The organism is Mesorhizobium sp. M0145, from assembly GCF_040322355.1.
Lineage (GTDB): Bacteria > Pseudomonadota > Alphaproteobacteria > Rhizobiales > Rhizobiaceae > Mesorhizobium.
The window spans coordinates 338397-396067 of sequence record NZ_JAMYTK010000003.1 but is presented as its reverse complement, the minus strand read 5'-3'; the positions used below and the strand labels follow the sequence as shown (position 1 = coordinate 396067).

Below are 57671 nucleotides of genomic sequence, written 5' to 3'. Positions count from 1 at the left end.
ATGGCTGCATCGTGAAGACGGCGGGCGTCGATGAATCGATCCTGAAATTCACCGGTCCGGCAAGAGTGTTCGAAAGCCAGGACGCCAGCGTCAAGGCGATCCTGTCGAACGAGATCAAGGCCGGCGATGTCGTCGTCATCCGCTATGAAGGGCCACGCGGCGGACCCGGCATGCAGGAAATGCTCTACCCGACCAGCTATTTGAAGTCGAAAGGCCTCGGCAAAGCCTGCGCACTGATCACCGACGGTCGTTTTTCCGGCGGCACCTCCGGCCTGTCGATCGGCCATGTCTCGCCGGAAGCCGCGGAAGGCGGTCTGATCGGGCTGGTCAGGGAAGGCGACACGATCGAGATCGATATCCCCAACCGCACCATCAGGCTTGCTGTCGACGACTCCGAACTCATCGCCCGTCGCGCCGCGATGGAGGCCAGGGCAACGGCTGCCTGGAAGCCCGAAGAAAAGCGCAAGCGCAAGGTGACGACGGCCTTGCGCGCCTATGCGGCGATGGCGACAAGTGCCGCCAAGGGGGCGGTGCGGTACGTGCCGGAATAGAGGCTTTTCCTTCTCCCCTTCTGGGAGAAGGTGGATTGGCGCGCAGCGCCAAGACGGTTGAGGGGTGCTGGACGGAGTGTCGTCGGCGCCAAGCTGGAACACCCCTCATCCGGCCGCTTCGCGGCTACCTTCTCCCACAAGGGGAGAAGGGAAGGGCCGCGCCTGAAGGTTCCGCCTTGCGGCAGCACGCTGCATGGAAAGAAACGGCTTTTTTGAACGAGGTGGCGCTAGATGGATTTTGACCTTGTGGTGCGCGGCGGGACGCTGCCCGACGGCAGGATCGCGGATATCGGCATCGTCGGCGAAACGATCGCAGCGATAGAGCCCGAGCTGAACGTCAGCGCCGGCACGGCGATCGATGCCCATGGCAATCTGGTCTCGCCGCCCTTCGTCGATCCGCATTTCCATATGGACGCCACGCTTTCGCTCGGCATTCCGCGCATCAATGTCTCGGGCACGCTGCTCGAAGGCATCTCGCTTTGGGGCGAGTTGAAGCCGCTTCTGACCCACGAAGCGGTGCGCGACCGTGCGCTCGCCTATTGCGACTGGGCGGTGTCGATGGGCCTGCTCGCCATCCGCACCCATGTCGATGTTTGCGACGACCGCCTGCTGGCGGTCGAGGCGCTGCTCGACGTGAAGAAGACGGTTGGCCCCTATATCGACCTGCAGCTGGTCGCCTTCCCGCAGGACGGGTTTTACCGCTCGCCGACGGCGCGCGACAACACCATCCGGGCGCTCGACATAGGCGTCGATGTCGTCGGCGGCATTCCGCATTTCGAGCGCACAATGGCCGACGGCACGCGCTCCGTCACCGAGCTCTGCGAAATCGCGGCGAAGCGCGGCCTGATGGTCGACTTGCATTGCGACGAGACCGACGATCCGCTGTCGCGCCACATCGAGCAGCTTGCCTATGAGACGCAGCGGCTCGGGTTGCAGGGCAGAGTGGCCGGCTCGCACCTGACATCGATGCATTCGATGGATAATTACTACGTTTCGAAGCTATTGCCGCTGATTGCCGAGGCCGGCGTTTCGGCGATCCCCAATCCGCTGATCAACATCATGCTGCAGGGCCGCCACGACACCTTTCCCAAGCGCCGCGGACTGACGCGGGTCAAGGAGATGCTGGCGCAAGGCATCCGCGTCGGCTGGGGCCAGGATTGCGTGCTCGACCCCTGGTATTCGCTGGGCACAGCAGACATGCTCGACGTCGCCTTCATGGGCCTGCATGTCGCGCAGATGTCGAGCCCGGCCGAGATGGCGCGCTGCTTCGACATGGTCACCAACGTCAATGCCGCCATCATGGGCCTCGACCACCTTGGCCTGGCGGTCGGCAAGCGCGCCAGCCTGGTCGTTCTCGATGCCGGCAACCCAGTCGAGGCGCTGCGGCTGCGCCCAGAGCGTCTCTGCGTCGTCGCCAGGGGCAAGGTGGTGGCCGAGCGCAGCCGGCAGGACACGCGGCTTTCGATCGCCGGAAGGCCGGGCACGGTGAACCGGCGCCACGCTTAAAGCGCGTCGCGTTTGAACGGACCCACGCGACGCGCCTTAAGGTCTTGTTTTTAAGCGTGTCGTTATCGCAAAACCGCTGCACACTTTTGCGCGACATGCATTAGTCCAGCCGATTTCCGGCGCTGGTCTTACCGAATTCTCGATTTTCGCCTCGTCATGGCCGCAGCTTGCGACTACGACGCGGGTCACCGTACCCCACGGCGAGGAACCGGTAACGGAATGGCGCAGCCCGCAGCCCAGTACTCAACGATCATGAACGTGCTGCTGGCCGGCATCCTGCTGATGCTCGCCGGCGACTTCCTGTTTGCGCTGAACGACGCGATGGGCAAGTGGCTGGTCGCCAGTTTTTCCGTCGGCCAGGTCGTGCTGATCCGCTCGATCGGCGCGTTTTTCATACTCGGGCCGATGATTGCACATCAGGGCCCGGCCAAGCTGTTTCGCATGGAGCGGCCGGAGCTGCAGCTGCTGCGCGTGGTGATGACGACGCTCGACACGGCGCTGTTCTACGCGGCGGTCGTCTATCTGCCGCTCGCCGATGTGATGAGCTTTTACATGGCCGGGCCGATCTATGTGGCGGCGCTGTCGCATTTCCTGCTCGGCGAAAGGGTCGGCTGGCGCCGCTGGGCGGCGATCCTGGTCGGCTTCTGCGGCGTGCTGATCATGCTGAAGCCATCCTCGGCCGCGTTCTCCCTGTCGTCGATGTTCGCGCTCGCCGGCAGCATTTCATTTGCCTTCGCCATCATCCTCAATCGGCGGCTGCGCGGCACCAGCGACACCTCGCTGGTCACCTGGCAGACCGTCGGCACGCTGCTGGTCGGCGCTGCGTTGACCGTCGGCAGTTGGAAGACGCCGTCATCGCTCGATTTCGGCGCCATGCTGCTTCTCGGCGTCGTCTCCTGCGGCGCGCACCTGATGATCACCCGGGCGTTGAAGCTTGCCCCTGCCTCGACCTTGGCGCCGCTGCATTACAGCCTGCTATTGTGGGCAGTGGTCTTCGGCCTGGCCTTCTTCGGCGATGTGCCTGGGCCGCGCATCCTGGTCGGCTCGGCCATCGTCGTGCTGGCCGGCCTGTTCATCTTCCACCGCCAGAAGGTGGTCGACACGGTACCGCCCGAAAACGTGCCAAAGGGCGTGAACTAAAGCAATTCCAGGACGGTGTGAAAAGGCTTTCCGTCCACGACTGCATCAAAACAAAGCATAGAACGCGTCACATGGTGCCGTTTCGAAGCGGCGCGTTTTAGCGGCGCCTGATTATCGCTCTGAATAGCAGGAGAGTTCGGTCAAAAAATCCGATGTTTACATCGATATTTTGAGGTGTAAGTTGCCTGTCGGGCGTAATCCGAAATTGATTCTTGGTAGGGTAAGCAAGATCAATATTTCCGCGAAACTGCGGTAGAGGGGGGAAAGATGGGGAGTTTTTCTATATGGCATTGGCTGATAGTTTTGGTCCTTATCGGCTTGCCATTGGTGCTCGTTTTAAGAGCACCGCCAGCTGGTAGCAATCGTTTTGGGGACATACCGCATCAGATGAATTTTACTGAAGCTATTTCAAGCTTTTTCGGAAATTATGTGACTTTTTCGGGCAGAGCCGGCCGCTCCGAGTTCTGGTATTCCTATCTCTTCATTTTCATTATCTCTGTCGTTGCGATAATAGCTGATGCTGTTTTAAATAATGAAATTATCTCGTCCCTTTGGAATCTTGCCGTCCTTCTGCCGACACTTGCCATGACCACTCGCCGGCTGCATGACATCAACAGAAGCGGTTGGCATCAGCTCCTTGCGGGATTATTTCCCATCGGCACCATCGCGCTGATCGTCTGGTATTGCAAAAGGTCTGACGATACAGTGACAATGAGTGAATTAGAGAGGGTTTTCAAATAGAGGCCGACGTCCAGCGCTTTGCTCCAAGTCATGTCGCCTGACCCGCTCAATCGCAAAGCGCTTTTAGAGCATTCAAGCTTTTTGCTGGATCGCTGGAACTCTGGCACCGCTCTGATGTGGAATTGCTCTAACCCGTTCGCATCGCCGCAAGATGCCGCGAAAATTCCGGCGTCTCCATCAGTGCCTTGCAGCGCGCAAACCGGCCGTCGGCATAGGCGCGAAAGTCGTCGGCCGGATTTTTGTTGGCAAGCTGGATCAGTCCCCACAGCGTCCACAGCAGGTCGCACATCGCCTTGTAGATGACGATGCGGGCGCGCTCCGCCGGTCTCGGCTCGCCGCCGAAATAGGCCAGCGTCATCTCCTCGTCCTGCGCGGCGTCGAATTGCCCTTCGACGCTGAGGTCGCCGAGATCCCAGAGCGGATCGTTCATGCCGGAATATTCCCAGTCGACGATCCACATCCTGTCGCCCGTATCGAGAAAGTTTTCGCAGAGCGGGTCGCAGTGGCAGGCGACGATCGGCAGAGGTTGAGCCGCAAGTGCTGAGCGCACTGCCTCCGCCTCGCGGACCACATCGTGGTAGCCGGCAGGCAGGGCGACGTCCTTGGTCGACAGCACTTTCAGATAATCGTCGATCATCGCAAACAGCTCGAAGCGGAAGGGGAACACCGCGCCGGATGTGTGCAGTTTGCGAAAGGCCTTGCCGGCGCGTGCCGGACTGCCCGGCCGAGTCTTGAACTTTTCCGGTGACATCGTCTCGGCACCGGCAACGAAGCGGGTCACCAACACGCCGGTCTCGGCATCGACATGCAGCACATCGGGACTGACGCCGGCCTTCGCCGCTTCCCGCGCCGCGACTGCCTCGTTGGCGCGGTTGATGTATTCCTCGGTACCCTTGCCGGGGATACGCAGGCAGAAATCTCCCGCTCTGAAGACGAGATTGGTGAGGCCGCCAAGCCGTTCCAGCGGCCCCTCGTAGCCGGCCAGCACCGGAATAGCCGCAAGTGCGGCGCGCGCCCGGTCGTCCGCCATGGATTTCGCTCCTTTCCCCGTGTTATTGGGACGACGACGGTTCCACAGTTTTCGCCGTTTGGCTATGATCGCGTTGCGGATCGATACCAGGCGACGGAAAGCGATGACGGACAGCAATCAGCAGAGCGCACTCGCCGCAGCCTATGCGGCGAAGCGGCCGGAAGACGTCGCGGCGCTCTACGACAGTTGGGCAGGCACCTATGACGCCGACATGTCGGCGGCTGGCTATCGCCATCCCACCATCTGCCTTGCCTTGCTGGCCCGCCATCTGCCGCGCGGCGCCGCACCTCTCCTCGATGCCGGGGCAGGCACCGGGCTTATCGGCGAATGGCTTGCCATCACCGGTTATCCGCAGGTCGAGGCGCTCGACATCTCGGAAGGCATGCTGGCCCAGGCGGCGCGCAAGGGCGTCTATTCGGCGCTTCACTGCCTGGCGCTTGGCGGACCGCTGCCGTTCGTGGACGATGCCTATGCCGGGATCATCTCCGCCGGCGTCTTCACTTCGGGCCATGTCGGAGCCGAGGGGCTGGACGAGCTGATCCGCATCTGCCGGCCGGGTGGGGTGATCGTGCTGACGGTGAAGAACACGCTGTGGGATGCCGGGTTTGCCGCGCGGATCGCCGAGCTCGAGGCGCAAGCCACCGTCACGCGCGCCGAAGAGACGCTGCCCTATGTTTCGATGCCAGGCGAGGCCGATACCGTGCCGAGCCGGGGGCTGGTGCTCATCGTGAACTGAGGCTGAAACCGGAAGGCTCTACGCCTTCACCTTTGCTCCTGCCGGATCGTAAAGCGGCTCGAGGTGTATCTTAGCCGGCGTCCGTTCCATTGCCACCACCAGCTCGTAGTTGCCGGAAGTGAGGAAATCATCGTTGACGCCATCGGCATTGCGCACATAGCCGTAGCCGATGTTCTTGCCGATGGTGTAGCCATAGCCGCCGCTGGTGAGATAACCGACCGCCTCGCCGTTGCGCAGGATGGTCTCGCGCCCGAGCAGGACGATGTCCGGATCGTCGACCGTGAAGCCGGCAAAACGTTTCCTGGGCGGCGAACCGTCGACCTTCTCCAAGGCCCGCCGGCCGAGGAAATCGGTGTTTTTTCTGAGCTTCACCGCCCAGCCGAGGCCGGCCTCCTGCGGCGTGTCGTTGGGCGTGATGTCGGAGCCCCAGGCGCGGTAGCCTTTTTCCAGCCGCAGTGATTCCAGCGCCCGGTAGCCGACCGGGCGAATGTCGTGGACAGCGCCCGCCGTCATCAGCGCGTCGAAGACCTCGCCCGTCGCCGCGATCGGCGCATGCAGTTCCCAGCCGAGTTCGCCGACATAGGTGACGCGCAGTGCCCGGACGGCGTGGCCGGAAATGGCGATCTCGCGAACATGGCCGAACGGAAACGCGGCGTTCGAGACGTCGGCATCGGTCACCGCTGACAGCACGTCACGGGCGCGCGGCCCCATCAGCGACAGCGTGCCGAAATCCTCGGTGACGTCGGTCAGCGTCACGTCGAACTCCCTGCCGATATGATCGGCAATCCAGGAGAAATCATGCGTGCGGAAACCGGTGCCGGTGACGATGTAGAATTTCTCCTCACCGAGCCTCGCCACGGTCAAATCGGCCTCGATGCCGCCGCGCGTGTTGAGGAGCTGCGTGTAGGTCAGCCGGCCGACCGGCTTGGCGACGTCGTTGGCGCAGATCCAGTCCAGCGCCTTCAGCGCGTCCGCTCCGGTCATTTCGTATTTGGCAAAAGACGACTGGTCGAAAATGCCGATCTTTTCGCGCACGTGGCGGTGTTCGTCGCCAACGGCCGGGAACCAGTTCTGCCGGCCCATCGAATAGACGTCCTTCGGCTCGATGCCTTCCGGCGCGAACCAGTTCGGCCGCTCCCAGCCAAGTTTCGAGCCGAACACGGCGCGATGTTTTTGCAGCCGCTCGTACAAAGGCGAGACGATGCGCGGCCGGCCGCTGACATATTCCTCATGCGGAAAGCCGATCGTGTAGTGCTTGCCATAGGCTTCCAGCGTGCGGTCGCGGACCCATTGCCGGTCGCGGTGGAGATCGGAGAAGCGGCGGATGTCGACCACCCACAGATCGAGCGGCGCCTCGCCGTCGATGACCCATTGCGCCAGCACCCAGCCGGCGCCGCCGCCGGACGCGATGCCGAAGGCATTGAAGCCGGCGCCGACGAACATATTGGCGCATTCCGGCGCCACACCGAGGATGAAATTGCCATCCGGCGTAAAGCTCTCCGGCCCGTTGATCATCTGCTTGACGCCGGCATTGGCGAGCGCCGGGACACGCTCGATCGCCTGGCTCATATGCTGCTCGAAATGATCGTAATCATCGTCGAACAGCCGGAACTCCCAATCGTCCGGCACATCGCCGCCCGGCAGACCGGTCGTCCACGCCTGCGGGTTCGGCTCGTAGCCGCCCATCACCAACCCGCCGACCTCCTCCTTGAAATAGGTGCGGCGATCGGGGTCGCGAATTGTCGGCGCGTCGGTCGGCAGGCCATCGATCTTTTCGGTGATGATGTACTGGTGCTTCACCGGCTGCAGCGGCACGTTTATGCCGGCGAGCGCACCCACCTGCCGCGCCCATTGCCCGGCGCAGTTCACCACCTTGTCGCAGGCGATATCGCCCTTGCTGGTCTTTACCGCGGTGATGCGGCCGTCTCTCATTTCGAAGCCGGTGACCCGCACCTCCTCGAACAATTTTGCGCCATGCATGCGCGCACCCTTGGCCAGCGACTGGGTGATGTCGGAAGGGCTTGCCTGACCGTCGGTCGGCAGCCAGGACGCGCCGACGAGGTCGCCGGCTTCCAGCAGCGGCCACATTTCCTTGACCTCGGCCGGCGACAGCAGATGCATGTCCATGCCGAAGCTCTTAGCCGTCGTTGCCAGCCGCTTATACTCGGTCCAGCGGTCGGCATTGGTGGCGAGGCGCAGGCAGCCAGTCATCTTCCAGCCGGTGGCGAGGCCGGTTTCGGCTTCCAGCCCCTTGTAGAGATCGACCGAATATTTGAGCACGCGCGTGATCGACGCCGACGAGCGTAGCTGGCCGACCAGCCCGGCAGCATGCCAGGTCGAACCCGAGGTCAGTTTGCCCTGTTCGAGCAGCACGATTTCGGCCTTGTGGTCGCGCGCCAGATGATAGGCCGTCGAACAGCCGATGATGCCACCGCCGATGACGACGATCCCGGCCTGGGCGGGCAAGGTCATGTCCGCGTCCCGTATTTTGTCCTGTAGTTTTCCAGGGCGGCTTCGAGCCGCGCCAGGTTTTCGTCGGCGTAGGCGGCGTAGTCGACACCGGGCGCGTCGAGGTAAAGCTCGGAAACCATGCCCCACATCGCCTCACGCAGCAGCGACGCGCATTGCATGGCGGCGTGCGAGCGCCGTATCGCCGGGTCCGGCTCCTTCATGAAATAGGCGGTCAGGAAGGCGAAGGACTCCTCGTCGCTCATGCCTGCATTCGACGCCGCGCCGGCAAGGTCGAACATCGCGGTGTTGAAGCCTGCATATTCGAAATCGATGAGCCACAGCCTGTGACCGTCGTCGATTATGTTAGCCGGCAAGAGGTCATTATGGCCGAAGACGATCGGCAGCAGCTTTTGCGCGCGCTCGAGCTCGTCCGCCAGCGTCAGCAGGCGCGGCAGTTCGCCCAGCTTGCGGCTGCGGCCTTCCTCCAGCGTGCGCGCATAGTCGCGAATGACATGGAATACCCAGAACATGAAGCCGGCGCCGGAGACATGACCGGGCATCTCCCGGTGGAAACCGCGCAGCAACGCGGCAACGCGGCCGAGATCGGCGCGCACGTCCTGCGCGACATAGGCCTTGGCGCCGAGATACTCCGTCACCATGACGCCGGGTCCAGTGTAGTGGACGGCCGGAGCGAAGCCTGCCGCGTGCGCTGCCCGCGCCGTCATCATCTCGCGCTCGCGAAAGACATGGTGGAACGGATAGTCCTGGCCGAGCCGCACGACGTGCCGCCCGGCCGCGTCCTTGATCAGATAATTGGCATTGCTCAGCCCGCCCGGCAGCGGCGCGATGTCGATGCTGCCGGTCCAGCAAGGCAGCGCACGGATGCGGTCTTCGACAGTCACGATCTCGTCCAACATTGGGTCAATTTTCCACGCATGTCATGGCTGGCCAGCGATGACAATCGGACGGAGGAATGGAGGCAACGCGAAGATCTCGTCGGTGCAGATCTCGGGATCGGTATCCCGCACCGCACCGACGAGCCCCTTTGTGCCGGGTTCTTCGACGCCGGCATCCGCCCCCGCGGATCCTGAATTTCGGTACCCTTGCACCCGACGATCTCCCGGGCGTTCGGGCAAGCGATTTTTCGTGCGGCTCAGCCGTCGTCCTCCGTTCCGAGCCTGTCACAGCGATAATGTCGCGCCACGCTGGAGGCGTTGTCAACGCGAAATTGTGGTATTTTCTGGTTTTTTGCCCGAATTTTGCTAAATTCCTTGGAGTTAGTGGCATTTATGCCGTAGAAACGGTCAGCGGTGCAACAATCCGACCGGATGGAACCGATGGTCCACTCGAAGCGGCATGGCGAAATCCTGCGCCTCCTCAAGGAGGAAGGCACCGTGACCATTGCGAGCCTGGCCGACCGGCTGGGCGTCTCGCTGGAGACAGTACGCCGCGACGTCAAGCCACTGACCAGCGACGGTTCCATCCTCAAGATGCACGGCGCCGTCGGCCTGCCGTCGATTGCCGGCGAAGCGCCGTTCGAGCGGCGCATGCGCGAGAACGCCGATGCCAAGCGGGCAATAGCGCGCATGGTCGCCGCGACCATCCGCGACGGCGAATCGATCATGCTCGACACCGGCACCACCACCTCTTTCCTGGCCCGGGAACTGCTCGGCCACCGGCGGCTGACGGTCGTCACCAACTCCTCCGACATCGCCCGCACATTGGCCACCGTCAACGGCAATAAGGTCTACATGGCCGGCGGCGAGCTGCGCAGCGATTCCGGTGCTGCCTTCGGCGTCTCGGCCATCGAATTCGTCAGCCGCTTTTCCGTCAGCCATGCAGTGATATCGACCGGTGCGGTCGATGCCGTCACCGGCGTCATGGACTATGATCTGGAAGAGGCCGAATTCGCCCGCATGGTGCTGTCGCGCGGCCAGCGTTCGCTTGTCGTCACCGACCACAGCAAATTCGGCCGCCAGGGCCTTGTTCAGGTCTGCGGCTTCGGCGGCTTTTCCGAACTCGCGACCGACCGTCCGCCGCCGCACGACATCGCCGCCGCCCTTGCCCAGGCCGGCGCACGGCTCAGCATTGCCGATGGCGGAAGCGAGGGCTGAGCTCTATCGTGAGCTCTATCGGGAGATCTGCGCCAGCACCCACTTCCCAGCGCCGCCTCTGCCGTGTTTAGTCCGGCCATGGCTTTCACCATCCGCCAATTGCAGTTCTTCATCGCCGTCGCCGAGCAGGGCACAGTGTCGGGCGCCGCCCAGAACCTGTCGATCTCGCAATCCTCGGTCACCGAGGCGATAAAGGAGCTGGAGCACGATCTCGGCGTCGAGCTGTTCGAGCGCCACCCGCGCGGCTTGAACATCACCCACAAAGGCCACCAGTTCCTGCGCCATGCGAGAAAGATCCTGGCCGACGTTTCCGATGCGCGCCGCGCCTTCTTCGGCGAACAGGCCGCGGCAAGCGGGCGGCTGCAACTTGGCGTCACCTCGCTGGTCGCCGGCTATGTGCTTTCCGATCTTCTTGCCCGCTACCGCCGCGCCTACCCGGGTGTCGAGGTCTCGGCGATCGAGGACAATGGCGACTATCTCGAGCACCTGTTAATTGGCGGCAAGCTCGACATTGCCGTCATGGTCACCTCGAACCTGCGCGACCGCACGGCACTGCAGTCCGAAATCCTCGAAGTCTCGGCCTACCGGCTGTGGCTGCCGCTCGGCCATCCCTTGGCCGGTGCCGACATCATCGGCATCGGCGACATCGCCTCGGAACCGCTGATCATGCTGACCGTCGACGAGATCGAGGAGAATACCGGAAAGCTGCTGACGGCAATCGGCGCCAAGCCGCATGTCGCCTTCCGCACCCGCTCGGTCGAAGCGGTGCGCAGCCTCGTCGCTACCGGCGCCGGCGTGGCGCTGCTGCCCGACCTCGTCTACCGGCCATGGTCGCTGGAAGGCGACCGCATCGAATCGCGCGATATTTCGGGGTCGTTACCAGTCGTCCAGGTCGGCATGGTCTGGCGGCGCGGCTCCGGCCTGCCGCAGGCGGCTCGCGACTTCATCGGACTTGCCCAGTCGCAGCGCATGGTGCGCCAACGGCCCGAGAAGATCGGCCGCTGATGTATCGGAAAAATCGATATCGGCTTTCTGATAAATGAATTTGCGAAACCGGAAATTTCGCAGCACTTTTCGGTCAGGGAACAAAGCTGCCGTTAGAGCGACGTGCGTCCAATTGGACGCACATAGTACGCTCTAAGACTTTTAGTTTTCGCATCGGGCTTTCCGAAAATCGATTCCGATTTTCGGGTCGATGCGAGGAGCACGGCCCTTCAGAGCCGCGCATCCAACGTTTTTGAACGGGCGCATGATCTTCTTCCGGTTTCGAGGTCATGCAAAAAATGGGAGATCGACGATGAATTCATTGCTGAAATCATGCACTGCCTTGACGGTCGCGCTGAGCTTCTCCAGCCAGGCCATCGCCCAGGTCAAGGAGCTCGGCAAAGGCGAAGGCGAGGTCAATATCGTCGCCTGGCCGGGCTATATCGAGCGCGGCGAAACCGACAAGGCCTATGATTGGGTCACTTCGTTCGAGAAGGAAACGGGCTGCAAGGTCAACGTCAAGACCGCCAACACCTCCGACGAGATGGTCTCGCTGATGAACGAGGGCGGCTTCGATCTCGTCACCGCCTCGGGCGACGCTTCGCTGCGCCTTGTCGCCGGCAAGCGCGTCCAGCCGATCAACACCGACCTCATCCCGAGCTGGAAGACGGTCGACGACCGGCTGAAGGATGCGCCCTGGTTCAGCGTCGGCGGAGTCCATTACGGCGTTCCCTATCAGTGGGGGCCGAACGTGCTGATGTACAACACCGCAGTGTTCAAGGAGGCGCCGAAGAGCTGGAACGTGGTCTTCGAGGAAATGAAGCTTCCCGACGGCAAGTCGAACAAGGGCCGCGTCCAGGCCTATGACGGGCCGATCCACATCGCCGACGCCGCCAATTACCTGATGGCTCACAAGCCGGAGCTCGGCATCAAGGATCCGTACGAATTGACCGAGGATCAGTACAAGGCGGCGCTCGACCTGCTGCGGGTCCAGCGTACGCTGGTCGGACGCTATTGGCACGACGCCGCCATCCAGGTCGACGATTTCCAGAACGAAGGCGTCGTCGCCTCCGGTTCTTGGCCCTACCAGGTCAACACGCTGATCGCGGCCAAGAAGCCGGTCGCCTCGACTATCCCCGAGGAGGGCGTCACCGGCTGGGCCGATACCACGATGATGGAGGCCGATGCTGCCCACCCGAACTGCGCCTACATGTGGATGGAGCATTCGCTGTCGCCAAAAGTGCAGGGCGACGTCTCCGCCTGGTTCGGCTCGCTGCCGGTGGTGCCCGCCGCCTGCAAGGGCAACGAACTGCTCGGCGAAGAAGGCTGCAAGACCAACGGGTACGACAATTTCGACAAGATCAAGTTCTGGAAGACGCCGGTCTCGAAATGCGCCACCCAGAACGACCAGTGCGTGCCCTATTACCGCTGGGTGTCGGACTATATCGGCGTCATCGGCGGGCGGTGAGTTCGCCTCACCTACGAAGCTCGGCGCTGCCCCTCACCCTTACCCTCTCCCCGTGAAGAACGGGGGGTCGCCAGCGTTGGAGCGCCTCCCTTCTCCCCGTCCACTATACGAGGAGAAGGTGCCGGCAGGCGGATGAGAGGCAGCGCTGCCGCCTGAAATTTGATGAGCCTGACAGATCAGGACAGCCCCATGACCTCCGCCGTTTCCTTCCAAAACGTCTCTCGCCATTTCGGCAGCGTGCGTGCCGTCGACGCGGTCGATCTCGACATCGTGCCGGGCGAGTTCTTCGCCATGCTCGGGCCTTCCGGCTCGGGCAAGACGACGTGCCTGCGCCTCATCGCCGGTTTCGAGCAGCCTACGGCGGGCTCGATCTCGATCTTCGGCGAACGCGCCGAGGGCGTGCCGCCCTATCGCCGCAACGTCAACACCGTGTTCCAGGATTATGCGCTGTTCCCGCATCTCAACGTGCTCGACAACGTCGCCTATGGGCTGATGGTCAAGGGCGTCGGCAGACCGGAGCGGCAAAAGGCGGCGGAAGAAGCGCTGGCGCTGGTGCGGCTTCCCGGCTACGGCGCCCGTCGCCCTGGCCAGCTTTCCGGCGGCCAGCGCCAGCGCGTCGCGCTCGCCCGTGCGCTGGTCAACCAGCCCAAGGTGCTGTTGCTCGACGAGCCGCTCGGCGCGCTCGACCTCAAGCTTCGCGAAAACATGCAGGAGGAGTTGAAATCGCTGCAGAAGGCGCTCGGCATCACCTTCGTGTTCGTCACCCACGACCAGGGCGAAGCGCTGTCGATGGCCGACCGCGTGGCCGTCTTCAATGACGGCAAGATCATGCAGATCGGCACGCCGGAAGACATCTACCAGCGCCCCAAGACCCGCTTCGTCGCCGATTTCGTCGGCTCGTCCAACGTGCTGCCGCCGGATTTCGTCCAGCGCTATGCCGGCCAGCATCGCTGGGGGAGTCTCAGGCCCGAATCCATCCGTATTGGCCGGGCCAACGGCGAAGGGGTTGCCGCCCGCCTGGTCTCGACCAACTATCTCGGCGCCACGACAAGACTGGCGCTCGATGCCGAGGGCTTGCGGCTGCATGCCATCGTGCCGGCGGGTGCTGCCTTGCCCCGGGAAGGCGAGGCGGTGGTGCTCACCTTCAACCGCGAGCATTTGCATCTGATGGACGAGCTAGGATGAGCCTGGACGCTGCCATGCCGCGGGCCACGGCCCCCGCCATCCTGCCGGGTAGTGGCGGCGTACGCGGCGGGCTCTCCGATCTCTTCTGGCGCCGGCCGCAATTCTTGCTGCTCCTGATGCTGCTACCCCCGGTTCTTTGGCTCGGCATCGTCTATATCGGCTCGCTGTTTGCGCTGCTTTTGCAGAGCTTCTTTTCGATCGATGAGTTCTCCGGCCTGATCAACCGCGAGTTCACGCTGAAGACTTATGGCGACCTGCTGCAGGCCGCCAATCTCGACATAATCCTACGCACGGTAACGATGGCGGCGCTGGTGACGCTGGCGTCGGCGGTCATCGCCTTTCCCATCGCCTATTACGCGGCGCGCTATGCGCGCGGCCGTTGGAAGGCGTTGTTTTATCTCGGCGTCATGCTGCCGCTGTGGTCGAGCTACCTGGTCAAGATCTATGCCTGGAAGCTGATCCTGGCCAAGGAAGGCATCCTGACCTGGCTGCTGGCCAAGTTGCATCTTCTGTGGCTGCTCGATGCCTGGCTGTCGCTGCCGGTCGTCGGCGGCAACTCATTGTCGGTGTCCTCAACCGGCACGTTCATCGTCTTCGTCTATGTCTGGCTGCCGTTCATGATCCTGCCGGTGCAGGCCGCACTCGAGCGCGTGCCGGGCAATTTGGTCGAGGCTTCGTCCGATCTCGGCGCCTCGCCCGGCCAGACCTTCGGCAACGTGCTGTTTCCGCTGGCGCTGCCCGGCATCGTCGCCGGCTCGATCTTCACCTTCTCGCTGACGCTCGGCGACTACATCATCCCGCAGATCATCGGCACCTCGCGGCTGTTCATCGGCCAGGCCGTCTATTCGCAGCAAGGCACCGCCGGCAACATCCCGCTCGCCGCCGCCTTTACCGTGGTGCCCATCGTCATCATGGGCTTCTACCTCTGGGGCGCCAAGCGCATGGGGGCTTTCGATGCGCTCTGACCGTGGCCCATCCGCGCCTCTCGGCCTGAAGCTCGCCGCCACCGGCGGCCTGCTCTTCCTGCATTTGCCGATCCTGCTGATCTTCGTCTATGCCTTCACCACCGAGGAGAAAAGCTTCGTCTGGCCGCCGCCGGGCCTGACCACGCAATGGTTCGCCGTCACCTGGAACCGGCCCGACGTCTGGCAGGCGCTGTCGCTGTCGGTGCGGGTCGCGGCGATCTCGACCGCCATTGCACTCGTACTCGGCACACTGTGCGCCGCAGCCGTGTCGCGGACAAAATTCTTCGGCCGCGAAACCATCTCGCTGCTGGTGATCCTGCCGATCGCGCTGCCCGGCATCATCACCGGCATTGCGCTGCGCTCGGCCTTCGCGCTGGCCGAAATCCCGTTCTCGTTCTGGACGATCGTGCTCGGCCACGCCACTTTCTGCGTGGTCGTCGTCTACAACAATGCGGTCGCCCGTTTCCGCCGCACGTCCGGCTCGATGATCGAGGCGTCGATGGACCTCGGCGCCGATGGTTTCCAGACCTTTCGGCATGTCGTGCTGCCCAACATCGCAACCGCGCTGCTGGCCGGCGGCATGCTTGCCTTTGCGCTGTCCTTCGACGAGGTCATCGTCACCACCTTCACCGCCGGCCAGCAGCAGACGGTGCCGATCTGGATGCTCGAAGAATTGATCCGTCCGCGCCAGCGTCCGGTCACCAATGTCGTGGCCATGGTCGTGGTGCTGGTGACGCTGCTTCCCATCCTCGCTGCCTATTACCTGACCCGCGACGGCGACCAGATCGCCGGTTCGGGCAAATAACCCAATTTATAAGGGAGAAGCTTCCATGGACACAAAGATGCTGATCGGCTCGAAATTCGAGAAGGGCACCGAAACCGAGGAGCTGATCCTCAATCCGAAGACCGGGGCGACCATTCTCAATTTGCCGGAGGCCAGCCAGGTACAGATCGAGGCAGCGGTAGCGGCTGCGGAAAAGGCCTTCGCCACCTGGTCGCGCACCACGCCGGCGCAGCGCTCAGGCTATCTCCTCAAGATCGCCGATCGCATCGAGGGGGAAGCCCAGGAATTCGCGGCACTTGAGGCGCTGAACTGCGGCAAGCCAATCAATGCCGTGCTCAATGACGAGATTCCGGCGATCGTCGACTGCTACCGGTTCTTCGCCGGCGCAGTCCGCTCGATGCCGGGTCAGGTCGCCGGCGAGTACATTCCCGGCCACACCTCGATGGTCCGCCGCGACGCCATCGGCGTCGTCGCCTCGATCGCGCCGTGGAACTATCCGCTGATGATGATGGCCTGGAAGCTGGCGCCGGCAATCGCCGGCGGCAACACCGTCGTCTTCAAGCCGTCCGAACAGACACCGCTGACGGCACTGAAGCTGGCCAAAATCCTGGCGGAAATCCTGCCCGAGGGCGTCGTCAATGTCGTGCTCGGCCGCGGCGACAGCGTCGGCAACACGCTGATCAACCACCCGAAGGTCAACATGATCTCGATCACTGGCGACGTCGCCACCGGCAAGAAAGTGCTGCAGGCGGCCGCCAAGTCGGTCAAGCGCACGCATCTCGAGCTCGGCGGCAAGGCGCCGGTCATCGTCTTCGACGACGCCGATCTCGGCGCGGTGGTCAACGGCCTGCGCGCCTTCGGCTATTACAATGCCGGCCAGGACTGCACCGCCGCCTGCCGCATCTACGCCGGCAAGAAGATCTACGACAAGCTCGTCGCCGACCTCTCCGCTGCCGTCTCGACCATCAAGTATGATCGTCCTGACGATACCGAAAACGAGATCGGCCCGCTGATCTCGCGTCGCCAGCGCGACCGCGTCTCGAGCTTCGTCGAGCGCGCCTCTGAGCTCAAGCACATCGAGATCACCACGGGCGGCAAGCCGGGCGAGGGCTCCGGCTTCTTCTACCAGCCGACCGTCGTCGCCGGCGCGCTGCAGGAGGACGAGATCGTGCGCCGCGAAGTGTTCGGTCCGGTGGTCTCGGTCACCCGCTTTTCCGAAGTCGACGAAGCGGTGAACTGGGCCAATGACTCTGACTACGGCCTGGCGTCGTCGGTGTGGACCAAGGATGTTTCGCGCGCCATGGCGACGGCGGCCCGGCTGCAATATGGCTGCACCTGGATCAATACCCATTTCATGCTGACCAACGAGATGCCGCATGGCGGGTTGAAACAATCCGGCTACGGCAAGGACATGTCTCTCTACGCGCTGGAGGACTATACCGCCGTCCGCCACGTCATGGTCGCTCACGGGTAGCGCCCGCGAGGAGACGCCTATTCTTCCGCCTCCTCCGCCTCGCCTGCGGCCGGCGCCACCAGCAGCACAGCGGCGCCTAGGAGCGCGGCGATGAAGGAGCCGGCGAGGATGCCGACCTTGACCGCGTCCTGCAGGGCGGCGTCGCTGGCGAAGGCGAGCAGGCCGATGAACAGGCTCATGGTGAAACCGATGCCACAGAGCAGCGAAATGCCGACCATGTGCAGCCAGCCGGCATTGACCGGCAGATCGGCGAAGCCAAGCCGGATGGCAAGCGCGGAAGACCCGAACACGCCGACCAGCTTGCCCAAGACGAGGCCGGCGGCGACGCCGAGCGTCAGCGGCTCGACCAGGGCGGCAGCGCTGAGACCGGCGAGCGAGACGCCGGCGTTGGCAAAGCCGAAAATCGGGATGACGAAAAAGGCGACGACTTTGTGCAGGCCGTGTTCGAGCCGGTGCAGCGGCGAATGGTCGAGATCATGGCCGCTGCCCGGCGATATCTTCAGCGGTATGGTGAGGGCCAGCGCGACGCCGGCGAGCGTCGCATGGACGCCCGATTTGAGCACCAAAACCCACAGAACGATGCCGAGCAAGATGTACGGCAGCAGCGTCAGCACCCGCATGCGGTTGAGCACCACCAGCAGCGCGATCACGGCGAAGGCGGCGCCGAGATAGGCGAGCGAGAGGCCGCTGGTATAGAACACCGCGATGATGAGCACCGCGCCGAGATCGTCGATGATGGCGAGCGCGGTGAGGAATATCTTCAGCGAGCCCGGGACGCGCCTGCCGAGCAGCGACAGCACGCCGAGCGCAAAGGCGATATCGGTGGCGGTTGGGATCGCCCAGCCGGACAGAGCGGCTGGATTGTTGTGGTTGATGGCGACGTAGACCAGTGCCGGCGCTGCCATGCCGCCGGCGGCGGCGATGCCGGGCAGCACGCGGCGCGGCCAGGTCGACAGCTGGCCGTCAAGCATTTCGCGCTTGATCTCGAGGCCGACCAGCAGGAAGAACACCGCCATCAGGCCGTCATTGATCCAGTGCGAGACGCTGAGCGGTCCGAGATAGGCATGGAGGGCGGAGAGATAAGCCTCGCCCAGCGGCGAATTGGCGACGATCAGGGCCAAGGCCGCCGCAGCCATCAGGACGAGGCCGCCGGCCGCCTCGCTGTCGAGGAATTCGCGCAGCATGGAGACCAGCCGCTTTTCGTCCTGCATGTCGCCTCCGTCGTATCAGTAGCAAGGTCCGACACCGCCAAGCGATGATGCGCAAACAGCGCTGGCCGGGCAAGCCTGTAATGAGAGCCCTTTAGCGCGGCGCGCGCTTGGCGAGGATGCGTTGCAGCGTGCGGCGATGCATGTTCAGGCGGCGTGCGGTTTCCGAGACGTTGCGGTCGCACATTTCGTAGACGCGCTGGATGTGTTCCCAGCGCACGCGATCGGCCGACATCGGATTTTCTGGCGGCGCTGCGCGTTCGCCCGCGGTGCGGGTCAGGGCGGCAAAAATATCGTCGGCATCGGCCGGCTTCGACAGATAGTCGATGGCGCCGAGCTTTACCGCCGTCACCGCAGTGGCGATGTTGCCGTAGCCGGTGAGGATGATGGCGCGGGCATCGTCGCGCTTCTCGCGAATCGCGGCGACGACGTCGAGGCCGTTGCCGTCGGCCAGCCGCATGTCGACCACCGCATAGGCCGGCGGATTGGCGCGCGCTTTGGCAACCGCCTCCTCGACGCTCTCCGCCGTCTCGACCACGAAACCCCTGGTTTCCATGGCGCGGGCAAGCCGCGTCAGGAACGGCTTGTCGTCGTCTACGATCAGCAGCGAGGTATCCTCGCCTTCGACCATTGCGCCAATCGTTTCGTCAGTACTCATCGTGCTGAAAATCCTGCTGCCTGATTTTTACGCAAATATAGTTTCGCAACGCTATTGTCCAATTTAGGCCGTGTCGAACATGGTGGCCGAAGCCTGCTCGGGATTGAGGAAGACGCTGCGCGGCCACGATATCTGCACGATAGCGCCCTCGCCGGGCTCGCTTGAATTGCGGAAATCGAGCGTCGCGCCGGAGCGTTCGAGCAAGGTCTTGGCGATGAATAGGCCGAGGCCGAGGCCGCCGCCGGCTTCGGTGCCTTGTCGTGTCGACATATAGGGTTCGCCGATACGGTCGATGATCTCCGGTGGAAAGCCCGGCCCGTCGTCGATGATCGAGAAGCTGACGGCGGCTTCATTCCAGTTCCAGCGCACTGTCACGCTGTTGCGGGCGAAGTCGACCGCGTTCTCGACCAGATTGCCGAGGCCGTAAATGACGCCGGGATTGCGCCGGCCCACCGGTTCCGGGCCGATGCGCTCGCCCGGCCGAAGCTTGATCGAAATGCCGAAATCGCGGTGCGGCGCCGTCACCTCCTCGACCAGCGAGGTCAGCGGCAGGCGCGAGAGGTGCACCTCGCTCTCGGAGGACAAGCTGGTCAGGCGCTTCAGGATTTCGCGGCAGCGCTCGCTCTGCGAACGCAGCAGCTTCACGTCCTCGCCGTATTTCGGATCTTCGCCAAGCGCCTTCTCCATTTCCTTGGCGACAAGTGTGATGGTGGCGAGCGGTGTGCCGAGCTCGTGCGCGGCGGCCGCGGCGAGGCCGTCGAGGGCAGAGAGATGCTGCTCTCGCTGCAACACCAATTCCGTGGCGGCAAGCGCGTTGGCAAGCAGCCGCGCCTCCTCGGCCACCCGGAAGGCATAGATCGCGGTAAAGGCGATGGAGCAGAACACCGCCATCCACATGCCTGCGACATAGATGAACGGCATCGCCAATGGCGCGCCCTCATGCCATGGCAGCGGCAGGTGGTAAAAGACCAGCAGCGTCGCCGCCACGATCACCAGCGCGCCGAGCATGGCGGTCAGCCGCAGCGGCAGCGACGTCGCCGAGACGACGACGGGCACGGTCATCAGCAGCGAAAACGGATTGGTGAGTCCGCCGGTCATGTAGAGCAGGCCGGCAAGCTGCAGGCTGTCGAAGGTCAGGATGGCGAAGGCCGAGAACGGGGTAAGCCGATGCGCCGCCGGATAGCGGAAGGTCAGCAAAAGGTTCATCCAGGCCGAACAGGCGATCAGCGCAAAACACATGCTGACCGGCAGCGGAAATTTCAGCCCGTAAGCGACGACAAGCACGGTCAGGCTCTGGCCGACGATGGCAAGCCAGCGCAACCTGATCAGCGTGTTGAGGCGCAGCCGCTGGCTTTGCTGGAAGTCGGGTGCGTGCAGGATGTTTATCATGGCCAGTGATTATAGAGGGGAAACAGCCGGAGGTCTTTTCCGAAAACAGCCGAAGCCGGCCCTCGGTTCGGGATGACAGTCTGGAAGCATCAGGTACCGCGCGGCTTGGCGCGGCTGGTGGCGGCGGCGAGAAGCGGGTTCTCCGGCCAGACATGCCTGGGATAGCGGCCGCGCATCTCTGCCCGCACATCGGCCCAGGAGCCGCGCCAGAAGCCGGGCAGGTCGCGCGTCGTCTGGATCGGCCGGTGAGCCGGCGACAGCAATTCGAGCGTCAGCGGCACAGTGCCGTTGGCGATCGCCGGATGCCGGTCGAAGCCGAACAGTTCCTGCACGCGGATCGCCAGCACCGGCCATTCGCCGTCATAGCGGATCGGCAGCCGGCTGCCCGACGGCGCGTCGAAATGGGTCGGCGCCAATGTGTCGATCTTGCGCTGCAATTCGTGCGGCACCAGCGTCATCAGGCCTTGCGAGAGCATGCTGGGATCGATTGCCGCAAAGGATGCCGCGCCGGAAAGGAATGGCAGCAGCCAGTCGTCGAGGCGCTCGACGAGCGCGGCATCGGAGACATCGGGCCATGGCGCGCCGAGGCCGCGATGCAGCCAGCCGAGCCGCTGCCGCAACGTCTCCGCCTCCCTGTTCCACGGCAACAGGGACAGGCCGTGTTCGCGCAAGGCGTCGAGGATGGCGCGATCCGCGTCGGCACCGGTCGGCGCCGGCAGCATGCGTTCGGACAGCGTGATGGCGCCGAGGCGAACCGTTTCGCGCACCCGCACCGCGCGCCTGTCGCGGTCGAAGCTCACCTCGCGGCGGGTCTCGATCTTTTCCGCCAGCGCAGTGCGGATGTCGGCCTCATCGATGGCTGCCGCTGCGGTGATGCGGGCGTTCTGCGCCTTGCCCTGCAGGTCGGCGACGACGAGCCAGGTCTCGCCGGCCAGCGGATCGGAGGCGTCGAGCATGGCGCCCGAGCCGTTGGCAAGCACGAAGCGGCCACGCTCGCCGCGCGCTTTGGCGACCCGATCCGGCCAGGCATGGATGAGGAGAGCGCCGGCTGTGCTGCCCTCCCCCTTGAGGGGGTCGGAAGGACGGGCGAGACCCGTGGCTCGCCCCGGCGCGTCGATCCGCGTAGCGGATCGGGGTGGGGTCGGTTCGGGCACGCCATCGACGACCCCGCCCCGTCTCCCTCGTCTCGCTGCGCTCGGCTCGCTCGCCGACCCTCCCCTCGAGGGGGAGGGTGAAGCCTGCTTTGCCAGCCTCTCAGCCAGCTGCCGGGCGGCGGTGGCGCGCGGCGATCTTTCGGCGCGAAAGCGCAGCAGCCGCCGTTCGAGATCGGCACCATCGCCGCCAAGGCCACGCTCGGTCAACAATACGGCGAGCATCGCCGCCTCGAGCGCCTCTCCGGTCCTTGCCGCCTCGGCGACCATGTGGGCGAGCCGCACCGGTAGCGCCAGCCTGCGCATCGCGGCACCGGCATCCGTCAGGCGTCCTGCCGCATCGACAGCATCGAGCGCACGTAGCAGTACCCTCGCCTCGGTGAGCGCCGGAGCCGGCGGGGGGTCGAGGAAGGACAGGCTGGTCGGATCGGCGACGCCGAACGCCGCGCTATCGAGCAACAGGCCGGAAAGATCGGCCTCGAGGATTTCCGGCGGCGTGAAGGCCGGCAGGGCCGCCGTCTGCTCGGCCCGCCACAACCGGATGGCGACGCCCGGCTGCGTGCGCCCGGCACGGCCGGCGCGCTGGTCGGCGGAAGCGCGGGAAGCACGTACCGTCTCCAGCCGCGTCAGGCCGCTCGCCGGCTCATAGCGCGGCAGCCGCGACAGGCCGGAATCGATGACGACGCGCACGCCGTCGATGGTGATGGAGGTCTCGGCGATCGACGTCGCCAGCACGACCTTGCGGCGGCCGAGCGGCGCCGGCTTGATCGCCGCGTCCTGCGCCTTGTTGTCGAGCATACCATAGAGCGGCACGATGTCGGTATCGGCGCCGACCTTGCCCGCCAGCCGCTCGGCGGTGCGCTCGATCTCGCGCTGGCCGGGCAGGAAAGCGAGCACGCTGCCCTCCTCCCCGGCAAGCGCCGAGCGGATCGCCTTGGCCATGGCGTCCTCGATGGTGACGCCGGCCGGCCGCTCGTCATAGCGGATGTCGACCGGGAAGGCGCGGCCTGCGCTCTCGATCACCGGCGCGCCGGACAGCAATTTTGCGACACGCGCGCCGTCGAGCGTTGCCGACATCACCAGCAATCTGAGTTCGAGCCTCAGCGCACCCTGCACGTCGAGCGCCAGCGCCAACCCGAAATCGCCGTCGAGCGAGCGTTCGTGGAACTCGTCGAATAGCACCGCCGCGACACCAGGCAGTTCCGGGTCGTCGAGGATCATGCGGGACAGCACGCCTTCGGTGACGACGAGAATCCTGGTCTTTGCGGAACTGCGGTTTTCCATGCGCATGGCATAGCCGACGGTTTCGCCGGGCTCTTGGCCGAGCAATTCGGCCATGCGGCGGGCGGCAGCGCGGGCGGCGAGGCGGCGAGGCTCGAGCAGGATGATCTTTCCGCCGCCGAGCCATTCAGCGTCGAGCAGCGCCAGTGGAACCAGCGTCGTCTTGCCGGCACCGGGCGGCGCCACCAGCACGGCGCTGTTACCATGGCTCAGCGTTTCATTGAGCGCCGGCAAGACAACGGAGACCGGCAGGTCCGGCAAGGGTTTTGTCGTCATTGTGCTATGCTGTGCAGCCAGTTGGCAGCGACCGCATATCAGCGGTGGCGGTCGCGGCGCAACCTCGGCGCCGACTCAAAGCCTGGTCCGCAAAAACGGGTTCCAGCGCACCGTGCCGAGCCGCACCTCCTCGCGCACCATCGTCAGCAGGCCGGAACCGCCGACCACGGCCAAGCCGACCAGCGACAGAAAATCCGGATATTCCCTGAAGAACAGCGCACCTAGAACCACCGCCCAGACGATCTGCGAGTAATGCGTCGGCGCGATGCGGTTGGCCGGCGCGTATTTGACCGCCAGCAGATGCAGCAGCTGGCCGCCGGCGGTAAAGGCGCCGGCCAGCACCAGCCAGGCCCATTGCCTGCCATCCGGCAGCGAGAACGAGGTAGCCGCCGCACCGACGCCGTTGAAGAGCAGGCCGTAGCCGATCAGCACGCCGAGCATCGTTGTGCGCTTTTCCTGCGCGGCGAGCGAACGCATCAGGATGACATTGGTGGCGGCCAGGAAGGCGATGATGAACGCCGCCAGATGGCCAAGCTGCAACTCGCGAAAACCAGGCCTGACGACCAGCATGACCCCGGCAAAGCCGGCGACGACCGCCAGCCATCGCCATGGGCCGACCTTTTCCTTGAGGACCAGCGTGGCCAGGATAGTGACGAACAGCGGCGCCAGAAAGATGAGCGCATAGACTTCCGCCAGCGGGATGGTGGTGAAGGCATAGACGCTCAGCACGCCCGAGGCGATGCCGGCCCAAGCCCGGGCCTGTACCGCCCAGGGCCGGTTGGTGCGCCAGAAATCGAGCCAGCGCTCGCCTGCCGGCCTGGCAAAGAGCAGAAAGCAGCCGGCGAACAATGTCGAGAAGAAGCCGATCTCGAAGACGTTGAACTGCCCGCCCAGGCTTTTGACAACCGCGTCGCTGCACGAATAGCTTGCATAGGCGATGAGCGCGAGCAGAATTCCGTTGGGCACGTTTTTCCATTTCCGGGAGAGATGAGAGTGAAGATATTGGCGCTTGGCGCGCATTCGGACGACATCGAGATCTTCATGTTCGGTACGATGGCGGCCTATGCCGCGCAAGGCGCAGAACTCTTTTTTGCCATAGCCACGGATGGCACCCGGGGCGGCTACGGCGATCCGTCAGCGCTGGCCCGCACGCGCCGCAAGGAGGCGACGGCGGCGGCCGGCCTGCTTGGCGTGACGCCGCGCTTCCTCGACTTTCCCGATGGCGGGCTGGTCGCGGATGCCGCGCTGATCGGGGCGCTCAAAGCACTGATCGGCGAGATAGGGCCGGATCTGGTGACAACGCATGCGCCGAACGACTATCATGGCGACCACCGCGCGCTGTCGGATGGCGTGCGCATCGCAGCGTCATTCTCGGTGCCGGTGCTACATGCCGACACGTTCGGCGGCACCGGGTTTTCGCCAACGCACTACGTCGATACCTCCAGGCATTTCGATCTCAAGGCGGAGGCGATCCGGGCGCACCAGTCGCAGGATCCCGAGCGTTTCGTCGACGCGGCGCGCACGCAGAACGCCTTTCGCGCCGGCCAGTGCAACGGCCCAGCCGGATCGTTCGCCGAGGCCTTCCGCTTCGAGCCAGTCTTCCCCTTCGCCGATATCCGCGCGCTGCTGCCGCCGGCCCCAGTGATCCGTCCGGTGGCCGTCAGCAACAAGACGGTGACCTAGGCAGGTCGCCGCAACTTCTCACGTTGCTTTCCTATCCAGCATGCTGCGATGCAGCAACGAATTCGCTTGCCTTGTTTAGTAAAAATTGCATCACTAAACAAATTACTAAACATCCGGTGCGCCGCCGCGTCGTTGTGTTTGGGCCCCCGAGGTGGGGTTTAGCGGGCTCTTGAAACCGTCATCCGGACGCGTTTCGCAAATGGGAGGAAGGCATGAAATCGACCTTGAAATTGGCGTTGGGACTGGCATCGACACTCTTTGCGTCGACAGCCGTTTCGAATGTCGCGCAGGCAGAAGATCTGACGCTTTGCTGGGCAGCCTGGGACCCGGCCAACGCGCTTGTGGAATTGTCCAAGGACTTCACCAAGGAAACCGGCATCGGCATGAAATTCGAATTCGTGCCGTGGACCAACTATGCCGATCGCTTTCTCAACGAGCTGAATTCGCACGGCAAGCTGTGCGACCTCATCATCGGCGACAGCCAGTGGATCGGCGGTGCCGCCGAGAACGGCCATTACGTCAAGCTGAACGACTTCTTCGACAAGGAGAAGATCAGCATGGACGATTTCGTGCCGGCGACCGTCGTCGGCTATTCGGAATGGCCGAAGAACTCGCCGAATTACTGGGCGCTGCCGGCCATGGGTGACGTCGTCGGTTGGACTTACCGCAAGGACTGGTTCTCCAAGCCGGAGCTGCAGAAGGAATTCAAGGAAAAGTACGGCTGGGATCTCGGCCCGCCGACGACCTTCGACCAATTGAAGCAGATCGCCGAATTCTTCCAGAAGCGCGACATCGACGGCAAGACCGTCTATGGCGCGTCGATCTACACCGAGCGCGGCTCGGAAGGCATCACCATGGGCGCCATGGACGTGCTCTACAGCTTCGGCTTCCAGTACGAAAACCCGAAAAAGCCCTACGAGATGGAAGGCTTCGTCAACTCCGATAAATCGGTGAAGGGCCTGGAGTTCTACAAAGCCCTCTACGATTGCTGCACCCCTCCCGGCGCCTCGAACAGCTACATGGGCGAAGGCGTCGATGCCTTCAAATCGGGCCAGGTGGCGATGCACATGAACTTCGCCTTCACCTGGCCAGGCCTGCAGAAGGACGAGAATGTCGGCGGCGACAAGATCGGCTATTTCGTCAATCCCAAAGGTCCGGACGGGGACCAGTTCGCCCAGCTCGGCGGCCAAGGCATCTCGGTGGTCTCCTATTCCGACAAGCAGGAAGCCGCGCTCAAATACATCAAATGGTTCGCCAACAAGGACGTGCAGTCCAAATGGTGGTCGCTCGGCGGCTATTCCTGCCTCAACGCGGTCGTCAAGGACCCGGCCTTCCCGGCCAGCCAGCCCTACGCGCAGACCTTCCTCGACTCGATGGCGATCGTGAAGGACTTCTGGGCCGAGCCGAGCTATGCCCCGCTGTTGCAGGCATCGCAGAAGCGCTTCCACGACTATGTCGTTGCCGGGCAAGGCTCGGCCAAGGATGCACTCGACGGCCTCGTCAAGGACTGGACCGAGGTCTTCCAGGACGATGGCAAGATGTAAACGGCTCCTCCCGAGCCCATGACCGAACCGTCCCGTGCCACTTGGCACGGGACACAGTTCAGATAAATTCCATTGTCGAGACGAGCCAAGTGACCGAAGCAGGACTGACCATGCTCAATCGGACGGCGGACAGCGTTGCCCGGGCTACGCCCGAGCCGTTGGCCCGCAAGGTCCGGGGCATCAGCGACAAGGGCCTCGCCTGGCTGTTCATCTCGCCGACGATCCTGTTGCTTTTAGCTATCAACATCTTTCCGCTGTTCTGGGCAATCTATCTGTCCTTCACCAATTTTCGCGCCAATCGGCCCAACGAGGTTGTGAAGAACCTTGGGCTGGCAAACTACAAGCGCATCCTCGCCGACCAGGACATCTGGATCGCCATGCAGACGACGGCGCATTTCGTGTTCTGGACCATCCTGCTGCAGACGCTGATCGGCTTCACGCTGGCTTGGCTGATCGACCGCAAGTTTCGCGGCCACGCCTTCTGGACGACAATCATCCTGGTGCCGATGATGCTGTCGCCGGCGGTGGTCGGTAATTTCTGGCGCTTCCTCTACGAGCCGCAGATCGGGCTGTTCGCCTACGCCGTTTCGTTCGTCACCGGCATTCCGGCAACCGAAATCAGCATGCTCTCCAACGTGTCACTGGCGCCATGGTCGATCATCATCGTCGACACCTGGATGTGGACGCCTTACGTGATGCTGATCTGCCTCGCCGGCCTGCGCTCGATCCCCGAATACATCTACGAAGCGGCCGAGGTCGACCGCGCCTCCAACTGGCGGCAGTTCTGGTCGATCACGCTGCCGATGGCGCTGCCCTTCATCATGCTGGCGGTGCTGTTTCGCGGCATCGAGAACTTCAAGATGTTCGACATGGTCAATTTGCTCACCGGCGGCGGGCCGGGATCAACCACCGAAGTGGCCTCGATCACGCTGAAGCGGCAGGCCTTCGAAAGCTGGCGGACGGGCTATTCCTCGGCCTTCGCCATCATCCTGTTCGTCGCAGTGTTTGGCCTCGCAAACATCTACGTCAAGGCGCTCAACAAGGTGAAGCAGAGATGAGCCTGACGTCAGCCCATTCCGTTGTCGCGCCGTCGGCCACGTCGAAGCGCGTCGCCGGCACGATCATCGTCGCCTACGCGCTGATCTCGATCGTGCCGCTGCTGTGGATCTTCGCCACCAGCTTCAAGACGCCGCCGGATTCGATCGCCTATCCGCCGAAGATTCTGTTCCAGCCCAGCCTCGAGGGCTACTGCAACCTGTTCTCGACCCGGACTCGGCAAACACCGGAATACATCAACTCGCTGGGACCGGCGACGGGCCTGTGCGACGAGACGGTGCGCAAGCGCAACATGGTGATCGCCGGCCCGTCCAACTTCATGCCGCGCTTCGTCAATTCGCTGATCATCGCGTTCGGCTCGACGTTTTGCGCGGTGTTCCTCGGCACGCTGTCGGCCTATGGTTTTTCGCGCTTCAAGGTGCCGCTCGCCGACGACCTTCTGTTCTTCATCCTGTCGACGCGGATGATGCCGCCGATCGCCGTCGCCATCCCGATCTACCTGATGTACCGGGAGCTTGGCCTGTCGGACACGGCTCTCGGCATGATCCTGCTTTATACGGCGGTCAACGTGTCCTTGGCGGTGTGGCTGCTAAAAGGCTTCATCGACGAGATCCCGCGCGAATATGAAGAAGCGGCGATGATCGACGGCTACACCAGGCTGCAGGCGTTCTGGCGCACGGTACTGCCGCAGGCGACCACCGGTATTGCCGCAACCGCCATCTTCTGCCTGATCTTTGCCTGGAACGAATATGCCTTCGCTGCGCTACTGACCTCGGGCACGGCGCAGACCGCGCCGCCCTTCATCCCGACCATCATCGGCGAAGGCGGTCAGGACTGGCCGGCGGTCGCGGCCGGCACGACGATCTTCCTGGTGCCGATCCTGGTCTTCACCATCCTGCTTCGCAAGCAATTGCTGCGCGGCATCACCTTTGGCGCGGTGCGTAAATGAGCATGACCGCAAAACGCAAATCGCGCTGGCCCGTCTGGGCCAGGCGCGGGCTGATGGAAAACGTCGCCACCGCGATCATCGCCATCGGCTTCCTGATGCTGTTCCAGCCCTTCGCACTGGTGCTCTACACCTATTCCTTCATCACCATGCTTGCGGGCACGGCGATGTTCATCATCGTCTCGAAATTTCCGGAGTAGACGATGGCCGAGATCAGGGTCGAACATCTGAGGAAGGCATTCGGCGATTTCGTCGCCGTGCAGGATTCCAACTTCGTCGTCGAGGACGGCGAATTCTTCGTCATGCTGGGGCCGTCCGGCTGCGGCAAGACGACGACGTTGCGCATGATCGCCGGGCTCGAACTGCCGACCGGCGGCAAGATCCTGCTTGGCGGCGAGGACGTCACCATGCGGCGTGCCCGCGAGCGCGACATCGCCTTCGTCTTCCAGCTGTTCGCGCTCTATCCGCACATGAATGTGCGGAAGAACATCGGCTTTCCACTGCTGGCGCAAGGCATGCCAGGCGCTGAAATCCGGAGCCGAGTGGAGGAGACGGCGAAGCTTTTGCGGATCGACCATCTGCTCAACAAATCGGTCTCCGGGCTTGCCGGCGGCGATCGCCAGCGCGTGGCGCTCGGCCGCGCCATCGTACGGCGGCCAAAATGTTTCCTGATGGATGAGCCGCTCGGCACGCTCGACACCGAATTCCGCGACCTGATGGTCCATGAATTGCGAGAACTGCACAACCGCATCCACGCCACCACCGTCTATGTCACGCATGACCAGATGGAAGCGATGTCGATGGCCGACAAGATCGCGGTGATGAACCACGGCGTCATCGAGCAGTTCGGCACGCCGCGCGAGATCTACGACCGGCCGGCGACGATGTTCGTCGCCGACTTCATCGGCTCGCCGCCGATGAATTTCCTCGGCTTCGGCGGCGGGCTTTCAAAGGGCGCCAGGGAAATTGTTGTGCAAGGCGCGAAGGTGGCCGTGCCGGAGATCCGCGAGGACGTCGCGCCGGCCGATATGGCGCTTGGCATCCGACCGGAGCACATCCGCTTCGACGACGCTTCGAAGCTGCGCGGTGCTATTTATGGCACGGAATATCTCGGCACCACTCAGATCGTGGCGGTGGAGACAGCAGACGGCATCATCAAGGCCAGGGTGCCGGCCGAAATCCGGCTCAATCCGGGCGATCATGTGGGCCTGGCGCTGAGCAGCGCGCGGCTGTCGCTGTTCGCAAAAGGATCCGGCCGTGCGGTGCGCACCGAAATCCATGACTCGGCCTCCCAGGGGAGAGCACATCATGGCTGACGTTCACATCAAAAGCGTGACCAAGGCTTTTGGCGAGCATGTCGCCGTCCACAATCTCGACCTGCATATCGCCGACGGGGAATTCGTCGTGCTGCTCGGGCCGACCGGCGCCGGCAAGACGACGACGCTCAGGCTGATCGCCGGGCTGGAGCGTCCGGAAGCGGGCTCGATCCATATTGCCGGCCACGACACGACGACGCTGTCGCCGGCCGAGCGGGACACCGCTTTCGTGTTCCAGCAATATTCGCTCTATCCGCATCTGTCGGTCTACGACAATCTCGCCTTTCCGCTGCGCTCGCCGGCGCGGAAAATGCCGGAGGACCAGATCCGCCGCCACGTCGAGGACGTGGCCAAGATGGTGCGTATCCACCACAAGCTCTCCAATCGCTCGACCAAACTCTCCGGCGGCGAGATGCAGCGCGTCGCCATCGGCCGCGCGCTGGTGCGCAAACCTTCGATCTACCTAATGGACGAGCCGCTGTCGTCGCTCGACGCCAAGCTGCGTGCCGATCTCAGGCTCGAGCTGAAGCGCATCCAGGCCGAGCTCGGCGCCACAATGCTTTACGTCACGCACGACCAGATCGAAGCGATGACCATGGCCGACCGCATCGGCATCCTCGCCGACGGCGTGCTGGTGCAGATCGGTTCGCCGCGCATGATCTATTCTGAGCCGGCAAACCTTCACGTCGCGGCAAGGCTCGGGCAACCGGCAATCAACTTGTTACCGGTAGGGCTGCTGCCGGATGGCGGCGCGCCGGCGGGAACGAAGACCATCGGAGCGCGCACCGAACACCTCTCGATCGCGAAGGCCGCGAACGGCCAAGCCGACGGTGTCGTCGACTGGGTCGAGCATCTCGGCGACCAGAACCATCTGCACGTGACGGTGGGGACCAGGAAGCTGGTGACGCTGACCGACCCCGACACCGATCTGGCGCGGGGCGACAAGATCATGATCCGCTATCGCTCGCCGCTGTATTTCGGCGCCGACGGGCGAAGGCTGACGTGAGCGGTTTTTTCCTAGCATGCTTGCAATTCCGACTGACGATTTCGGGCACAGAACTGGACGAATTCGATGAAGCATTTTTTCAATCGCAGGGACACGATCGTCACCGAAGCCCTGGACGGCTTTCTCGGCACGACCGGCGTCGGCGATCTCGATCGCCTCGATAGCTATCCCGATATCAAAGTCGTCCTCCGTGCGGACTGGGACAAGAGCAGAGTGAGCATCGTCTCAGGCGGCGGGGCCGGGCACGAACCCGCCCATGCAGGCTTTGTCGGCATGGGCATGCTGACGGCGGCGGTTTCGGGCGAGATCTTTGCTTCGCCGAGCGTGGAAGCGGTGTTGGCGGCGATCCGCGCCGTGACCGGTCCCGCCGGGTGCCTGCTGATCGTCAAGAACTACACGGGCGATCGCCTCAACTTCGGGCTGGCCGCCGAGAAGGCGCGCGCCGAAGGCTTTCGCGTCGAGATGGTGATTGTCGCCGACGACATCGCCCTCCCGGATATTGCCCAGCCGCGCGGCGTTGCCGGCACCTTGTTCGTGCACAAGATCGCCGGCCATCTCTCGGAAGCAGGCAACGATCTGGCGGCGGTCGCAGCGGCGGCGCGGGCCGCGGCGGCGGATATCGTTTCCCTCGGCATATCGCTGTCATCCTGCTCGATCCCCGGTCAGAGCCATGAAGAAAGATTTGGCGCTGACGACGCCGAACTCGGCCTCGGCATTCATGGCGAACCGGGCGTTGAGCGGATTGCGGTGCAAAGTGCCGAAAGACTGGTTGCGATCATATCGGAGCGCCTTGCCGCGCGGCTCGATCCCGCCAGCGACTACGCCTTGCTGATCAACAATCTCGGTTCGGTGCCGCCGCTGGAAATGTTGCTTGTCGCCAATGCGGTGTTGGCTTCACCGCTGGCACGAAAGGTGACGCTGACGATCGGGCCCGGGCAGCTTATGACGGCGCTCAACATGAACGGTTTTTCCCTGTCGCTGATCCGGCTCGATGCGCCGCGCGAAGCGGCGTTGCGAGCGCCGGTCGGGCCTCACGCCTGGATGCCGGCAAGAGCCGTTCGCCCAGTGAGCATCGTCCCGGTGGCCAAAGCCGCCGGCCCGGGCAACGCGTCGAAAGCCAGCCAGGATGCGCGCAGCGAGCGGCTGATCATCGCGATCTGCGAACGGCTGATCTCGCTTGAAGGCACGTTGAACGGACTGGACGCCAAGGCGGGAGACGGCGACACTGGATCGACGGTGGCGGCCGGTGCGCGCAGCGTGCTTGGCCGCCTTGAGACACTGCCGCTCGCCGACCCTGCCGCAACGCTCGCCACCGTGGGCGACATCCTGAGCGCCAGCATGGGCGGCTCCAGCGGCGTGCTGCTGTCGATCTTCTTCACCGCCGCCGCGCAGGCGTTGGCGTCTGGCGCGACTCTTACCAAGGCGTTGCTCGCCGGCCTCGATCGGATGTCCTTCTATGGCGGAGCGAGGGTCGGCGATCGCACGATGATCGATGCCCTGGAACCCGCTTTGAAGGCGCTGGATAGCGGCAGTCTGGAGGACGCGGCGGTCGCGGCGCAACGCGGCGCCGAGGCCACCGCTGCCATGCGCAAGGCCAAGGCTGGGCGGTCCGTCTATATCGGCAGTCATCTCGACGGCGTGGTCGACCCCGGCGCCTTTGCCGTCGCCGAGGTCTTCACTGCCCTCGCCGCGTTGCTAGAAACCGTCTGACGGAGCGGAGGATGCTTCAATTGCCGGATACGCAATTTTCTCGTACTGCCGTCAGCGCAGGGGCCAGGAGCATGGGTGACATGGCGGCAGCGGATCTTTCCAGGCTGATCAAGGCGGCGGCAAACACGATCGCCGCCCATGCCGAAGAGCTGACCAGGCTCGACCAGGCGATCGGCGACGGCGACCATGGGCTCAACATGAAACGCGGCTTCGAGGCAGTGCGGGCCGAGGCTGAGGCGTTCGCGGCAAAGCCGTTGCCCGAGGCGCTGAAGGCGATCGGCACCAAACTGGTGATGACGGTCGGCGGAGCTTCCGGGCCCTTGTTCGGCACGCTGTTCATGGCGCTCGGCAAGGAGATTTCCGCCGTGCCGGATCGCGCCAATCTGGCCGCGGCCTTCGGCAAGGCAATCGAAGCGGTGGCCGCCAGAGGCAAGTCGCAGGCCGGGCAAAAGACCATGCTCGACGTGCTGCAGCCGGTGCATGAAGCCCTGCTGCGGGGAAAGACAGCAGGGGAAATCGTCGATATTGCTGACAATGCAGCCGACGCGACCGTGCCGATGAAGGCCTTGCGCGGACGCGCCTCCTTCCTTGGCGACCGTTCGATCGGCCATATGGATGCCGGAGCACGCTCGACTGCGCTTCTGGTGCGGGCCGTCGCCGAAGCAATCGAGGGGCGCGCATGAGCAATGTCGGCATCGTCATCGTATCGCATTCGCCGCTGGTCGCCGAAGGCACCGCAGACATGGTGCGGCAGATGGTCGGCGACGAAGTGCCGCTTGCATGGTGCGGCGGAAACGGCCATGGCGGGCTGGGAACCAACGTCGAGGCGATCATAGGCGCCATCGACAAGGCCTGGTCGGAGGCGGGTGTCGCAATCCTCGTCGACCTCGGCGGCGCCGAGACCAATAGCGAGATGGCGGTCGAAATGATCGGCGAACCACGCGCCCAGAAGATCATCGTCTGCAATGCGCCGATCGTCGAAGGCGCGGTGATGGCGGCGACCGAGGCTTCCGGCGGCGCCTCGCTCAGGGAAGTGGTGGCGACGGCGCACGAATTGTCGCCGTCGTGAACGAACGGGAATTTTGACAGCATGTCCGCAGCAGCCGAAGCCAGCGTCCTGATCACCCATGAGGTTGGACTGCATGCGCGCCCCTCGGTGAAATTCACCAAGCTTGCCAAGACGTTTTCGGCCGAGGTCGAAGTGGCGGTCGCCGCCAACGGGCCGTGGTTCGACGCCAAGAGCATCGTCAAGGTGATGGCAGCGAAGGCGCCGAAAGGTACTGTCCTGCATATCAGGGCCAAGGGCGACGGCGCCGGCGAGGCGGTCGGCGCGCTGGTCGAGCTGGTGCGGCGCGATTTCGACGAAGGCAAGGACCATGCCCGAACCGCTTAGGCTGCAGGGCATTTCGGCATCGGCCGGCTATGCCGAGGGGCCGCTGTTCGACCTGGATCAGGCTGCTGTGCGTTATGTCCGCAAGGCGAGTGCCGCGGACGAGAAGGCGGCGCTTGAGACCGCCATCTCCATTGCCGCAGGCCGGCTCGCCGCATTGATCGAAACCAGTGACGGCGAGGCGTCCGAGATCCTCGAATTCCAGCTCGCCATGCTGGAGGACGACGCGCTGACCGGTCCGGCCTTTTCGCACATTGCCGAGAGCACAGCCGCTGATAGGGCCTGGCGGCAAGCACTCGACGCCGAGATAGCCGGCTACGAAACATCCGATGAGGACTATTTCCGGGCGCGCGCCGCCGACATGCGCGATATACGCGACCAGGTGCTGCGCGCGCTGACCGGGGGCGGCGACATTGCCGCCCCGGCGGGTGCGATCTTCTACGGCGAGGATATCGCACCGACGCGCTTCCTCGAAACCGACTGGAGTGCCGGCGGCGGCATAGCGCTTAAAGCCGGAAGTGTCGCAAGCCATGTCGCCATGCTGGCGCGATCGCGCGGCGTACCCATGGTAGTGGGTCTTGGGCCGGCCGGGTTCGGTGCTTCGCCGGCTCACCTTGCCGAAATCGCGCTGCTCGACGCTGAGCATGGCGGCATTGTGTTGGCGCCGTCGAAAGCGGAGATCGATGCATTCCGGCGATCATCGTCGTCGTTCGCGGCGCATCGCGACAAAGCGGCAGCCTATCTGACGCGGCCGGCAGCAACGAAGACCGGCGTAGCGGTCCGGGTGCAGGTCAACATCGCCGATCCATCCGATGTCGACAGCATTGATGTCGCGACTTGCGACGGTGTCGGGCTGATGCGGACCGAATTCCTGTTCGGCAAGACGCTGCCGGACGAGGAGACGCAATATCGCGCCTACCGCAAGGTGCTGGAATGGGCAGGCGACAGACCCGTGACCATCCGCACAGTCGATGCGGGCGGCGACAAGCCTGTGCCGGGCCTCACCGTCGAGGAAACCAATCCCTTCCTCGGCCTGCGAGGGATCAGGCTGTCGCTGGCGCGTCCGGAGGTCTTTCGCGTGCAGATCCGCGCCTTGCTATGCGCCGCCGTGCACGGCAATCTGAAGGTGATGTTCCCGATGATCGCCGTCCCGGAAGAGTATGAGCGCGCCGCGACGCTGTTCGCGGAAGAGCAGGCCGGCCTTTCCGCACGCGGTATCGAGCAAAGGATGCCGCCGCTTGGTATCATGGTCGAGGTGCCTTCGGTGGCGATTGCGCCGGAGGCATTCGCCAGGGCCGCTTTCTTCTCGATCGGATCGAACGATTTGACCCAATATGTGATGGCCGCCGCTCGTGACAATGCGTCGGTCGCGCATCTGAATTCCGTCAGGCACCGGGCCGTTCTCCGGCTGATCGCCTCGGTTGCCGGCTTCGGCCGCGAGCATAAGATCCCGGTCAGCCTGTGTGGCGATGCCGGCGGCGACCCAGCCTCGATCCCGGCGCTGCTCGAAGCCGGCCTGCGTGATCTCTCCGTCGCTCCCGCCCAACTCGCCATGGCCAAGGCGGCCATCGCGGACATGTCGATCTAGGCGCCGGCATGGCAGACAAGGCGTCTCAATCCGGCCCCGAAGAGGCGATCCGCGCCTACAAGACGATCCTGTCGCAGGTGATCGACCAGCGCCCGTCCGGCATGCGCCAGCGCCTCGCTGATGCGCTGGGCAAGCATCGCAGCTTCGTCACGCAGATTTCCAGCCCGGCCTATTCGACGCCGATCCCGTCGAAGCATTTGCCGGCTATCTTCTCCGTCTGCCATTTCAGCCCGGCCGAACGCGATCATTTCCTTGAGGCCTACCATCGGGCGCATCCGGGAAAGATGTCGCTGGCCGCAGGCTTGCGCAAGACACGCCATGTCTCGCTGATCGTTCCCGATTTCGGCGACGACAAGCAGAACGCGGCGCTCGACCGGGCGGTCAACGATTTCATCCAGAAGATCACCAGCATCGCCGGCAAGGGCAGCTGACGCTGGGCTATTTCGGGAGGACGGCCATGAAGAAATTTTTGAATTCGGTCGATACGGTGCTGACCGAGAGCCTCGACGGCTTCGTTGCCGCGCATGCCGATATCCTGGCGCTTGGCGAGGAACACAAATTTGTCCGCCGCAAGCTGCTCACACCGGGCAAGGTGGCGCTGATCTCCGGCGGCGGCTCGGGTCACGAGCCGCTACATGGCGGGTTCGTCGGGCACGGCATGCTGGATGCGGCCTGCCCCGGCCAGGTATTCACCTCGCCAACGCCTGACCAGATGATGGCGGCGGCCGAAGTCGTCAATACGGGCGCCGGCTGCCTGTTCATCGTCAAGAACTACGAGGGCGACGTGATGAATTTCGACATGGCCGCTGAAATGTCGGAAGGCGTGATGCAAATCGTGACCAATGACGACGTTGCGGTCGAAAACTCGTCCTACACCACCGGCCGGCGCGGCGTCGCCGGCACGCTGGTGGTCGAGAAAATCGTCGGCGCGGCGGCCGAACAAGGCATGGCACTGGAGCCGTTGAAGGCGCTCGGCGAGCGCGTCAACGGCGCGACGCGCTCGATGGGCGTGGCGCTGACCAGTTGCACCGTGCCGGCGGCGGGCAAGCCGACCTTCAATATCGGCGATGGCGAGATGGAGTTCGGGGTCGGCATCCACGGCGAGCCTGGGAGGCGGCGCGACACATTGAAAAGCGCCGATGCTATCGCCGAGGAGATCTGTACCGCAATCCTGGGTGACCTGGGCGACGGTGCCAGAGGCCAGGCGCTACTCTTCGTCAACGGCTTTGGCGGCACACCGTTGATGGAGCTTTATCTGATGTACAACAGCGCCCGCAAAATCTTCGAGAAGCACGGCGTGACGGTGACCCGGTCGCTGGTCGGGTCCTATGTGACCTCGCTCGACATGGCCGGCTGTTCGATCACGCTGAGCATGCTCGACGACGAGGCGGCTGTTTGGTGGGATGCACCGGTACATACGGCCGCGCTGCGCTGGGGCATGTAGCGGCGGAGAATGCCCCAGAAATAGTCGGTGACAAGACCGGTATCGGCAACGCCGCGCATCGCCAGACAGTTGCCCTCCTCACCCTGCGTAAGATAAAGAATCTGCGGGTTTGGGGAGTTCGAGCATGCGTTACAATTGGGATCGGGCGCCGACGGGTTTCGAGCGCCATGGAAAGGTGCTGGCAGCCGCCTTGCTGATCGTCGGCGGGGTCGGACTTATGCTCGCTGCCCTCCCGCTTTAGGGACAACAAACTCGGGTAGCGGACTACGTCTCAGCGCGTTGCCTCAGTGCGCCTGGCCAGTCACGGCGATGAAACGGCGGTCGCGCCCTTCAAATCCCTGGCTGAAGCGCTGCACGAGCACCGCAAGCACGCCCGGTTTTCCATCCGGGGTGAATGCGTAAGATTCCGACAGGCTGTAGGAAGTCGGGCAATTCCTCGAACCGGGCACCGCCTTGTCCTCATGCAGCAGCTTGATCGGCTTGCCGTCCTGACCCTGCAGCGTCAGGCGAAAGCCGAGCGCCTTGCCGGTCGTTTCGCCTTGCTGCGTCGCGTCGAAACTCGCTGAACAATCCGCCGTGCTGTCGGCACGGATCTGCTCGAGCTGGATGGTGCCAAGCTCGTCATAGGCCGGCGAAAGCCATTTTTGCGAAACCTGCTCGAGGCGCGCAATGTCATTGTAGGCGACCATGTCGTCGGGAAAGGTGAACCTGTCCAAGGCAGTCCGCTCGCCGCGCGGCGCGATGGCATATTTGGCCAGCAAGGGCGCCGCCAGTTCGGCGGCCTGTGCCCTCGCCTGCGCAAGCGTCAATGTCGAATCCTCCGTCTCGTCGGCGATGACGATCGGCTTGCCGCCGACGAACTCATCGGTCCGCGTGTCGATGATCTCGATCTCCGACCAGCCCGAATCCGAAGCACCGGCATCGAGCGTGCCGTACTGTTCGAAGGCGAAGTAGTTGCCGTCTGGCGAAAAGCCGATGACGCGCCGGGCCGCCGCGTCGCCTGCCTGAGCAGCTGAAGCGAGCACCACCGCCAGCGTCGCAACCGCGGCAAACCCAAGCTCATATCGCAATTTCATCGCGCCCTGCCCCTAATGCCGAAAATTCGAACGATACCGGCCCCCAGACCACCATGACCCGCACTTGCGGCCAAGTTAGAACGACAGCAAACGAAACGCACAAATACATGGTTACACAAACCAGCATACGCTATTTCAAGGACAGCAAACATTCCTGGGGAGGAAGCTGGATGGCGTCACGCTACCACGAGGTCTATGACGGCTGGAAACGCGACCCGGAAAAATTCTGGGCCGATGCCGCCGGCGCAATCGACTGGTTCTCGCCCTTCGAGACGGTGTTCGACGCCAATGCCGGCGTCTATGGCAGGTGGTTCGTTGGCGCCTCGTGCAACACCTGCTTCAATGCCGTCGATCGTCATGTGGCGGGCGGCCGTGCCGACCAGATCGCGTTGATCCATGACAGCGCGATTTCGGGCACAATCAGGAAATTCACGTATGCCGAGTTGAAGCGCGAGGTGGTCGCGCTGACCTCGGTGCTCAAGAATCGTGGCATCCAAAAAGGCGATCGCGTCATCATCTACATGCCGATGGTACCGGAAGCAGCCTTCGCAATGCTTGCCTGTGCGCGGATCGGCGCCGTGCATTCGGTGGTCTTCGGCGGCTTTGCCTCGCATGAGCTCGCCACCCGCATCGACGACGCCAAGCCGAAGCTGATCATCTCCGCTTCCTGCGGCCTGGAGCCAGGGCGCGTCGTTGCCTATAAGCCGCTGCTCGACAAGGCGATCGAGATGTCGCGGCACAAGCCGGAAAGCTGCCTTATCCTGCAGCGCGACCAACTGCGCTGCGAACTCAGGGAAAACCACGATATCGACTATGCCGACGCCGTGGCGCGGGAGCGGGCCGCGGGTGCCAATGTCGACTGTGTTCCGGTGCTTGCCACCGATCCGCTCTACATCATCTACACGTCGGGCACGACCGGCCAGCCGAAGGGAATCGTGCGCGACAATGGCGGCCATATGGTCGCGCTGAAATGGTCGATGGAAAACGAGTTCGGCGTCAAGCCGGGCGAAGTGTTCTGGGCGGCTTCCGATGTCGGCTGGGTGGTCGGCCATTCCTATATCGTCTACGGCCCGCTGCTGCATGGCTGCACAACGATCCTGTTCGAGGGCAAGCCGGTCGGCACGCCCGATGCCGGCACCTATTGGCGTGTGATCGCCGAGCATGGCGTCGTCGCGCTGTTCACCGCGCCAACCGCCTTTCGCGCCATCAAAGGACAGGACCCGAAGGGCGAATTCGTCCCGAAATACGACCTGTCCAAATTCCGGACGCTGTTCCTCGCCGGCGAGCGCGCCGATCCGGAAACCATCAAATGGGCGGAGCAGAAATTGACCGTGCCGGTGATCGACCATTGGTGGCAGACCGAGACCGGCTCGCCGATGACCATCAACCCCGCCGGACTGGGCCTGCTGCCGGTCAAATACGGCTCGCCCGGCGTGCCGATGCCCGGTTATGACATCCGCGTGCTCGACGATGCCGGGCATGAGGTCAAGCGTGGTACGCTTGGAAATGTCGTGGTGAGATTGCCGTTGCCCCCCGGCTGCCTGCCGACGCTGTGGAATGCCGACGAGCGGTTTCGCCAAGCCTATCTCGACGAGTTCCCCGGCTTCTACAAAACCGCGGATGCCGGCATGATGGACGAGGACGGCTATCTCTATGTCATGGCTCGCACCGACGACATCATCAATGTCGCCGGCCACCGGCTATCGACCGGCGCCATGGAGGAGGTTCTGGCCGCGCATCCCGACGTCGCCGAATGCGCCGTCGTCGGTATTGCCGATGCTATGAAAGGCCAGGTTCCACTCGGCTTCGTCGTGCTGAATGCCGGCGTCGACCGCGACGCCGGCATCATCGAAAACGAGGTTGTCACCCTGGTGCGCGAACGGATCGGCCCGGTCGCTGCCTTCAAGACGGTGGTGACGATCAAGCGCCTGCCGAAGACGCGCTCCGGCAAGATCCTGCGCGGCACCATGCAGAAGATCGCCGACAAGGAGGAATGGACCATGCCGGCAACGATCGACGACCCGGCCATCCTCGACGAGATCACCGCCGCGCTGAACCGCCGCGGCATCGGCCTGTAATGGGCGCCGAAGCCGAGTTGCGTCCGAAGCTCCGGTATGGAACGACCGGCGCCGGACGTGGTATCCACGCGCGGTGTCGTCATGTTGTTTCGGAATCGAGACGCACCCACAGCCATGCGAGACGCCATACGTGACCCTGTTCCAGCGATCGAGAAAGCCCCAGGCCGCGGCACGCCAGCGGCTGGAGATCGATATGCGGGGCGCAGTCGTCTATGCGATCGGCGACGTGCATGGCTGCTACAAGGAACTCCGCGCCCTGGAGCAGAAGATCGTGCTCGATTCGGCGCCCTTCGAAGGGCGCAAGCTCATAATCATGCTTGGCGACTACGTCGATCGTGGACCCCAGTCGGCGCGTGTGCTCGATCATCTGCTGGCGCCACCGCTCCGTGATTTCCAGCGCATCTGCCTTGCCGGCAACCACGAAGTCGTGATGCTGAACTACGTCGACGGGATCATTTCGAGAGAGTCGTGGCTGGCGATAGGCGGCCTGCAAACGCTGTTTTCCTACGGCGTCGACCCGTCGCGCATGGCCGATCTCTATGGGTCAAGCGAGGAGGTCGACAAGCGCATTCGGGAAGTCATTCCAGCCGACCACATTAGCTTCATGCGCGCGCTGCCGGTCATGGTCTGTTCGGCGAAATTCGTGTTCGTCCATGCCGGCATCAGGCCCGGCATCGAGCTGGCCGCGCAGGACGAGGACGACCTGCTGAATATCCGTTCGGACTTCTTCGACGCTGCGCATCTTCTCGACCGCTATGTCGTGCACGGACATACGCCGGTCGACACTCCGAAGCTCGAGGGACGCCGGCTTGGCATAGACACCGGCGCCTTCCAAACCGGCCAGCTGACCGCCCTCAGGATCGTCGACAACCGCGCCAGGTTGATATTTTCCTGAGCGCGATGTCGTCGCTCAGGCGGCTGCCCTGGTGCGCGCTTCCGATTTTTCCAGATAGTAGCTCGAATATTTGTCGAAGAATTTTTCCGAGCCGCCGATCGCGCCATATTTGGCCAGCTTCTTCAGTTCGACCTTGTTCAGCACCGCGCCAATGATCTTCTTGGCGATGTAGGGCTCCGAGCTGAGCATGGATTGCACCATCGCACGCGGCGTGCGTCCCCACTCGGTGACCAGCACGAAGCCGTCGACAAGCGGAGCGAAGGCCTTGGCGTCGACGACAGGCCCGAGCGGCGGCAGATCGACGATGATGTATTCGAAGGTTTCCTTGGCGTTATCGATGAAACGCCGCATGCCGGCTGAAGACAGAAGCTCGCTGGTATGCGAAAACTGGCCACGCAGGACGGCCGGGATGATAGCCAGCTTGGTCTGCCGGTCGATCTTGCCGACCGACTGCCATGTCTGCCCGCTCACCACAGCTTCCATCAGGCCCTGCTCGGCCTCCATACCGAGGCTGCGGCTGAGGCCGGGATTGCGCAGGTCGCCATCGATCAGCAGCGTTTTCGATCCGTTGACGGCAAGCAGCCCGGCAAGATTGGCCGCCACCGTCGACTTGCCCTCGCCGGGAAGCACCGAGACCACGCCGATGACCCGGCTGCCCTGGCCCTCCATCACGACGTCGAAGGCGATCTTGGCGTTGCGCAGCGTCTCGGAGAACATCGATGCCGGGGCATCGACGGTTACCCGCATCCGCGCACGTTTTTCGGCTGCCGACAATGTTTTGGAGGGCTGGGATTTGGAGGACTTGGCGGTCTTGGATTCAACGACTTTGACGTCAGGCTGACCGCCATTGCGTTGCTCATCCTTGCCAGCCTTGCCGATGACCGGGAGATAGCCGAGGAATTTGAGGCCGACACGGTCGCGCACATCCTCGCCGGTCCTGAAGAAGCGTTCCCTGAATTCATTCAGACCACCAACCCCTGCCCCTATCATTATGCCAAGCGCCAGCGAAAGCCCCAGCACGATGGCCGTTCGCGGGGTTGCGGCCGACTGCGGCATCGTCGCGTCCGAGATGACCCGGATCTTGCCGACCGGGAAGGATTGCTGCTGGGCGGCCTCCTCATAGCGGTTCAGGAACGTCTGGTAGAGCGTCGACAGCGCCGTCGCCTTTTGGTCCAGCTCACGCAGCTTGACCTGCGACTGGTTGTCGATGGAGCTCTTGCCAGCCGCCAAGGCGACATTTGCGCGGAGCGCGGTTTCGCGCGCCAGAGCGACCTCGTATTCGTTGCGGTAGCTTTCGGTCAGTTGCTTCAGCTCGCCGAAAATCTGCGCCGATATGTCGGCCTTCTCCTTGGCGAGCGCGACGGCCTGCGGATGTTGCGGGCCGAAATTGGCTTCGACGTCCTGCTGCCGCTTGGCGACGGCGAGATAGCGGTTCTTCAGCGTCGTGATGACGGAGCTGCTCGGCTGGTCGTTCGATATCGCGGCGTCCTTGAATGCATTGTCCGAGCCGCTTTCGACGATCGACTTGTACTGCTGATAGCGGGCGCCGGCACGTGCGGTATCGGCCTGCGCGACGATCAGCTGGGTGTTGAGATCGGACAATTGCTTGTCGCTGATCAGCTGGCCGTCATTGACGGCCAATCCGTGTTCGGCCCTGAACTTTTCGACCGCTAGTGCAGCCGACTGGGAGCTCTCACGAAGCTCGGTCAGCCGGCCTTGCAGCCAGACCGCCGCCCGCTCGGTGGCGTCGAAGCTGGCATCGAGCTGATCGGCGAGATAGGCGTCGGCATAGGCCTTGGTGATGGCGGTCGCAAGCGCCGGATCGGTCGCCTGGAAGGAGATGCTGATGACAAAGCTTCGGCCGATCCGCTCGGCGTCGAGTTGGTTCTGCAGTTTGAAGATTGCGTAGTCGCGGGGCGACGACGATGCGGTGATCGCGTCACGCGTCGCAGCATCAAGCTGAGTGACATCGGTTGTGCTAGCGGCGCGCTTGGGGCGGACAGACTGGATGATACCGCGCACAAAGCCAGAAACCTTCGACAGGGCCGATGTCGGAGGGTTCATGAAAGCGTCGTTCTGATCGAGCTTCAGCTTGTCGACGACCACCCCCGCCAGCCTGGCCGACTGCAGAATTTCGATCTGGCTCAGAACGGCGGAGTCGGTCTGCATGCTGACCGACGCCGCCGAAATGTCGTCGACGACCTTGTTCAATCCTTCGTCGATCAGCACGCTGCTCGTCGCCACATAGGTAGGAGGCGTCGTCTGCAAGTAGAGCACGCCAAGAAAGAGACCGATGACGGCGCAGGCGGCAACCACTTTCGCCTGCCGCGCGGCCATGCCAAGCAGGCGCTCGATGTCGATGAAGTCTTCGGCGTTTGCCGCATTTGAAGCCGGCAATGGCGTCCTCTTGTCGACAGGAAAATTGGCATAGTTCATCTTCGGTCCAATTCTAGTTTGCAGGCGCTACCGCCTCGAAGGTCGGGACATAGGGTGCAAACCTTGCGCCGGACAGTGCGCGTTACGCGCGGCGCAACGGCCTGTCCTGCGTCATCAGCCGCACCCACAATGCCTCGAAAAAATGGACATTATGCGGCTTCTTCCCGACGCTGATGCGACCGGACGAATTCCTGCAGCATCTCGAAGATCGGGCCCTTCATGTCCTCCCGCGCCAGCGCGAAAGCGACATTGGCCTGAATGAAGCCCTCCTTCGAACCGCAGTCGAACATGCGGCCGTCGAAAGGCTGGGCGAAGAAGGCCTGGGTCTGTGCGAGACGCACCATTGCGTCGGTCAGTTGTATCTCGTTGCCGGCGCCGCGCTGCTGGCTGGCCAGCAACGAGAATATCTCGGGCTGCAGGATGTAGCGGCCGTTGATGTAGAAGTTCGATGGCGCGTTGGCAGGAGCCGGCTTTTCGACCATGGCCGTCACCTCGAAGCCCGTGCCGACATCAGCGCCGCGCCCGACAATGCCGTATTTGCTGGTCTCGGTCGGATCGCAACGCTCGACGGCGATAACGTTTGCGCCAGTCTGCGCATAAAGATCGGCGACCTCGGCGAGACACCCGCGCCCGCCGAAGGACACCATGTCCGGCAAAAGCAATGCGAAGGGCTCGTCACCGATGACTTCGCGCGCGCACCAGACGGCATGGCCGAGGCCTTGCGGCGACTGCTGGCGGATGAAGCTCGTCGCGCCGGCGACGGGAAGCAGGCTTTCAAGCGATTCGAGTTGCGCCTTCTTGCCGCTCTGCTCCAGGGTTCCGATCAGTTCAGGATGCAGGTCGAAATAGTCCTCGATCACCGCCTTGTTGCGGCCGGTGACGAAGACGATGTGCTCGATGCCGGCCTCGAACGCCTCGTCAACCGCATATTGCACGACAGGCCTGTCGACCACCGGCAGCATTTCCTTCGGCATGGACTTGGTCGCCGGCAGGAACCGCGTTCCGAGCCCCGCCACCGGTATGACTGCCTTCCTGACTTTTTTCATTGCATGTTCCTTCTGAGGAGATCGATTTCAACCCTGTCGCAGGCGGCGAAACTGTCTTCATTCACCTGCAGCCCTTCACCTCCCCGCCACCACGGCAAACTGTGCCGCTACCCTTCGCAGCCGGACGGCGATCGGCATGCTCATATGCCGAACCGCCGCCGGATCGCTGAGCGCCGTCCATATCGCCTTGAGCGGGGACCGCGCCTTGATGTGCTGGACCAGCGACAGGAATGATGCCGCCCGGCGCAGGCTGCGAGCGCGCCTGGCGAACGCCGCCTCGGCCGCAGCATCCATGGAATGGGTCGCGGCGAAGGTGGCATCGGCCCTGCGCATCGCCTCGACGTGATGAAGTTCGAGCACCCGGGAGATGGAGCCGGTGCGAATGTGGTAGATATAGCCCGTCGTCGGCTCGACCACGCATTTGCCCCCCTTGGCCAGAGCACTGGCCAGGAGGATATAGTCTTCGCCAATGATCAGGCTTTCATCGTAATGCAGCCCGTTCTCGTTCAGGAACCGGCGCTGGAAGATCGGCTTGAGGTAGCCGAGATTGAACCTCGATTCGAAGAGGACATTGCCGCCGATGAAATCCGCCAGCGAGATTTCACCGAGGCCTTCCAGATAGTCGGCCGGGAACATCGTCTCTTCGGCAACGCCATCCTCGCGAACGACCTGCAGATTATCGACCGCGATCTCGGCGCCCGCTTTCTCCGCGCGTTCGATCATGGTGCAGATTCGCCCGGGATAGACCGCGTCGTCCGAATCTAGGACCGCGACCCACCTGCCGCGGGCAAGCTCAAGGCCGGCATTCCTGGCGCCGCCGGGGCCACGGTTTTGCTCAAGCGCGACAACGCGTACGATGTCTTCGGGGTAGGATCTCGCCAGGTCGAGCGTCCGGTCGCGCGACTTGTCGTCGACGACGATGACCTCGACGCTGATATTGCGCTGGGCGACGGCACTGGCAATCGCCCGATCGATGGTCGCCTCGGCATTGTAGGCGGCAATCACGAAGCTCACGTCAGGCTGCACGCTTGCCCCCTTGCTGCGGCGAAGACAGGCCGTATTGGCGGATTTCACGAACCCCGACGAGGCCGCTGACGACGCCGACATGCATAATGCCGCGAAGCAGGCTGCGGTTCCGGCGTACGGGGTCGATGGCGACCGGAATTGCCGACAGGAAACTGTAGGCGGCCTTTGCCGCGGCAATGCCGACCTGCTTGAGCCGGGCAAGGCCGTGTGCGTTGCGCCCCAGAAGATGACCGTGCGTCTGCCCAACGCGGAACCGGCGGCGGCCGAGCCAGTCGAATGCCGCCCTGGCAGGTGGCACCGCTTCGTCGACCCAAGCCTCCGGCGAAAAGGCGATGCGGCCGCCGGCCTTGACCATCTGGTCGAAGAATTCCGTATCTTCGCCGCCGGTCTGGCCACGTGCCAGGCTGAAGCGCCGGCCGCGCAGGCTCTCAGCGCCAATCCTGAGCAGGACGTTGCAGGTGTAGCCGGTGCGGATTTCGCCGCTCACCCAGACCGGCAAGGTCGAGTGGAAATCGCCTTTGCGCATCCAGGCGGGCGCATCCGGCAGGTAACGGGCTTGCACCGGCCCAAGCACCGTCGCAGCACCTGTTGCTTCCGCCGTCGCCACCAGTTCGGCAAGCCAGCCAGCGGTGGCCGTCTCGTCGTCGTCGATAAAGGCGACGAAATCCGCCGCACTGGTATCGAGGCAAGCGTTGCGCGCGATCGAGATGTTGCGGGCCGGGGCGTGCCGGTAGGTCACCGGCAGCTTCAACTCCCCCGCCAGCTTGGCGACCAGCGTTTCGGCCGTCGGCGTATCGTCGTTGTCGGCGATGACGATACCGACGTCGAACCCCGCGGGCATGTCCATGGCCGCTATGGAGCGAAGCGTGTCGGCAAGCTCCGGCCGGCGGAATGTGCAGACGCAGATATCGATGCTTCGATTTTTCCTGACCGGGTCCATCACGCTACCCCGCGCTGCGGTCGCGGTGCGAGCAGTTGCAGCCAGAAACCGACCGACCAGCCGAAATGCATGACCATTGCCGAGACCCCGGCAAGCGCAATGTCGGCTTTGCGCTGGCTGACGGCGGTCCAAAAGCCGTAGCCGAGGCAGACCGACGCCCATAGCAAAAGCGGCACGGCCGCCAGCCAGTGGACGAAGGAAAAGGCGGCGAGAAGAACCACGGGGAACACTAGAAGCGGCACCATCTGCCGGATCTTCGGGATCATGCGGTGCTTGAGAACGTTCTTCGCCCGGCCACGGCCATAGCCGAGATATTGAAAATAGAGGCCCTTCAGCGAGGAGCGCGGGTAGTAGACCATTTGCGTCTTGCCGGTCATCCAGATGCGGTAGCCGGCCTGGCGGAGCCGATAGTCGAGTTCGGCATCCTCATTGTGGCTGAAGGTTTCGTCATAGCCGCCGACCGCGGTGAAGGCCGATATCCGTATCAGTGCGTGGTGGCCATGATCGACCCATTCCCCCGCCGAAAGATGCCGGTGCTTGGAGCCGCCGGTGCCGAGCCTGGAGTTCTGCGCCGCTGCCGCTGCTTTCTGAACCATGCCGCTGCCGCTGGTCAGCATTGAGACGACGACCGAATCCGCACCGGTGGCTTGCGCTTCTTCGACCAGCCGGTCGCAATAATCCGCTGGATAGCCGCCATGCGCGTCGATGCGAATGAGATAGTCGACGCCTTCCCCGAACCTGGCGACGGCGAGATTGATTGCCGCGCTCTGCAAGCGCTTTTCATTGTGCAGCAGGATCACCCGCTGATCTTTTGCGGCGATGTCCGCGACGATCGTCCTGGTGCCGTCCGTGCTGCCGCCATCGGCAACGATGATCACGGCGCCCAGCCTCTCGGCCGCAGGGCGGAGCTCTCGAAGCAACGCGCCGATATGGGCCGCTTCGTTCAGGCACGGAACCACGATCATGCAGGATGGAATTTCGGTTTGCGTCATCGGCAGTCCTTCTATGCCAATGCTTCGGCAGCATATGGACCGGGAGCCGCAGTCAGCCCGCGGAGCTTTTCGACGAGCGCCCGGCAATCGGCGCGGTCGTAGCTCCAGATGCGCGGATTGCGGGCGAGAACACGCGCCCTCAATGTCTCGAACCGATGCTGCTCCATCGTGCCGACGGCGGCTTCGAGCGCCTCGGGCGTGGCTTCTGGCAAAAGAACCCCTATGCCTTGCCGGTCGAGGAACCGGCCGGTTTCGGTGGCTTCCATCGAAATCGGCACGGCTCCGAAGCGGCAGCCCTCATAGAGCCGATTGGGCAGCAGCCATTCGGAGTTCAGGCCCTGCTCAAAAAAGTCGATGGCCCAGGAAAAGTGGACCTCGCGATAGATCGCCGCCATATCCTCGGGATTGCGGTAGGGCCCGCCAAACGAGAGCCAGGGTTCCGATTCGACGAAACCGTGGAAATCGGGAAATTCGGACAGCGCCGGGCGGCCCCTGAGGACGATTTCAAAGCGGCCGTCGAGGCGGCGCGAAAATTCGGCCAGAAGCTCCAGGGAGCGACGGCAGCGAAGCGCCCCGAACCAGCCGATCCGCCAAGGCGGCGCAACGGGGTTCTCCGGCGCCGCGCGGTCATCCAGCGAGGCCGCGGCTGGCTCGAAATACTTGTTTTCGAGCAGTTCGACCGGGGCGGCAATCTGTCCGAACGGCTTGAAATAGTTGGCGATGAAGGCCGGAGAGCTGGTCACCAGAAGCTTCACATCCCTGGCCAGGAAGCGTTCTGCGCCGCGCATCGCCCAGCCCAGCGGATCGTCGCGAAGCAGCAGGCGATGGATATCCAGGCACTCGTAGACGATCGGCACCGTTGCCTGGAAAGCCGACCTGGCGCGGCGGGCAAGCGCCAGCATTTCCAGATTGCGCGCGATAATGAGGTCGGGCCGTGGCATTGAGCCCAGCTTCGAGCCGGTCGAGACGACTGCCTTCATGATCGCGGCCAGACGTTGGGCGAATCGGCCATCACGAGTCGGGCCGAGATCGATCGGCTGCAAGCCCTCGACATCAGCAACTGCGCTTGCCGTACGACGAAAGCCCGCCAGCGTAACCTGGGCGCCGCCTGCCTTGAGCATTATGATCCGCCGGCGCACTGCCGGGTCGGAGACGTCGTGTACCAAGTACAAGACATGCAGCATGAAAACTCGACCGCTGTTGGCCCGCCCGCGACAATGCTAGTACAGCTCTTGCTGCATCGCAACATTTTTGGTTGCAGCGTAGCAAAGATCCCCGTTTTTTGTTGCACTGCAAAATCGATGGGTTAATCTCGCTCTGCTTGGGCCACATGGACCGCGCGTTGGCCTGCCATCGGGCTGCGCGCCAATAATCACGACGCGAGGACCATCCTTGGCGTGCAGCATTTTCGGCCAACCCGCCTGCAATCCGCCCCTTCGCACCCGTCGATGGAAGCACGGGACTACTCACGAAATGAGGTCATTCCATGAAGATCGCGGTTGAAAACACCGTCTGCCTGAATACCGGGGATGCAGCGATTCTCCTGGCGATCCGCCATGTTTTCAAGACGATCGTGCAAGACGATATCCAGTTCTACGTCTTCGACAGCCAGCCGGAGGTGGCGGCGAGGCTCTACACGAAGAAAGAGTATCCTGATCTCGAATTCCACAAGCTGCTGTCGGAATCGCTGTTCCGCTACAAATACGGCAGCGGGCTGAAGAACCTGTTCAAGCCGATCTACAATCGGCTCGTCCTCAATGCCCTGCGGCGGTTCGGCATCCGCGGCGTTCTCGGGCGTTTGTTCAGCTCAAGCAATCGCCGTGGTCTCGAGATCTACAAAGACGCCGACCTCGTGGTCACGACAGGCGGAACCTATCTTGTCGAGACTTACAATCTGGAACGGCGACTCAATCAATTCCGGATCGACGCGATTTTGGGCAAGGACCCCGTCTTCTTCACGCAATCGCTCGGCCCGTTCAACAAAAGTTACAATCGCCAGGAGTTGAGCCCAATCTTCGATCGGAGCCCGCTCATCCTGCTGCGCGACGAACGTTCGCGAGGCCACATTGTGGACATGGTGAAAGACCCCGGCAAATGCCACGTCGTGGCCGACGCCGTCTTTGCCCTGGCCGACACCGACAGGATCGGAAAAATTCTGGCCTCCGGCCAGTCGGCGACCGTCACCGGCCGCGTCGCCATTTCCGTCCGTCACTGGAACTATGTCAGCGACGGCGAGGGCGGCATGCGCCGCTACATCGACTCGATCCGCGCGATCGCGACCATCCTGGTCAGGGACCACGCCAAGGAGGTCACCTTCGTCTCCACCTGCCAGGGCGTGCCGGAATACGCCCATGATGATTCCAAGACGGCGCGGGCTATCGTTGCCGAACTCGATTCGGAGATCGCCAAGCATGTCAGCGTGGACGCTTCGTTCCACACGCCGGAGCAACTGATGGCACTGGTGAAAGGCTTCGACTTCGTTGTCGCAACGCGCATGCACATGATGATCATGTCGCTCTGCGTCGGCACGCCGGTGCTGCCGATCGCCTATGAATTCAAGACCAAGGAACTTGCCAAGCGGATCGGCGTCGCCGACCTGCTGCTCGACATCGACACGGTGACGCCCGAGGAAGCGAGCGAGAAGCTCGGCAGACTTACCGCCAATCTCGACCTCTATCGCAGGACGAGCCTTCAGGCAGTGCTTGAGGAGCATGCGTCGGCGATGTCGGCAGGTGAGCTTTTGAGGCCGGTGATTGCCGGCCTAGCGGGCGTTGCGCATGGCGCTGGAAAGCGTGGTGAACAGGGCGCTGCGCGACTGGCGAAGGGCAAGCATGAGGACCAGGCCGATCGAATAATTGAGGGCAACCGCCAGGACCACCGCGAGCAGGTCTGACTGGCCGGTCAGCGATGCCGGCAACTCGCGGTACACGGACCAGGCAAGCAGCGATGACGCGATGAAAAGCCCCTGCATGACCAGGAAGTCGGCTGCGGTCACCGGGCCGACCCGGTGGACAAGAACGGCAAGCACCGGGACGCGCAGCACATAGCCGCTGATCGCGTAGGCCGCCGCGACACCGACGGCGCCCCAGTGCAGGCCGATGATGAAGGCGGCGACCGTCGTCAGCGACGAGTAGATGCCCCAGTGGAACATGGTCTTGGTCTTGCCCTGGCAGATGAAGATCCAGCCGGTGGTGCTCGAGACGGACTGGATCAGGCTGGCGATGCCCAGCCAGGCGAAGATCGGCGCCACCGCTGTCCAGCGCTCGCCGAAGAGAAGCCCGACGACCTGGTCCGACGTCAGCGTCAGCGCCGCGATGCCGGGCATAGTGATGGCCGCCAGCATCCAATTGGTTCGCACATAGATGTCGCGAAACCGCGCCTTGTCCTCATGGATGCGGCTCAGCAGCGGCACCATCACGCGTGTCAGCGGCTGGTTGATGTTCTGCAGCGGAAACAGCAGGAGCTTGTAGGCGCGGTCATAATAGCCGAGCTCGATCGCGCCCGAATATTTTCCGATCAGGATGTTGTCGAGATTGCGCGAGAAGAAGTTGGCCAGATTGAAGCCGGTCAGATTGGCGCCGAAGGACAATATGTCGGTATCGACCTTCAGGTCCGGCCGCGACGGCGTCCAGCGCGCCACCTGCCATGCCGCGGCCAGCGCGACAACAGCCGATACCGCAGGGCCAATGACCAGCGACCAGTAGCCCAGCCCCGCATAGGCGGCGATTGCGGTAGTCGCAAGTCCGGCAGCAGCGGTTATCACGTCGTTCAGCGCGAGCTGGCCAAAGCGCAAGTGACGGTTCATCAGCGCCAGCGGCACCGCCGCGAGGCTGCCAAGCAGCAGCGGCAAGGCAGAGCCGATGGTGATCCCCACCATGCGTTGATCGGCATAGAAAGCAGCGATGGCGGGCGCCAGGCATGCAACCACCACGGCACTGCCCATCCCCACCAGCGCACTGATCCAGAATACCTGGTTGAGCTGCTCGGTGCTGATATCCTTGCGCTGGACCACAGCCTGTTGCAGGCCAAGATTTTGAAGCAGCCCGACAAAGGCCACGATCGGCCCGACGGAAGCCACCAAGCCGAAATCCTCGGGCACGAGCAGACGGGCAAGCACGATGACCGAGAGAAACTGGATCGCCATCTTGAAGCCTTGCGCGCCGATCGTCACCATGCCGCCGCGCAGGGCGACGCGACCGAACTGGGGGGGCGGGTTGGCGTTCATGCCGGCTGCCTGGCTTCGGCCAGTTGAGCAACGATCTGCGCAAAACGTTCGTTGAGTACGTCCGCGTTGAAATCCTGCTCGATCTTGCGGCGCGCCGCACGTGCGATGCGCTCGCATTTGTCCGGGTTCTCGGCCACCCAGACAAGCTTGCGGGCCAACTCGGCAACGTCTCGCTCCGGTGCGAGGAAGCCTGTCTCCTGATCCTCGATCAGTTCGGGAATGCCCGAGTGATAGGTGCTGACGACGATCAGCCCGGCGGCCATAGCCTCCATCAGCGCCACCGGAATACCCTCGAGATCGCCGTCTCGCGCGGCAACGCTAGGCAGCAGGAATACGTGGGCATTGCGCAGGCGCTGCTTGACCTCGGCGTGCGGACGCGGCCCGAGGAAAGTCACCCGGTCGGCAACGCCGAGATTTGCGGCGAGCTTCTTCAACTCTTCCAGCAATTCGCCGCCGCCAATCACCGAATAGACCCAGTCGCGCCGCGGCAGGCTGGCGAGCGCCCGAAGGGCGAATTCGATGCCCTTCTTTTCGGTCAGCCGGCAGACCGAGATGAAGGACAGCGTGTCCCGGTCCCAGGAACGCCAATGGTAGCCGATCTCACCGGGCCGCACGCCCATATGGTGAACCATGACTTGCGCCGGGGGTGCGCCGACGCCGATCAGGGCGTCGCGGAAAAACGCGTTCACCGGGAGCTGGAGAACGCCCTTGTCGAAGACAACCTTGTAGCGCGTGAGCGTGTTGTCATGCAGCGGTTCGCCGACATCGCGGCCGTGGAATATGGTCACCAGCGGAGCGGAAATCCGCCCTCGTTTCATGGCGCGGGCGACGCGCATGCCGTTATTGCCGAAATGCGCGACGATCACATCGGCGTTCTGCAATTTGCGCGCAAAAGCGATGTCGACAGCGGTCGAGAGCTTATCCCAGAACCTGCCCGACCATCTCCTGAGCGTCGGGCGAAAGCGCCCCAGCCCGCCCCACCAGCAGACGACCTTGCCAGGGAGAGCCTGCCAGCGGCGATCGTCGATGTTGCTGTCCTTGCCGAAGGACGTCTCGTTGCAGACGACGCCGACTTGCATGCCGCGCTCGAGGCACCCTTCTATCTGGTCGAGGACGAAGGTCTCCGACAAAGAGGGGAACTTATCAACTACGAAGCAAATCTTCATCGGATGGACGATCTTTCGAGGCCGGTCGGCGATCTGCTCGCGCGGATGAGGGCTGACGCCCGTCGCCACCGTGCGAGGCGCCTCAAGCGTCTGGTGTTGTGCGTGTCTTTGTCCCAAGGCAGCTCCCACCCCGGTCAGGCGCGAGAGCCGGCTTTTGGGCAACGTGCATGGTTTTGGACGAAATGCATCAGGCGGCACGCTCCAGCGCGCCTTGCCTGGCGCGGTCGAGAACGCCGAGAAAAGTCGCGAACTGGCCGTCGGGGTTCATTTGCGGCCGCTCCGAAAACAGCTGCGCCGCCGCCGACAGCCGATCGTACTCGGCCTTGTCGCTCCATAGTCGCCTGACCGCGGCGACCCAGTCGTCGAGCGGTGCGTCATAGTCGAGCACCACGCCGCCGGCGCCAATCGCTTCCGGCAGGCCGCCGCGACGGGACCCGACGACTGGAATGCCGCTGCAATGGGCCTCGGATGCCACCCGCCCCCAAGCCTCTTCCCATTTGCTGGGCGCCAGCAGAATCTTGGTGCGGCCATAGACGGTCTTCATGTCGCTGGTGCGGCTTTCCAGCCTGACGTTGCGCAGCGGGGCGATGATCTGTTCGATCTGCGCCCGATGGTCGTCGTCGAGCTTCCAGCTTTCGACGAAGAGGAACGGAATTTCTGGGCATTGGCCGGCGATGCGCACGGCGAGTTCGAACCCTTTTTCATTGTAAGGATTGATCAGCGTGACGAACTCACCGGTGGTCGGCGTGCTGTAGAGCCCGGGATTGATGGTCGGCGGGATCACGGTCGAATCGATGCCGAACCTTTCCTTATAGGTGCGCGCAGTGAATTCGGAGTTGGCGATATAAAGCGCCGAATGCAATTCGCGCAGGTCGCCGGCCAGTTCGTGGAATTCGACGTTTCGCAGATAGACCACCAGCGGCACGCCGAGCGCCTGCAGCGCCTTTCCGATCGGCACCGATTTGTGGCACTGCACGACGGCGACATCGGGATCGAGCCGTTCGACCGCGAAGCGCGCCGCCTCCCAGGGAAACCATGCCCGCACGACCGGATAGCCGGGATAGCTGTCGATGACCGCTCGCTGACGAAGCAGCTTCATCTTGGCGCGCGCCTTGAAGCCGAACATGCCGTCACCGAACAGCGCCGCCAGAACCGAGGCGTCATGACCGTGCTCGCGCAGCTGCTCGACCAGATGATGCGTGCTCGACTGAACGCCACCGCTGAACTGCGGCGTGTAGCCGTTGCCGCCTGCAAACAGAACTTTCATGGACCTGGCTCCTTGCTGGACCGCCCTATCGTCACGCCGCCATTCTGCCGATGCTGTGGTATTCGATGCCGTGGCGGGCGATGACCTTGGGGTCGTAGAGATTGCGTCCGTCGAAGATGACGGGCGTGGTCAGCGCGTTCTTCAGCGCATCGAAAGACGGCGCGCTGAAGCTTTTCCACTCGGTCACGATCAAGAGCGCATCGGCGCCTCGCAGCGCGGCCTCCTTGGTGCCGCACAGTTGCAGGTCGTCGCGCAGCCCGTAGATCGCCTGGCATTCCTGCATCGCCTCCGGATCATAGGCCTGCACATTGGCACCAGCGGCCCAGAGCGCTTCCATCAGCGTGCGGGCCGGGGCCTCGCGCATGTCGTCGGTATTGGGTTTGAAGGCCAAGCCCCACAGCGCAAATGTCTTGCCTTTGAGATTGCCCTTGAAATAGCGGTCCACCTTCTCGAACAGGACCGACTTCTGCTGGTTGTTGCGCTCCTCGACGGCACGCAGCAGCTTGGCGTCGAACTTGACGGCCTCGGCAGTCTTGATCAGGGCACGCACATCCTTCGGGAAGCACGAGCCGCCATAGCCGAGGCCCGGATAGATGAAGTGGTAGCCGATCCGCGGGTCGCTGCCGATGCCCTTGCGGACCTCCTCGATGTCGGCGCCCAGTTGCTCGGCCAGGTTGGCCATTTCATTCATGAAGCTGATCTTGGTCGCCAGCATGCAATTGGCCGCGTATTTGGTGAACTCGGCACTGCGCACATCCATCACGATCATCTTTTCGTGGTTGCGGTTGAACGGCGCGTAGAGCTCGCGCATCACCGCCTCGGTGTCCTCGTTGCTGGTGCCGACGATGATCCGGTCGGGCTTCATGCAGTCGCTCACAGCGGACCCTTCCTTGAGGAATTCCGGATTGGAGGCGACGTCGAAAGCCAGATCCTCGCGCCCGCGCGCCTTCAGCGTTGCGGCGATCCTGGCCTTTATCCTTTCGCAGGTGCCGACGGGCACGGTCGACTTGCCGACGACGATCTTGGGCTCGTCCATCTCACGACCGATGGCCTCGGCGACGGCCAGCACATATTTGAGGTCGGCCGAACCATCCTCGCCCGGCGGCGTGCCGACGGCGATCATCTGGATCTGGCCATGCTTGATCGCCGCGGCGGCGTCGGTGGTGAACTTGATGCGGCCGGCGGCATGGTTCTCCTTGACCATGCTTTCGAGCCCAGGCTCGAAGATCGGGACATGACCCTGGTTGAGCCGCTCGACCTTTTTTGCATCGATGTCGACGCAGACCACCTGATGGCCGACTTCGGCAAGCACCGCCGCCTGTACAAGACCGACATAGCCGATTCCAAAGACAGTCAAATTCATTCGGTTTCATTCCTGTTCAAGGTTTCGGGCCTGTTCGAGCTTCGGTTTTCCGACCACCTTCGGCCCGGCCGGTTCAGATGCGCTTCTAGTTTGTGTTGCATGCCAGCGATTCGGGGAATTGGCAGGGCTGGCCAAGTGCGGTGAATGCAACGCGATCCACCTGCATGGTGAGCTTGCGGCCGGGATCGGAGAACGGCCCCATCCAGCCCTTCATTGTATCGCTGCCCCAAAGGCTGAAATAGATCCTTTGCGAATGGGTGGGCAGCTTCGCCGGATCGGTGATCTCGTGGACAAGCTTGCCGTTGACGTACCAGCGCAGCCGGTCCTTTTCCCAGACGAAGGCGTAGTCGTTGAAGGCCTTGTCGGTGCCGCCAGCGACGTCGACCAGTTTCTCGTTCTTGCCTTTGCCGGCTATGTAGGCGTTGACCTGAACCTTGGACGTGTCCTTGGTCAGCACCTCGAAGTCGATTTCATCATGCGGCTGCTTGTCGGCATCGCCGACGAAGCTGAAGAATGCCGCGTTGACGCCGGAACCCGTGTCGGTCTTCATCCGCGCCTCGTAAGTGCCGTAGCCGAAGCGCTGCTTGGTCTGGATCTCGGCGCAGGCGAATTCGCGATCCTTCAGCTTGCGCTTCTCGAAACCGAGCGTCAGCATGCCGTCGGAAAGCCCGATCAGGCTTTTGGACCAGGTGCAGTTCTGATGCTTGCCGTTCGTCCAGCCGTCGGAAATGTACCAGCGCGCGCGACTGAGGCTGGTGAAATCATCGACAAAGGACGGCGCGGTTGGGAGATCCTGGGCGCGCACGGGGACCAGGCCCGCAACCATGCTGCCGAGAACGACCAGCAGAAACGCGCCGTCTGAACGGAGCCGCCGCAGCTTGCCTGGGATCGGGCGCGTGAACGGGGTGCCTCGGGTTGCCGGGGCGGGCGTGCTTTTAGGATCTGCGTTCATATCAAACTCACCTTGTGCTGTGCGCCCCCAAAGCGATCGTTCGAACCGTGACGAAACAACCTGATCTTGACCTCTGTCGCTCCCAAGCTCCGTGTTGTGCCTAAAACCATTGCGCCGACTCGGGGTGTTCGCTCAGCCTGTGCCGGAATCGGCGGGCTTCACAAAATCGGTCCTTATGTCGGGGCCGTTCTGCCGATTCTCATCGAAGATTTCATCCAGCGAATGACGGAGATCCTTCATCATCTGCTTCTGGCGCGAGAGCGCCGCGATGCGTCGCTCGCAATTCAGGATCGACCTGGTCAGTTCGCCGACTTCGGAGGACTTGCGGGAGGAGACCGCTCCGTTCTCCATGGCCTCGACCAGGAAGGCGGCATTGGTAGCCGTTGTCCTGTAGCGGTTCTCAAGCCCGTTCTTCTCTGCCTCGACCTCGGCCGAGATCTGGTCCAGCAGCTTTGCCAAGCGATCGAGGCGCGAGGTGTCGGTCTGCGTGTCGCGCGCCGGATCTCTCGATCGGAAGCGAAAGATCGAGGCCATGCAGTCAGCGCCCCATCATCGTCGAGCTGGTGACCGGCCTTGGCGCCCGTCCGCGTTCAAAAGACATTTCTTGCATCGTCCAGCTCCTCTGACAGGGGGATATCTTGGGCCAGTTCGGTTGGCCGTCCAAAATTGCTGCACCGCAACATAGATTGCCATTCCCTGCGCGGATAGGCAACCACCTAGATCGTAAACTCATGAATCTCGTTGAAACCGTCCGAGCCGACCGAAGGGTAAGGGAGTAGCTACCGCCGTCGCACGTTGACGGGCCTAGCTTTCGCTGGCCGTGCTGGTTCCGGCCATGAGGAAGCGCAGCGGCGGCACATGCTGACGCTTCGCGGCGAGGCCGGCGCGGCGAAACAGCGCATCCAGCTTATCGGAGGCGACGCCGCGGACGACGGCTGTGAGGTTGGACGAGCCGGCCAAGGCGTAGGCCGCGGCCGGCGCCAGCCCGCGCTCAGCCTTCACGTCTAAAAACTTCCGCAACCGGTATTTGTCGCGGATGTGCCGCTCGTGCCTTCTCAGCGCAGCCTTCGATGCCTCCGGCAAACTGTCGATCGCAAGCAGTGCCAGGTCGGCATCGGCCAGATGCTTCAGGTCCTGGGTCTTGTGCCGTCCGCTCAGCGAATCGGCGCGCACGATCGCGCCGTAGCCACAGGATTTGATGACCTTGAAGCGCGCGCCATGGGCAACCGCGCGCGCATAGAGTTCATAGTCTTCACCCAGGCGCAGCTTCTCGTCGTAGCGCAGCCCATGCCGATCGAGAAAGGCGCGGCTGATCACTGGCTTGAGGAAGCCCAGTTCCCCGCGTTGCACACGGCGCCTGGAGATGTTGGCGTCGATGAAACCCTCGAAATCGAGGAATTCCGGCTCGGGCGAGAACGGTGGAGCAACGATTTT

At 63.3% G+C, this 57671-nt stretch carries 50 protein-coding genes and 1 pseudogene (2 of these 51 cut by a window edge); 29 read left to right on the top strand and 22 right to left on the bottom strand.

Annotated features, from left to right (window positions below):
* The 4 genes from ilvD to NKJ28_RS08870 all read left to right on the top strand — a co-directional run.
* On the top strand, window positions 1–551 hold the final stretch of the coding sequence (ilvD, locus tag NKJ28_RS08885; protein ID WP_352635010.1) for a dihydroxy-acid dehydratase. Its footprint begins 1294 nt before the window's first position; only the last 551 of its 1845 coding nucleotides appear in the window; its start codon lies off the left edge, out of view; its stop codon occupies window positions 549–551.
* Between the two features lie 231 nt (window positions 552–782).
* Window positions 783–2057, top strand: a complete 1275-nt coding sequence (locus NKJ28_RS08880) for an amidohydrolase family protein (protein WP_352577792.1) — start codon at window positions 783–785, stop codon at window positions 2055–2057.
* A 219-nt stretch (window positions 2058–2276) separates the two neighbouring features.
* Window positions 2277–3197, top strand: coding sequence for a DMT family transporter (locus tag NKJ28_RS08875; RefSeq protein WP_352635008.1), 921 nt, complete (start codon window positions 2277–2279; stop codon window positions 3195–3197).
* 267 nt (window positions 3198–3464) lie between these two features.
* Window positions 3465–3938 carry a DUF805 domain-containing protein gene (locus NKJ28_RS08870; protein WP_023676357.1) on the top strand — a complete coding sequence of 158 codons (474 nt, stop codon included), beginning with the start codon at window positions 3465–3467 and terminating at the stop codon, window positions 3936–3938.
* Between the two features lie 127 nt (window positions 3939–4065).
* Here NKJ28_RS08870 and NKJ28_RS08865 read toward each other — a convergent pair whose 3' ends face one another.
* Window positions 4066–4968: a phosphotransferase gene (locus tag NKJ28_RS08865; protein WP_352635006.1), complete on the bottom strand. Its 903-nt coding sequence runs from the start codon at window positions 4966–4968 to the stop codon at window positions 4066–4068.
* Between the two features lie 103 nt (window positions 4969–5071).
* Here NKJ28_RS08865 and NKJ28_RS08860 point away from each other — a divergent pair, with 103 nt between their 5' ends.
* The gene (locus NKJ28_RS08860) at window positions 5072–5704 is read left to right on the top strand and encodes a class I SAM-dependent DNA methyltransferase (RefSeq protein ID WP_352568327.1); all 633 of its coding nucleotides are present in this window, start codon (window positions 5072–5074) and stop codon (window positions 5702–5704) included.
* Between the two features lie 18 nt (window positions 5705–5722).
* Here the strand turns inward: NKJ28_RS08860 and NKJ28_RS08855 are convergent, their stop codons facing one another.
* Window positions 5723–8176, bottom strand: a complete 2454-nt coding sequence (locus tag NKJ28_RS08855; RefSeq protein ID WP_352635004.1) for a GcvT family protein — start codon at window positions 8174–8176, stop codon at window positions 5723–5725.
* The gene (locus tag NKJ28_RS08850; RefSeq protein WP_352635066.1) at window positions 8173–9057 is read right to left on the bottom strand and encodes a phosphotransferase; all 885 of its coding nucleotides are present in this window, start codon (window positions 9055–9057) and stop codon (window positions 8173–8175) included. Before NKJ28_RS08850 ends, NKJ28_RS08855 begins: the two co-directional genes overlap by 4 nt.
* Before the next feature lie 435 nt (window positions 9058–9492).
* Here NKJ28_RS08850 and NKJ28_RS08845 point away from each other — a divergent pair, with 435 nt between their 5' ends.
* The 7 genes from NKJ28_RS08845 to NKJ28_RS08815 all read left to right on the top strand — a co-directional run bounded on the left by NKJ28_RS08845 (window position 9493) and on the right by NKJ28_RS08815 (window position 17129).
* Complete coding sequence (locus tag NKJ28_RS08845; protein WP_352448483.1) at window positions 9493–10269, top strand: DeoR/GlpR family DNA-binding transcription regulator; 777 nt, start codon at window positions 9493–9495, stop codon at window positions 10267–10269.
* A gap of 78 nt (window positions 10270–10347) precedes the next feature.
* Window positions 10348–11274: a LysR family transcriptional regulator gene (locus NKJ28_RS08840; protein WP_023676350.1), complete on the top strand. Its 927-nt coding sequence runs from the start codon at window positions 10348–10350 to the stop codon at window positions 11272–11274.
* 292 nt (window positions 11275–11566) lie between these two features.
* The gene (locus NKJ28_RS08835) at window positions 11567–12721 is read left to right on the top strand and encodes an ABC transporter substrate-binding protein (protein ID WP_352635002.1); all 1155 of its coding nucleotides are present in this window, start codon (window positions 11567–11569) and stop codon (window positions 12719–12721) included.
* Between the two features lie 189 nt (window positions 12722–12910).
* Window positions 12911–13906: an ABC transporter ATP-binding protein gene (locus NKJ28_RS08830; RefSeq protein WP_352591146.1), complete on the top strand. Its 996-nt coding sequence runs from the start codon at window positions 12911–12913 to the stop codon at window positions 13904–13906.
* Between the two features lie 14 nt (window positions 13907–13920).
* Window positions 13921–14871, top strand: coding sequence for an ABC transporter permease (locus tag NKJ28_RS08825; protein WP_352635000.1), 951 nt, complete (start codon window positions 13921–13923; stop codon window positions 14869–14871).
* Complete coding sequence (locus tag NKJ28_RS08820) at window positions 14861–15676, top strand: ABC transporter permease (protein ID WP_352464332.1); 816 nt, start codon at window positions 14861–14863, stop codon at window positions 15674–15676. The genes NKJ28_RS08825 and NKJ28_RS08820 overlap by 11 nt, the downstream gene beginning before the upstream one ends.
* A 25-nt stretch (window positions 15677–15701) precedes the next feature.
* Window positions 15702–17129, top strand: a complete 1428-nt coding sequence (locus NKJ28_RS08815) for a gamma-aminobutyraldehyde dehydrogenase (protein WP_352634998.1) — start codon at window positions 15702–15704, stop codon at window positions 17127–17129.
* A gap of 17 nt (window positions 17130–17146) precedes the next feature.
* Here NKJ28_RS08815 and nhaA read toward each other — a convergent pair whose 3' ends face one another.
* From nhaA to NKJ28_RS08790, 5 genes are all read right to left on the bottom strand, one after another.
* Entirely contained in the window at window positions 17147–18340 is a 1194-nt protein-coding gene (gene nhaA / locus NKJ28_RS08810; protein ID WP_352634996.1) for a Na+/H+ antiporter NhaA, read from the bottom strand.
* A gap of 91 nt (window positions 18341–18431) precedes the next feature.
* A complete protein-coding gene (locus NKJ28_RS08805) occupies window positions 18432–18995 on the bottom strand; it encodes an ActR/PrrA/RegA family redox response regulator transcription factor (RefSeq protein ID WP_023676342.1) in 564 nt (187 codons plus the stop codon).
* 63 nt (window positions 18996–19058) lie between these two features.
* Window positions 19059–20384, bottom strand: coding sequence for an ActS/PrrB/RegB family redox-sensitive histidine kinase (locus NKJ28_RS08800; protein WP_352448476.1), 1326 nt, complete (start codon window positions 20382–20384; stop codon window positions 19059–19061).
* Between the two features lie 89 nt (window positions 20385–20473).
* Window positions 20474–23092 carry an ATP-dependent helicase HrpB gene (hrpB, locus tag NKJ28_RS08795; protein WP_352591138.1) on the bottom strand — a complete coding sequence of 873 codons (2619 nt, stop codon included), beginning with the start codon at window positions 23090–23092 and terminating at the stop codon, window positions 20474–20476.
* 75 nt (window positions 23093–23167) lie between these two features.
* On the bottom strand, window positions 23168–24058 hold the full coding sequence (locus NKJ28_RS08790) for a DMT family transporter (RefSeq protein ID WP_352577799.1): 891 nt from the start codon (window positions 24056–24058) through the stop codon (window positions 23168–23170).
* A gap of 27 nt (window positions 24059–24085) precedes the next feature.
* Here NKJ28_RS08790 and NKJ28_RS08785 point away from each other — a divergent pair, with 27 nt between their 5' ends.
* The 14 genes from NKJ28_RS08785 (at window position 24086) to dhaK (ending at window position 36775) form a co-directional block, all read left to right on the top strand.
* Window positions 24086–24775: a PIG-L deacetylase family protein gene (locus NKJ28_RS08785; RefSeq protein WP_352568334.1), complete on the top strand. Its 690-nt coding sequence runs from the start codon at window positions 24086–24088 to the stop codon at window positions 24773–24775.
* A gap of 212 nt (window positions 24776–24987) precedes the next feature.
* Window positions 24988–26319 (top strand): ABC transporter substrate-binding protein, encoded by a 1332-nt coding sequence (locus tag NKJ28_RS08780; RefSeq protein ID WP_352454682.1) that lies wholly within the window; start codon window positions 24988–24990, stop codon window positions 26317–26319.
* A gap of 110 nt (window positions 26320–26429) precedes the next feature.
* Window positions 26430–27377 (top strand): carbohydrate ABC transporter permease, encoded by a 948-nt coding sequence (locus tag NKJ28_RS08775; RefSeq protein WP_031211681.1) that lies wholly within the window; start codon window positions 26430–26432, stop codon window positions 27375–27377.
* Window positions 27374–28324: a carbohydrate ABC transporter permease gene (locus tag NKJ28_RS08770; protein ID WP_023676335.1), complete on the top strand. Its 951-nt coding sequence runs from the start codon at window positions 27374–27376 to the stop codon at window positions 28322–28324. The genes NKJ28_RS08775 and NKJ28_RS08770 overlap by 4 nt, the downstream gene beginning before the upstream one ends.
* A complete protein-coding gene (locus NKJ28_RS08765; protein ID WP_023676334.1) occupies window positions 28321–28521 on the top strand; it encodes a hypothetical protein in 201 nt (66 codons plus the stop codon). Before NKJ28_RS08770 ends, NKJ28_RS08765 begins: the two co-directional genes overlap by 4 nt.
* A gap of 3 nt (window positions 28522–28524) precedes the next feature.
* The gene (locus NKJ28_RS08760; RefSeq protein WP_352634994.1) at window positions 28525–29637 is read left to right on the top strand and encodes an ABC transporter ATP-binding protein; all 1113 of its coding nucleotides are present in this window, start codon (window positions 28525–28527) and stop codon (window positions 29635–29637) included.
* Window positions 29630–30643 (top strand): ABC transporter ATP-binding protein, encoded by a 1014-nt coding sequence (locus tag NKJ28_RS08755; RefSeq protein ID WP_352634992.1) that lies wholly within the window; start codon window positions 29630–29632, stop codon window positions 30641–30643. Before NKJ28_RS08760 ends, NKJ28_RS08755 begins: the two co-directional genes overlap by 8 nt.
* 66 nt (window positions 30644–30709) lie before the next feature.
* Window positions 30710–32353, top strand: a complete 1644-nt coding sequence (locus NKJ28_RS08750) for a dihydroxyacetone kinase subunit DhaK (RefSeq protein WP_352634991.1) — start codon at window positions 30710–30712, stop codon at window positions 32351–32353.
* Window positions 32354–32433: 80 nt separating this feature from the next.
* Window positions 32434–33036 (top strand): dihydroxyacetone kinase subunit DhaL, encoded by a 603-nt coding sequence (gene dhaL / locus NKJ28_RS08745; RefSeq protein ID WP_352634990.1) that lies wholly within the window; start codon window positions 32434–32436, stop codon window positions 33034–33036.
* Window positions 33033–33422 carry a dihydroxyacetone kinase phosphoryl donor subunit DhaM gene (dhaM, locus tag NKJ28_RS08740; RefSeq protein ID WP_352522589.1) on the top strand — a complete coding sequence of 130 codons (390 nt, stop codon included), beginning with the start codon at window positions 33033–33035 and terminating at the stop codon, window positions 33420–33422. Before dhaL ends, dhaM begins: the two co-directional genes overlap by 4 nt.
* Window positions 33423–33443: 21 nt before the next feature.
* The gene (locus tag NKJ28_RS08735; protein WP_352522588.1) at window positions 33444–33746 is read left to right on the top strand and encodes an HPr family phosphocarrier protein; all 303 of its coding nucleotides are present in this window, start codon (window positions 33444–33446) and stop codon (window positions 33744–33746) included.
* Window positions 33730–35331: a phosphoenolpyruvate--protein phosphotransferase gene (gene ptsP / locus NKJ28_RS08730; RefSeq protein WP_352634988.1), complete on the top strand. Its 1602-nt coding sequence runs from the start codon at window positions 33730–33732 to the stop codon at window positions 35329–35331. Before NKJ28_RS08735 ends, ptsP begins: the two co-directional genes overlap by 17 nt.
* Window positions 35332–35339: 8 nt before the next feature.
* Complete coding sequence (locus NKJ28_RS08725; protein WP_023676327.1) at window positions 35340–35762, top strand: hypothetical protein; 423 nt, start codon at window positions 35340–35342, stop codon at window positions 35760–35762.
* Between the two features lie 26 nt (window positions 35763–35788).
* A complete protein-coding gene (gene dhaK / locus NKJ28_RS08720; protein WP_023676326.1) occupies window positions 35789–36775 on the top strand; it encodes a dihydroxyacetone kinase subunit DhaK in 987 nt (328 codons plus the stop codon).
* 284 nt (window positions 36776–37059) lie between these two features.
* On the opposite strand, the gene NKJ28_RS08715 is transcribed toward dhaK, so the two are convergent.
* Window positions 37060–37851 carry a DUF2259 domain-containing protein gene (locus NKJ28_RS08715; RefSeq protein WP_023676324.1) on the bottom strand — a complete coding sequence of 264 codons (792 nt, stop codon included), beginning with the start codon at window positions 37849–37851 and terminating at the stop codon, window positions 37060–37062.
* Window positions 37852–38021: 170 nt separating this feature from the next.
* On the opposite strand from NKJ28_RS08715, the gene NKJ28_RS08710 reads away from it, so the two are divergent.
* Both NKJ28_RS08710 and NKJ28_RS08705 read left to right on the top strand, forming a co-directional pair.
* Window positions 38022–39929: a propionyl-CoA synthetase gene (locus NKJ28_RS08710; RefSeq protein ID WP_352591113.1), complete on the top strand. Its 1908-nt coding sequence runs from the start codon at window positions 38022–38024 to the stop codon at window positions 39927–39929.
* 193 nt (window positions 39930–40122) lie between these two features.
* Complete coding sequence (locus tag NKJ28_RS08705) at window positions 40123–40824, top strand: metallophosphoesterase family protein (protein ID WP_352591110.1); 702 nt, start codon at window positions 40123–40125, stop codon at window positions 40822–40824.
* A gap of 15 nt (window positions 40825–40839) precedes the next feature.
* Here NKJ28_RS08705 and NKJ28_RS08700 read toward each other — a convergent pair whose 3' ends face one another.
* The 6 genes from NKJ28_RS08700 to NKJ28_RS08675 all read right to left on the bottom strand — a co-directional run bounded on the left by NKJ28_RS08700 (window position 40840) and on the right by NKJ28_RS08675 (window position 48448).
* On the bottom strand, window positions 40840–43260 hold the full coding sequence (locus tag NKJ28_RS08700) for a polysaccharide biosynthesis tyrosine autokinase (RefSeq protein ID WP_352634987.1): 2421 nt from the start codon (window positions 43258–43260) through the stop codon (window positions 40840–40842).
* A gap of 149 nt (window positions 43261–43409) precedes the next feature.
* The gene (locus NKJ28_RS08695) at window positions 43410–44306 is read right to left on the bottom strand and encodes a UTP--glucose-1-phosphate uridylyltransferase (protein WP_023676320.1); all 897 of its coding nucleotides are present in this window, start codon (window positions 44304–44306) and stop codon (window positions 43410–43412) included.
* A 75-nt stretch (window positions 44307–44381) separates the two neighbouring features.
* Complete coding sequence (locus NKJ28_RS08690; RefSeq protein WP_352634985.1) at window positions 44382–45332, bottom strand: glycosyltransferase family 2 protein; 951 nt, start codon at window positions 45330–45332, stop codon at window positions 44382–44384.
* Window positions 45322–46272, bottom strand: coding sequence for a glycosyltransferase family 2 protein (locus NKJ28_RS08685; RefSeq protein WP_352577813.1), 951 nt, complete (start codon window positions 46270–46272; stop codon window positions 45322–45324). The genes NKJ28_RS08690 and NKJ28_RS08685 overlap by 11 nt, the downstream gene beginning before the upstream one ends.
* A complete protein-coding gene (locus NKJ28_RS08680; protein ID WP_352634984.1) occupies window positions 46272–47264 on the bottom strand; it encodes a glycosyltransferase family 2 protein in 993 nt (330 codons plus the stop codon). The genes NKJ28_RS08685 and NKJ28_RS08680 overlap by 1 nt, the downstream gene beginning before the upstream one ends.
* A gap of 11 nt (window positions 47265–47275) precedes the next feature.
* Window positions 47276–48448, bottom strand: coding sequence for a glycosyltransferase family protein (locus NKJ28_RS08675; protein WP_352634982.1), 1173 nt, complete (start codon window positions 48446–48448; stop codon window positions 47276–47278).
* A 302-nt stretch (window positions 48449–48750) separates the two neighbouring features.
* Here NKJ28_RS08675 and NKJ28_RS08670 point away from each other — a divergent pair.
* Window positions 48751–49803, top strand: a pseudogene (locus NKJ28_RS08670) (polysaccharide pyruvyl transferase family protein); the annotation flags it as partial.
* Window positions 49804–50025: 222 nt separating this feature from the next.
* Here NKJ28_RS08670 and NKJ28_RS08665 read toward each other — a convergent pair.
* The 7 genes from NKJ28_RS08665 to NKJ28_RS08635 all read right to left on the bottom strand — a co-directional run.
* A complete protein-coding gene (locus NKJ28_RS08665) occupies window positions 50026–51489 on the bottom strand; it encodes a lipopolysaccharide biosynthesis protein (RefSeq protein ID WP_352634980.1) in 1464 nt (487 codons plus the stop codon).
* Window positions 51486–52772 carry a glycosyltransferase gene (locus tag NKJ28_RS08660; protein ID WP_352634978.1) on the bottom strand — a complete coding sequence of 429 codons (1287 nt, stop codon included), beginning with the start codon at window positions 52770–52772 and terminating at the stop codon, window positions 51486–51488. Before NKJ28_RS08660 ends, NKJ28_RS08665 begins: the two co-directional genes overlap by 4 nt.
* A 70-nt stretch (window positions 52773–52842) precedes the next feature.
* Window positions 52843–53922 (bottom strand): glycosyltransferase, encoded by a 1080-nt coding sequence (locus tag NKJ28_RS08655; protein ID WP_352634976.1) that lies wholly within the window; start codon window positions 53920–53922, stop codon window positions 52843–52845.
* A gap of 31 nt (window positions 53923–53953) precedes the next feature.
* A complete protein-coding gene (locus NKJ28_RS08650; protein ID WP_023676312.1) occupies window positions 53954–55285 on the bottom strand; it encodes a UDP-glucose dehydrogenase family protein in 1332 nt (443 codons plus the stop codon).
* Window positions 55286–55370: 85 nt separating this feature from the next.
* Window positions 55371–56237 carry an endo-1,3-1,4-beta-glycanase ExoK gene (exoK, locus tag NKJ28_RS08645; protein WP_023676311.1) on the bottom strand — a complete coding sequence of 289 codons (867 nt, stop codon included), beginning with the start codon at window positions 56235–56237 and terminating at the stop codon, window positions 55371–55373.
* Between the two features lie 132 nt (window positions 56238–56369).
* Window positions 56370–56771: a hypothetical protein gene (locus NKJ28_RS08640; RefSeq protein ID WP_023676310.1), complete on the bottom strand. Its 402-nt coding sequence runs from the start codon at window positions 56769–56771 to the stop codon at window positions 56370–56372.
* Between the two features lie 270 nt (window positions 56772–57041).
* Window positions 57042–57671, bottom strand: partial view of a glycosyltransferase family 2 protein gene (locus NKJ28_RS08635; protein ID WP_023676309.1) — the 3' portion only. Its footprint extends 393 nt past the window's final position; the window shows 630 of its 1023 coding nt (coding positions 394–1023); its start codon lies beyond the right edge, outside the window; the stop codon is at window positions 57042–57044.

Coding starts and splice junctions, on each gene's coding strand:
- NKJ28_RS08695 (WP_023676320.1), bottom strand. CDS start 44,306: ATGAAAAAAGTCAGGAAGGCAGTCATACCGGTGGCGGGGCTCGGAACG.
- NKJ28_RS08830 (WP_352591146.1), top strand. CDS start 12,911: ATGACCTCCGCCGTTTCCTTCCAAAACGTCTCTCGCCATTTCGGCAGC.
- dhaL (WP_352634990.1), top strand. CDS start 32,434: ATGGCGGCAGCGGATCTTTCCAGGCTGATCAAGGCGGCGGCAAACACG.
- hrpB (WP_352591138.1), bottom strand. CDS start 23,092: ATGACGACAAAACCCTTGCCGGACCTGCCGGTCTCCGTTGTCTTGCCG.
- NKJ28_RS08680 (WP_352634984.1), bottom strand. CDS start 47,264: ATGACGCAAACCGAAATTCCATCCTGCATGATCGTGGTTCCGTGCCTG.
- NKJ28_RS08655 (WP_352634976.1), bottom strand. CDS start 53,922: ATGAAAGTTCTGTTTGCAGGCGGCAACGGCTACACGCCGCAGTTCAGC.
- NKJ28_RS08865 (WP_352635006.1), bottom strand. CDS start 4,968: ATGGCGGACGACCGGGCGCGCGCCGCACTTGCGGCTATTCCGGTGCTG.
- NKJ28_RS08725 (WP_023676327.1), top strand. CDS start 35,340: ATGGCAGACAAGGCGTCTCAATCCGGCCCCGAAGAGGCGATCCGCGCC.
- NKJ28_RS08760 (WP_352634994.1), top strand. CDS start 28,525: ATGGCCGAGATCAGGGTCGAACATCTGAGGAAGGCATTCGGCGATTTC.
- NKJ28_RS08705 (WP_352591110.1), top strand. CDS start 40,123: ATGCGGGGCGCAGTCGTCTATGCGATCGGCGACGTGCATGGCTGCTAC.
- NKJ28_RS08860 (WP_352568327.1), top strand. CDS start 5,072: ATGACGGACAGCAATCAGCAGAGCGCACTCGCCGCAGCCTATGCGGCG.
- NKJ28_RS08765 (WP_023676334.1), top strand. CDS start 28,321: ATGAGCATGACCGCAAAACGCAAATCGCGCTGGCCCGTCTGGGCCAGG.
- NKJ28_RS08855 (WP_352635004.1), bottom strand. CDS start 8,176: ATGACCTTGCCCGCCCAGGCCGGGATCGTCGTCATCGGCGGTGGCATC.
- NKJ28_RS08700 (WP_352634987.1), bottom strand. CDS start 43,260: ATGAACTATGCCAATTTTCCTGTCGACAAGAGGACGCCATTGCCGGCT.
- ptsP (WP_352634988.1), top strand. CDS start 33,730: ATGCCCGAACCGCTTAGGCTGCAGGGCATTTCGGCATCGGCCGGCTAT.
- NKJ28_RS08805 (WP_023676342.1), bottom strand. CDS start 18,995: ATGAGTACTGACGAAACGATTGGCGCAATGGTCGAAGGCGAGGATACC.
- NKJ28_RS08820 (WP_352464332.1), top strand. CDS start 14,861: ATGCGCTCTGACCGTGGCCCATCCGCGCCTCTCGGCCTGAAGCTCGCC.
- exoK (WP_023676311.1), bottom strand. CDS start 56,237: ATGAACGCAGATCCTAAAAGCACGCCCGCCCCGGCAACCCGAGGCACC.
- NKJ28_RS08735 (WP_352522588.1), top strand. CDS start 33,444: ATGTCCGCAGCAGCCGAAGCCAGCGTCCTGATCACCCATGAGGTTGGA.
- nhaA (WP_352634996.1), bottom strand. CDS start 18,340: ATGCAGGACGAAAAGCGGCTGGTCTCCATGCTGCGCGAATTCCTCGAC.
- NKJ28_RS08780 (WP_352454682.1), top strand. CDS start 24,988: ATGAAATCGACCTTGAAATTGGCGTTGGGACTGGCATCGACACTCTTT.
- NKJ28_RS08835 (WP_352635002.1), top strand. CDS start 11,567: ATGAATTCATTGCTGAAATCATGCACTGCCTTGACGGTCGCGCTGAGC.
- NKJ28_RS08840 (WP_023676350.1), top strand. CDS start 10,348: ATGGCTTTCACCATCCGCCAATTGCAGTTCTTCATCGCCGTCGCCGAG.
- NKJ28_RS08770 (WP_023676335.1), top strand. CDS start 27,374: ATGAGCCTGACGTCAGCCCATTCCGTTGTCGCGCCGTCGGCCACGTCG.
- NKJ28_RS08750 (WP_352634991.1), top strand. CDS start 30,710: ATGAAGCATTTTTTCAATCGCAGGGACACGATCGTCACCGAAGCCCTG.
- NKJ28_RS08875 (WP_352635008.1), top strand. CDS start 2,277: ATGGCGCAGCCCGCAGCCCAGTACTCAACGATCATGAACGTGCTGCTG.
- NKJ28_RS08650 (WP_023676312.1), bottom strand. CDS start 55,285: ATGAATTTGACTGTCTTTGGAATCGGCTATGTCGGTCTTGTACAGGCG.
- NKJ28_RS08685 (WP_352577813.1), bottom strand. CDS start 46,272: ATGGACCCGGTCAGGAAAAATCGAAGCATCGATATCTGCGTCTGCACA.
- dhaM (WP_352522589.1), top strand. CDS start 33,033: ATGAGCAATGTCGGCATCGTCATCGTATCGCATTCGCCGCTGGTCGCC.
- NKJ28_RS08845 (WP_352448483.1), top strand. CDS start 9,493: ATGGTCCACTCGAAGCGGCATGGCGAAATCCTGCGCCTCCTCAAGGAG.
- NKJ28_RS08800 (WP_352448476.1), bottom strand. CDS start 20,384: ATGATAAACATCCTGCACGCACCCGACTTCCAGCAAAGCCAGCGGCTG.
- NKJ28_RS08675 (WP_352634982.1), bottom strand. CDS start 48,448: ATGCTGCATGTCTTGTACTTGGTACACGACGTCTCCGACCCGGCAGTG.
- NKJ28_RS08715 (WP_023676324.1), bottom strand. CDS start 37,851: ATGAAATTGCGATATGAGCTTGGGTTTGCCGCGGTTGCGACGCTGGCG.
- NKJ28_RS08825 (WP_352635000.1), top strand. CDS start 13,921: ATGCCGCGGGCCACGGCCCCCGCCATCCTGCCGGGTAGTGGCGGCGTA.
- NKJ28_RS08710 (WP_352591113.1), top strand. CDS start 38,022: ATGGCGTCACGCTACCACGAGGTCTATGACGGCTGGAAACGCGACCCG.
- NKJ28_RS08665 (WP_352634980.1), bottom strand. CDS start 51,489: ATGAACGCCAACCCGCCCCCCCAGTTCGGTCGCGTCGCCCTGCGCGGC.
- NKJ28_RS08755 (WP_352634992.1), top strand. CDS start 29,630: ATGGCTGACGTTCACATCAAAAGCGTGACCAAGGCTTTTGGCGAGCAT.
- NKJ28_RS08870 (WP_023676357.1), top strand. CDS start 3,465: ATGGGGAGTTTTTCTATATGGCATTGGCTGATAGTTTTGGTCCTTATC.
- NKJ28_RS08775 (WP_031211681.1), top strand. CDS start 26,430: ATGCTCAATCGGACGGCGGACAGCGTTGCCCGGGCTACGCCCGAGCCG.
- NKJ28_RS08815 (WP_352634998.1), top strand. CDS start 15,702: ATGGACACAAAGATGCTGATCGGCTCGAAATTCGAGAAGGGCACCGAA.
- dhaK (WP_023676326.1), top strand. CDS start 35,789: ATGAAGAAATTTTTGAATTCGGTCGATACGGTGCTGACCGAGAGCCTC.
- NKJ28_RS08640 (WP_023676310.1), bottom strand. CDS start 56,771: ATGGCCTCGATCTTTCGCTTCCGATCGAGAGATCCGGCGCGCGACACG.
- NKJ28_RS08880 (WP_352577792.1), top strand. CDS start 783: ATGGATTTTGACCTTGTGGTGCGCGGCGGGACGCTGCCCGACGGCAGG.